We start from the raw sequence: 42,804 nt of genomic DNA, 5'->3' as shown, positions 1-42,804 counted from the left end.
GTACGCGGGGCGGGGCGGGCGGTTCATGGCACGGCGGTGGGTGGGCGCGGGGGCCCCTCCGACTAGGGCAAACGCCGGAGCGTTCCGCTCCATTTCCGGTGCGTGGATCTTTGCCGAATCATTACCGGGAGTCGCTCAACCGTTCGAGAGGGGCGGGGTGCGGGGGTGCGGGGGGCGTTCTCCGTGCGGGTACCCGGCGGGGGCGGGGGTGCACGCGGGTGGGGGGTGCTGCGGGTTTTCTCGCCCACGCCGCCTCCGCCGCCGCCCCTGCCCTTTCCCTCCTCAAAGGACCCCGCTCCTTTGACCCTGCATGGGGCTTCATCCCGCTTTGCATAGCTCTCGTAGTCTTTGCCGGGTTATGCACTGTTCCCCGCGCCCCTCGTCGGGGTTATCCACAGGCTCGGACGGCAGGCGCCGCTCGCGCCTACTCTCGTACGCATGACAACCCGCGCAGCGTCCCGCCCCGTGGGTACGGCGACTCGCGGGACCACGAACCCCAACCGGCTCCGCCGTATGGACCGGTGGATCGCGGCGGCCCACGGCGCCGAGCTCCGCCGCTTCCCCGCCCCTCTCGCCGTCGACCTCGGCTACGGCGCGGCCCCCTGGACCGCCGTCGAGCTGCTGCGGCGGCTCCGTTCCGCCGCCCCCCGCACCCGCGTCACCGGCATCGAGATCGACCCCGCCCGCGTCGCCGCCGCACAGCCCTACGCACGGGACGGACTCGAGTTCCGGCACGGCGGCTTCGAGGTGCCGGTCCCCGGCCGGCCCCTGCTGATCCGCGCCGCGAACGTGCTGCGGCAGTACGACGAGGAGGGCGTCGCCGCGGTCTGGCGGCGGCTGTGCGCCCGGCTCGCCCCCGCCGACCGGGCGACCGGCTCCCGCGGCGGACTGCTCGTCGAGGGCACGTGCGACGAGATCGGCCGGCGGCACGTCTGGGTCGCCCTTGGCCCCGAGGGCCCCCGCACCGTCACCTTCGCGACCCGGCTCGGCTCCCTGGAGCAGCCGTCCGACCTCGCGGAACGGCTCCCGAAGGCGCTCATCCACCGCAATGTCCCGGGCGAGCCGGTCCACGCGTTCCTGCGCGACTTCGACCGCGCCTGGGCCTCCGCCGCGCCCTACGCCTCGTACGGGGCGCGCCAGCGATGGATACGCACGGTCCGCGCGCTCACCGCGGACTGGCCGGTGACGGACGGCGCCGGGCGCTGGCGCCAGGGCGAAGTCACCCTCGCCTGGCCCGCGTTGGCGCCCCGCGACTGGGCGGCGGCACCGATACCCGCCGGCTAGCCGGCCCGGCGGCGGGTGCGGAGGTCAAACCGTCCGCGACCGCGACCGCGACCGCGACCGCGACCGCGACCGCGACCGCCGGGGAACGATCTCCGTGCGTCGTTCGTCACAGTCGCCGGGAGAACGTTGTCACGGACGCGGCAAGGGGGAGGAAGCCCCCGGTACGGCACGCACCCTGTCGTTCCGGGCGGTGACATGGCACGATCCCCCAGGCGTCCGAAAGTTACTGACGGGAAACTCAGTTATTTGGGGGACGGAGTATGGGATCCGGAAAGCGGAGCCTGACCACGGCGGCCATCGCCCTGGTCTGCGCGGTCACCGTGCTGAGCGCACCGGGCACGGCGTTCGCGAGCGCTTCGGCGCCGAAGCCCACACCGGCACCGTCCTCCGGGACGGCGGCCTCCGGCGGCACGGCGGACGGGGGCTCGGGCGGCGGGTCGGCCAAGGACTCGGCCGACGGCGGCTCCACGGACGGCAGTTCGGCCGGCACCCCGCCCACCACGGCCGACGACGCGAAGACGGACGCCAGGCTGGAAGCCGTCCGCGAGAAGCTGGACAAGCTGTACCACGAGGCCGCGGTCGCCACGGACGCCTACAACGCGGCTGAGGAGAAGGCCGAGAGCCAGTCCGCCCGCATCGCCGAACTGAACCGCCAGATCGAGGCGGCCAAGGCGAAACTCTCCGAATTGCAGGACCGCGCGGGCGCCGCCGCCCGCGCCCAGTACCGCGGCGGAACCCTGCCGCCGGAGATGCAGCTCTGGCTGAGCGAGGACCCGCAGGAGTTCCTCGACGGCGCCCAGCTCGTCCGCCAGGGCCAGCAGGCGACCGTCGGCCTGATCGACGAGCTCAAGCAGACCAAGTCGGAGCTGGGCGGGCTCTCCCGCGACGCCTCCGCCCGCTACAAGAAGCTGGAGGCCAACCGCAAGACCAAGGCGGCGGCGAAGAAGCGGGTGAAGAAGCGGATCGCCTCCGCCGAGAAACTCCAGGACCAGCTGGAGGAGAAGGAGAAGGAGCGGCTGGCCAAGCTGGAGGAGGAGGCCGCGCAGCAGGCGCAGACCGCCTGGCTCGACTCCGGCGTGCTGAAGGACCTCGACACCAGGGCGTCCGCGGCGGGCCGCAAGGCCGTGACGTACGCGACGGACCAGATCGGCAAGCCGTACGTGTGGGGCGCCGAGGGCCCGGACTCGTACGACTGCTCGGGGCTGACGTCCCAGGCCTGGCTCGCCGCCGGGCACGCGATCCCGCGCACCTCGCAGGAGCAGTGGAAGCAGCTGCCGCACGTGGCGCTCGGGGACATGCGCCCCGGTGACCTGATCATCTACTTCGACGACGCGAGCCATGTGGCGATGTACCTCGGCGACGGCAAGATCGTCCACGCCCCGCGGCCCGGCCGCACGGTGACGATCACGGGTGCGGGCACCATGCCGATACTCGGGGTGGTGCGCCCGGACGCGTGAGGGGCGCCACCTCCGACGTCCGGTGGGCCGTCGGAGGCACGTGACGTTCGTCATTCCGCGCCCCGCCCCCGGGCGTCCAAGTGCGCCGTGTATCGCGGCATATGACGGTGGCGTCCCGCCGGGCGTGGTCCGGAACACCATTCCGCTGCGGGCGCGGCTGACGCTATGGTCCCCGTCGGTGGGTCGAGGTCCCTCGTTCCGCCGTGCCCTCGGGAGAGGGAAGGAACCCAAGACGATGCCCGTACCCGTACCGCGGCAGAGAGCGATCCCGGCCGCGGAGAGTGGTCAGGCGCAGGCCGGACCCCAGCCCGGCGGCCCGGCCACGGAAGCGGGCCGCGAACCGTCCACCGGAGGCGGCCGCGGCCCGGCTCCCGCGGACGTGCCGACCGACGGCACGGCCATGCCCGACGGCAGCGGCACGCCCGAGGACTGCTCCGCCGGGCCCGGCAGGTCCGCCGCGCCCACCGGTGCCGCCGGGACCGACGGCTTCGCCGTGCCCGTGGCGCCGGCCCCCGCCGACGCCGCGCCCGCCAACCTCACCCTGCTGGTGATCGAGGACGACCCGGTGGGTTCGCCGATCGTGCCCGAGATGCTCGACTCGGCGGGCCGCCCGATCCGGCTGCGCACCGCCCGCAACCTCACCGAGGCCGGACGGCTGCTCACCGACGACGTCCACTGCATCCTGCTCGACCTCGCGCTGCCCGCGCCCGGCCGGGGCGCCGGTGACGGCGGCGAGGACGAGCTGGCCGTGCTGCGCCACGTGCTGGAGCTCGCGCCCCGGCACGCCGTCCTGGCGCTCACCGCCTCCGGCGACGCCGAGCGCGGCGCCGAGGCGGTGCGCGTCGGCGCGCAGGACTACCTGCTCCGCGACGAGCTGGACGGCAGGCTGCTGAGCCGGGCGATCCGGTACGCGGTGGAGCGCAAGCGGTCGGACACCGCCGAGCGGCGGCTGACCGAGTCGAAGCTGCGCGCGCAGGAGAACGCCCGGCTGGAGCGCGGGCTGCTGCCGACGCCGCTGCTGGAGGGGTCCTCGCTGCGGTTCGCCGCCCGCTACCGTCCCGGCCGCTCGCGCGCGCTGCTCGGCGGGGACTTCTACGACACCGTCCGCACCCCGGACGGCACCGTGCACGCGATGATCGGCGACGTCTGCGGGCACGGCCCCGACGAGGCGGCGCTCGGTGTGGAGCTGCGCATCGCCTGGCGGGCGCTGACGCTGGCCGGGCTCTGCGGGGACCAGCTGCTCTCCACCCTCCAGAAGGTGCTGGAGCACGAACGCGACAACGACGAGATCTTCGCGACGCTGTGCACGGTGGACATCACGCCGGACGGCCGCCGCGCGGGCCTGTGCCTGGCCGGTCACCCGGCCCCGCTGATCGCCCGCCCCGGCCGGACGCCCGAGTTGCTGCCGTACGACAACAACGGCCCCGCGCTCGGCCTGCTGCCGCGGGCCCGCTGGCCGCGGACACAGGTGGAGCTGGGAGCCGAGTGGAGCCTGATGCTCTACACCGACGGCCTCATAGAGGGCCACGTCGGCGACACGGGGGACCGGCTCGGCCAGGAGGGGATGCTGACGCTGGTCCGCCGGCGGCTGGACCAGGGGCTGGGCGGCGAGGAACTGCTGCGCACGACGGTCGACGAGGTCCGCGACCTCAACGGCGGCGAGCTGACGGACGACGTGGCCGTCGTCCTGCTGGACCGCACGCCATAACGCCCGTCCCCTCGCCCCGCCGGACCGCGGCCCGTGACGCGGCGGCGTACCGCGACCGGCCCAGCGGTCACCACAGCGGCGCACCGGTCACCACAGCGGCCGACCGGCCGCTCACCACAACGGCCGACCGCGACCGGCGCACCGCTCACCACGGCAGCCGGCCCACCGCTCACCACGGCAGCCGGCCGACAGCCCGTCGCTCAGCGGCCGCCGTTCCAGGGTCCGTACGGGCCGTCGCTGCTGCTGCCGCCGCTCCGGCGGCCGAAGCCGCCGCCCGACACCCCGCGCAGGGCGGGGCGGACGTCCACGAAGAAGACGATCGTGGCGACGAGGCCGGCGAGTTGCAGGAACAGCATGGGGATCAGCAGGTTCACCGCGACCGTGACGCCGAGGATGATCAGCCAGAAGCCCTTGGTCTTCTTGTCGGCGGCCCGGTAGGCGTCGTCACGGAAGAGCACCGCCATGACCAGCGCCACCACGGCGAGCACCAGCATGGCGGTGTAGAGCAGCCACATCAGGCCGCCGAATGCCGTCATCAGCATGTTGCCCACCATCCGAGTCGAGTCGTCCGTCGGCCGACCGTGCGCCGGTACGGCCACCGTACCCGTACAACGGGCCGGGCATTCCGGAAGTGCCCGGAGCGCCCGGCCCGTTCCCGCGCGGCGGTCACTTGGCCGGCGGCGTCGTCTTCCTGGCCGTGGTCGTCCTGCGGGCGGCCGGGGCCTTCTTCGCCGCGGTCGCCGGGGTGGCGGCCTTGCGGGCGGCGGGCTTCGGCGCGGTCGCGGCCGGCTTGTCGTCCTCGATCCGGACCGGCTCGGCGGGCTTCACGGGCCGCACGGGCTGAGGCTTGGCCTGGCTCTTCGGCGCAGGCGCGGTCTCGGGCTCGACGGCGATCGCGAGGTCGTTGATCTCCTCGGCGGCGTCGCCGCGCCAGGTGCGCACGGCCTGCTCGCCCTGCTCGGCCACCTTCTCGTAGGCCTCACGGGCCCGGACGGCGTACTCGGCGGCGACGCCGACCCCGCGCAGGGCGAGGTCCTGGGCGGACTCGCCGAGCTTCTTCAGGTCGGTGTCGAGGGAGCCGATGAAGCCGTTGACCCGGGCCTGGAGGGTCTCCTGTGCCTCCTTGGCACGCGCGGTGGCCTTCTCCTGCACGGCCTTGGGGTCGGTGTTGCGCACGGCCTCGATCCGGGCCGGGGCCTCGTTGCGCAGCTGCTCGACCAGGCTCGGCACCCGGAGCGCCTGCTTCCAGGCGAGGTCGGCGGTGCCGGCGGCGAAGTAGAGCGGCTTGGGGTCACTGAGGGTCTTGCGCAGGTCGTCGGTGATGGCCATGACGATGGTCCTCCGGATTGCTGTTGCTTTCGCTTGAGGGTGTGGGGTGGCGGATACGGCGCCCGCCGGTGGGGGCGGCCGCTGGTCAGCCGGCCGTACGTTGCGCTCCGGCATCGCCGCCCGCCGCACGCGGGCCGCCCGCGGTGCCGGTGCCGGTGCCGTCGTCCGGGGTCGCCGCGGCGTCGGTCGGGTGGGGGACGTCAGGCGCGTCCGGCGCACCCTTTGTACCGTTCGTCCCCACGCCGACCGGATCCGCCGCGCCGCCCGCCACGGCGTTCCCGGACACGCTCACGTGCCCGGTCCCGTACGCGTCACCGGATCCGCTCGCGTCTGCGCCTTCATGGCCGTTCTCCTTGCGGAACGACTCGTAGATCTGGAGCAGCACCTGCTTCTGGCGCTCCGTGAGCGTGGGGTCGGCGAGCAGCACGGCCCGGGTCTCGACCTCGACCCGGTCCCGCTCGGCGTCGAGGATCCCGGCCCGCACGTACAGCGTCTCGGCGGAGATCCGCAGCGCCTTGGCGACCTGCTGGAGCACCTCCGCGCTCGGCCTGCGCAGCCCGCGCTCGATCTGGCTCAGATACGGATTGGACACGCCGGCGGCATCGGCGAGCTGCCGGAGCGACAGCTGCGCGTTGCGCCGCTGCTCCCGCAGGTACTCACCGAGATTGCCGACATTGAGCGATGCCATGCCTCCACCATGCCCCACCTTCGCTAACTTTTGCAAGCAGCCGCTTGCAAAAGTGCGCCACACCACCCCGGGCACCGGCTGCGACTCGCAGCGATAGCTGTCCGTTCTCGCTCACGTTGCCAACCGCGTCTGCGTGAGGCGTACTCGCTTCTCGGTACGCGTCACGACCTCACCGGCAGCCAGGACCCTCTACTACGGCCCTCCGAATTGTTCGTGCATGACGAGTTCGGCGGAGTGCTCGTCTTCCGCAGCGAGAACCAGGGGTGCGCATTCTGGGGAGTGCGGCTGCGGGATCTCGACCAGGAAGATCCGCCGGTGTTCGTCCAGTCACAGGATGGTTGGGTCCGGTTCCTGGAGCGGGTCTCCCTGGCCTGCGTCGAGCTGGTACTCAGCGAGACGCTGCTTGGCCCCGAAGAACGGCTCTACAACGCCTGCGAACTTCCCGCCGACCTGATTCGAGAGCTACCGAGCCGGTTCACACGGGTGGAGTTTCCCGAGTACCCGATGTGGACGGGCACGGAAGACTCCCCCGTACGCTGGTTCTCCGGACCCGGAAGACTCTTGCGGCTCGACGGACTGAGCGACCACAGCTGGCTGCACGTCCGGGGAAGGACGCCGGCCGACCTGGAGTCGCTCTGCGCCACCATCCCCGGACACTGGGTACGTGGGTACTCAGAGCCGTTGGAAGCCGACGAACTTCCTTTCTAGGCACCCGATGGACTGCTTGGATGACCGGGAAGTCTGTGAATCGAGCACAACAGGGGGCGTGAGAATGGCTGATCCGTACATCATTCTCAACGAACTCGCCCAAGAGCTTCGGCCGATGCCACAGGGGATCGAGTGGTTCGAGGGCCTCTCGGCTGAGGAGCAATCCCACGCCCTGCGCCTCCTGTCACATTTCTGCATTCAGGCCCGCGCTACCGCCGAGGACGGCCCGGAAAGTATCCGACGCGCCGGACTTCGCGCCACGCACACACCGGCAGTTCTGATCTCACAAGGGCAGCTCGACCAGCAACTCGGGAAGATCGCCAGCCTCGCTCCCCACGACGAGCGCCTCAAGTCATTCCGGCTACTGATCGCGGTGCTGGCCGTCGCCGACGGACGTCGACGAGAGCGCTTCTGCTCCGACGGTTGCGGCCACGCGTGGCATCGACTGGCTGTCCCCCCCCCCCCCCCCCCCCGAAGGCTCGGCCTGATCCCTTGCACTTGTAGGATCTCGCGCTCGTGTCATGACGCAGCGTGCTGACCAGCAAGATTCGGATGGATCTCAGAGGGCTCACCGACGCCCTTGTCTCAAATGCCGTGGCACTTCCTCAGCAAGCACTGGAAGATGGCGATGTGCAGCTCCCCTACGTCTATCGCGTCAGCAAGTACGACCCCGCCGACCGTGACGATCACGGGCACTACACCGGCACCGAGGACTCCATCAGCGATCACGGCGAGATCGAGGCGGCCTATCTTCAGGCGGTCAAGGCGTTCGCCGCGGACACCGGCATCGACCATCTGTCTGTCCGCGAGCCGGAGGTCTCGTCTTTTGCTCATTTCGGCGTTGAGAGAACTCTGGACGGCTTCGGTCTCGACAGGCTCCTTCCCGGCGGTCTTGCCGACTTCCACGACGGAGCAGAGATGCCTCTGGACATCGGGCTGGAGCTGATTCGCCTCATGCTGCGCGACAGCGGCGCCTGGTGCCGACTGGAGGTGGAAGACGTTTTCGCAGTGCACGTCGGGTGGGACCAGTACCTCTACGTCGGCAGCAGCCGACCCTGCCACGGAGTTCTCGCTCGCGCCCGCGAACTCGGGCTGTTCCCAGAACACCTCGACGTTTCCCCCTACGACTTCGAGCCCGAGGAGGAAGGCGTCCTACGGCCAGGCGATAACGACTTCTGGGCCGGCCTGCACAGCGCAGCTGGCTGCGGCCGCGCCGGACTCTTGGAAGAGATATACGTCCAGAACGCCTCGCGATGGCATCGCCTCACGTGCGACACCATCGACACGGTTCGCGCCGGGCTCGCTCCCCGCGCCCGCCTGGCCGTGTGGCCAGCCCTCTCCTCCGACGTTAGCGCCATCCTCGGCGCCCTTCCCACCGAGGGCATCATCGAGGGCGTCTGGCAGGACAAGGAAGGTCAGATCCACAGCGTCGTCGCTGCCGACGACGAATTTCCGGAGCTGGCTGGCCGAATATCCGATGCCGACGCTGCAGCGCTTCTGCCCGTGTACGCCGATGAGCGTGTCCCTCTACTCTCCGCTGTCATGCCCGACAGAGACGGAGTCGTGCGTGCGCGCTGGCAGGCCGAACAATCCGTCAGCGACTTGGCCAAATGAGCTCTCACGGCCACCGCGGGCGGCCGGCCTCTGAGCTCTCCACGGTGAGGGTGCGGGGAAGCGCCGCTGACGTGTGTGTCTCAGTGGCCAGACAGCGGGCATCCTGTCTGAGATTTGGCCAGGACTTCTGAGGCCCTACAGCGCATTCGCGCCTACCGAGCCCAGCGGCCGTAGGGGAAACATTGCGCTCAGCTTCGGCAGTTTGCGCATCGCCTCGTCTTCGCATCGCACGTCCCACTGCTCGCCGAGCGGCCCTGGGCTGGCTCCTACAGCACCCTGCTCGGCTTCGACTGCTTCGTAGAAAGCATCGCCGCAGTCATCAGCATCGCGAGTGAGCAGTCCATACGCCTCCATGGCGACATAGTCGAGAAACTCCCACTCGGGCCAGTCGTCGTTCCAGAGCTCGCGAGGGCGAGCCACCAGGCACTGAACCTCAGGGGTATCGGCCAGAGCGTCGGGATCGGCTACTGCCTGCACGAAGGCCTCCCGACCGATCCCCACCATCCACAGGCCGAAGTAGCAGAATCCGTCGTCCGAACACCAGCCGCCGAAGATCCGTTCCGCAGCAGCCCAGAGATCCCACGTGAACGCCTCGTGCGTCACCTCGTCCAAGCGCACCTGGAACTGCACAACCTCAGCCGGCGACCTTCGCGCCAATGCGCCACGCAGCCACGCGAGCCGCTCCTCCGGGCCCTGCGCTTGACGCCGGCACTCCTCGATGAGCTTCCAGAAGGAATCGATGTCCACGGCGGCACTGTGCCAGGCACCTCTGACACCGCAGGGTCGGCGAACTATGTTCGAGCAGTGGAGAACACGGAGATCATCATCAAGCTCACCTCTGATGAAGCGCTGGTCCTGTCGGACTGGCTGGAGCGAGTGCAGATGACGGACCTCAGCCGTCTCGTCGACGACGAGGCGGTCTGGGCGCCCATTCATAGGCTGGCCGGAACGCTCGACAAATCGCTATCGGGGATCTTTTCGGCGGACTACGCCGAACGTCTGGAGGCGGCCCGCAGCAGGCTTCGTCCAGACCTGGGCGACAGCGCCATTGACGAGGAGGGTACGGACACATGAAGCCCCTCTCGGAGATGACGGAACGCGAGTACTTCGTCAGCGTCGGCCAACGTCCCGGCATGTTCGCCGGCAAGCCCTCCTTCCACATGCTGACCGCGTTCCTGACTGGTTATGACCAGCATGCTCTCCGGCACGGTGGGCCCGGGCTCACCGGCTGGCACGACTGGCTCGTCGCCCGTCGCGGACGCGACTGCAACCACGCCTGGCCGGGCCAAATCCTCCACATCGCCCTCCCGAACGGCTGGGACGACTTGTGGAATCTTCCGCTTGAGGACGAACAGCAGGCGATCAAGGCCCTGTTCGAGCTCCTCGACGAGTTCGCTGCCGAGCGTGAAGCAGCGCAGGACTCACAGACCTCAGGTTGAGTGAGACGACGCACCGAACAGCGTCTCACTCAAGATGAACCACTGCCGGTCAACGCCTCGTCATGGTTCGCCTCAACTAAGACGGGACAGTCGAGGGCCGGGGTGGCCGCTTCTGTGGCCGGTCACGCCCTGGCCGAGCCGACCAAGCTCCTGAACGAGGCCGGGGTGACGTCTCCGTCCTCGTGCTCGTCGCGCTCTTCGCGGCGCTCCGCGCCGGTCACCTTCTTCGCCGGCGGGCTGGTGGCCGGGGTCGTCGTTGCGACGGGGCGCCTGCTGGTGGGGCCGCGCACAGGCGTGGTGTCGAGAGGGCGGCTCGCGTCGGCCACGCCCCCGCTCACCACGCCCGGCGGTCCCGGCGCGCAGTCGACGGAGGCGGCCGACGCGGCGCGGGCCGCCGGGGGAGCCGAGGCTCACCGCGGTGTCGCCCAGCAGCTTGCCCTGCGGCTGGAACCGGGGCGAGATCGTCTCCCGCATCCCATGGAACATCGTGCTGCTCATCGGGGGCCTGCTCACCTACGTCGGGGCTGATGCGGGACATGGGCGATGGGCGCCTTCGGCCCGGATCAGCGATCTGCTGCGGGTGGGGGGCTCACCGATGCAGAGCCTGCTGGTGCTCTGCTGCATCACCGGTCGCACCTCGTTCGCGGCCGGCTCCATCGCCGTCTTCGCGACCACGATGCCGCTGGTCCCCGCGGTCGTCGCCGACGGCGCCCCACCCGTCGGGGCCGTCCTCGCGGAGGCGCTGGCGTCGATCCTGGTCGACATCAACCCGCTCGGCATCACCGGCGGCCTCATCCCCGGCGCCGCCGCCGCCGACGACCGGCCCCCCTTGTTCCGCAACCCGCTGACGTACGGCGTCGTCTCGGTGATCGTCGGCCCGGGGGCCGGCGTGTGTGGCCTTCGGCCGGTGGTGGCGGGGTCCTCTCCTACCAGGGCAGGGGGCGGCTGTGCAGCACGTCCAGGCGGGAGACCGCGCGGGTGAGGACGACGTAGAGGCGGTGCGGGCCGCGCGGCTCGGCCTCGGCGATCGCGGCCGGCTCGACGGCGACCACGTGGTCGTACTCCAGGCCCTTGACCGCGCCCGCCGGCACGACGACGACCGGGGCGGCCGGCTGTTCCGGGCCCGCCGCCCCGATGCCGGCGGCGGTGAGGACGGCCCGGACGCGCGCGGCGTCCCGCTCGGCGGTGATCACCCCGATCGACCCCTCGTGCGTGAGCGCCGCCCGGACCGCCCCGACGACCGCGGCGTCCAGCTCCTCGGCCCGCTCGACCCGGCGGACGGTCAGCTCGCCGTCCCGGCGCAGTGACCGGGCGCGCGGCACGTCCACGCCGAGCCGGTCCAGCAGCCGATTGGCCAGGCCGACGACGGCCTCCGGCACGCGGAAGCCGGTCGTCAGCGGGATCACGGCGGCGTCGGGCCGGTCCAGGTGGGCGAGGAGGGCCGGCCAGTCGCGCGCGGACCAGGGGGTGGTGCCCTGGGCGAGGTCGCCGAGGACGGTGAGCGAGCCGAAGACGGCCCGCCGGGCGATCGCCCGGCACTCCATCGGCGAGAGGTCCTGCGCCTCGTCGACGACGACGTGGGCGTAGCCCTCCGGGTGCTCGATCAGCCCGGCCAGCTCGTCGAGCAGGACGAGGTCGGCCGCCGACCAGCGTGCCGAGCGGTACGAACGGGGTGGCCGGGGCCATCGGAGCGCCTTCTGCTCGCCGGCGTCCAGCAGCCCGTCGGCCGCCGCCGCGAGCACCGCCTCGTCGCCGAGCAGGTCCGCGAGCACCTCCTCCGGGCGCACCCGCGGCCACACCTGGTCGATGTACGCGGTCATCGGACGGCAGTGCGAGACGCGCCGCAGCCAGGCGGCACCGCGCGGTCCGGACCGCCGCTCGGCCCGCGCCCGCACGTGATGCGCGATCCGCGTGCGCACCCGCTCGCGCCCCACCGCGTACGGCGGCTCCTCGGCGCGTACGTCCGCCACGATCCCCCGCAGGGTCTCGCCGCTCACGCGCCAGCGGTACGAGCCGTCGGGCACTGTCAGCTCCGTCGCGGCGTCCGCGCCCACCCGGGCGTACAGGGCCCGGCGCAGGACCTCCGCCGTCCGGGGGTCGTGCTTGACGGCGGCGGTACGGGCGTCGTCCTCGGCGGTGACCGGGTGCCGGGCGATCTCGTCGGCGAGCGTGGACTGCCGTACGCCGCTCTCGCCGAGGGCCGGGAGCACCTCGGCGATGTACGAGAGGAAGGTGCGGTTGGGCCCGAGGACGAGCAGTCCGCCGCGGCGGATGCGCTGGGGGTGGGTGTAGAGGAGGTACGCGGCGCGGTGCAGCCCGACGGCGGTCTTGCCGGTGCCGGGGGCGCCCTGGACGCACAGGGTGGTGGACAGGCCGGCGCGGACGAGGTCGTCCTGCTCGGGCTGGATGGTGGCGGCGATGTCGCGCATCGGGCCGAGGCGGGGCCGCTCGATCTCGGCGGTGAGGATGCGGCCGGGGGCCGCGGCCGTCCGTGTGTCCCGCCCGCCGAGGGGCTCGTCCTCGAACCCCGTCAGATCGGCCGAGTCACCGCGGCTGCCGGCTGCCCAGCCAAAGCGGCGGCGGACCGCGACGCCCTGGGGGTCGCCGGCGCTCGCCTGGTAGAAGGCGCGCGAGACGGGGGCGCGCCAGTCGATGACGAGGGGTGGGGCGGCGGGGTGCTCGGAGATGCGGAGCCGGCCGATGTGGTAGCTCTGCCCGGCGTGCTCCGGGGCGTCGTCGGCGAAGTCGAGCCGCCCGAAGAACAGCGGCCCCTTTGGGAGTTCCCGCAGGTCCCGGGCCTGCCCGCGGAGCTGTCTGCCCAGCACCTCGGCGTCGGCGCCGGAGGCGGATACGTCCGCCCCGACGACGACCTGCTCCTCGGCCCCGGCGACCATCGCGGCGAGCGCGGCGCGGCAGGCGTCGTGGTGGGCGCGTTCGTGGCGGAGGGGGGCGGGTGGGGGCACGGCGGAAGGCATGCCCGCAGCGTACGCGAGATTTCGTTACCGAGTAACTTTTTTAACCGAGTAGCACACAGTCGTCGAGCCGTTCGAACGCCCGCTCGGCCGCCGCGACGGCGTCCCCGTGGACGTCGTCCGCCCGCTCCCCCGCCGCCATCCGCCGCCAGTTCTCCAGCGCGAGGACCCGCTGCACGGCGATGATCTGGGCAGCGGCGAGCCGGGCGTCCAGTCCGCCGCCGAGCGCTTCGGCGAGCGCGGTCTCGGAGCGTTCGAGGTAGCCGTGGAGGCGGGCGGCGAGGGCGGGGGTGCCGTAGAGGAGGCGGTGGAAGTCGAGGACGGCGGGGGCGTCGTTGAGCCCGGTGACGGGGTCGCGGCGGTCGAGGCCGTCGAGGAACCGGGCGCGCAGCGCGGCGATGGGCGAGGTGCCTCCGCCGCGGGCGGCGACGACCCGGGCCGGCTCCGTCTCGTGGTCGGCGAACCGGTGCAGGACCAGGTCCTCCTTGGTGGGGAAGTACCGGAACAGCGTCGGCTTGGAGATCTCCGCCGCGGCGGCCACCTCCGCGACGGACACGGCGTCGAACCCCTTCTCCAGGAACAGCGCGATCGCGGTCTCGGACACCTCCCGGTACATCCGCAACCGCTTCCGCTCCCGCAGCCCGACGACACCCGAGGCACCGCCGTCCCCGCCGTCCGCGCCGTCCGCGCCCTCCGTGACCTTCTCCCTCATACCGCCGACCCTACGCAGCGAGCGCACCTCACCCGCGGGTCGCCCGGTCCAGGGCTGTGGCGATGCGTTCCGGGGAAGGTACGGCGGAAAGGCGGAGGGGGCGTTCGGCGGCGGTGAGGACGGCGTGCACGCGGTGGGCCTCGCGGACGAGGATGCCGTCGTCGTGGCCGGAGCCGCCGGTGAGGAACTCGGTGGCCCGGACGACGTCCGTGAACACGGACTGGGCCCGCTTGAAGTCGAGCAGCTTCTCCAGGTCCTCCTCCCAGCCCTTGGTGCCGCCCTCCCAGGCGGTTCCGGCCCAGCGCTCCTCCATGACCTGGGCCCACCGCTTGGCGACGAGCCGGTGCTGCCAGCGCGGGTAGCGCATCAGGTAGAGGTGGGTGGCGAGGTCGTAGAGGGGGTCGCCGAACATCGCCAGCTCCCAGTCGATGGTCCACAGGCCGCCGCCCGCGTCCACGACGAAGTTCTCGCGGTGCAGGTCGGCGTGGAGCAGACAGAAGCGGCGCGGCCGCAGCCCGGCGACGCGTTCCCGCAGCGCGGTGAAGCAGCCGTCGCTCAGGCCGAGGTCCGCGAAGAGGGTGCCGAGGCGCCGGCGGTTGTACCGGTAGACGCGCTCCTCGGCGAAGAGGACGAGCCGCTCCAGGAAGCCCGCGCAGTCGTGGTCGTCGGAGCGGTCCTCCGGGGTGCACCTCCGCTCCACGGACAGGTCGTCGGGGGAGATGTCCGCCAGCTGCTCGAACAGTGCGAAGACCTGGTCGACGAGCGCGTCGGGAACCTGCTCGCCGGACGGGTGCAGGTCACCGAGCGTCCGGCCCTCGATGAACTCCTGGAGAAACGTCTCGTCCGAGACCGCGTAGACGCGGGGGATCGCGGCCCCGTCCACCCGCTCGCGCAGCGCGAGCAGCAGCCGCTCCTCGGACACGAAGCAACGGCGGTCGAACCAGAGCAGGTTCTCCCGCGGCGACCGGCACTTGCCGCGCCCCGCGTCCCCGCCGGACACCGCCTCGGGCAGCGGGATCACATACGTCTCGTGGTGGTAGCCCTCCAGCGGCCCCTCGACCGCGTTCGGGTCGCCGCTCATCTCAGCGGCGCGGACCCGCGCGGGAGAGGAGTCACGTTCGGATGACATGGTTCGTCATTTCCTCGGGCTGAGTGCACACCAGTGGTGTGGAAGTGAAGCACGGTACTCCCCCGTGAACGAGCATGCTGCCAGATCCGGTTGCCCAGGTGGCACCTGACGTGCCAAGAGGGTGACGGGGCGAGCACACGTGCGGACGGCCCGAGGACGGCCGCCCCTCACAGTGACCGCAGGACGGCCAGTACCTGTTCCAGGGAGGCGACGACCGTGGTGGCGTCCGTGGCGCGCAGGGCCTTGTCCTTCTCGTCGTTGCGGGCGTAGCCCAGGAAGGGGACGCCCGCGTGGGCGGCGGCCTGGGCGTCGGAGGGGCTGTCGCCGATCATCAGGGCGTCCTCGGGGGCCGCGCCGAGGGCGCCGAGGGCGCGGTTGAGGTGGTGCGGGTCCGGCTTGAGCTGGTGGAGTTCGTCCGTGCGGCCGTAGATGTGGGGGGCGAAGCAGCCGAGGAGGCCGCGGCCGCGGAGGTAGGCCGTGGCCGTGCGCGCGGAGTTGTTCGTGGTGACCGCGAGCCGTGCGCCCACCGCGGTCCAGGTGCGTATCACCGGGTCCGCGTACGGTGTCGGCCGCGCCCGGGGGACGGCGAGGAGCTCGTGGTGGGTCAGCAGCTCCTCCAGCGCCGTGACGAGGTCGCTGCCGGGGTGGCGTTCGTCGGCGGCCCGGAGGATCACATGCGGGTCGTCGTCCCGCCGTTCCTCCTCGGTCAGCAGGTGGAGCAGGCCCTGGCCCTCCAGCCAGCCGCGCATCTCCCGGGCCACCTGCTCCGCCGGGTGCCCCGCGAAGAGCCGGCAGATCGGCCCGTCGAAGTCCCACAGCACGAAACGGGCACGGGTGACGAGTTCTCGGACGTTCTCGGTCTCTGCTGTCACCGGATCAGTCTGCGTCGTTTCAGGAGTCACTAGGAGAGTGTCAGGTCCGACGTGATGGTTTCCCAGAGGGCGTCGAACCACTTCTGCGACTGGTCGACGAAGGCCGAGTCCCGGTGGCCGCTGCGTTTCTCGAAGGAGAAGAGGAGGGACTGGGAGCCCAGGGCGTCGTACATCTCCAGGGTGCCGCTCTCCATCTCCTCCTCGCGGCGGGTCAGCATGTAGTACGCGATCAGGGCCTCCCCGCCGTTGAGCAGGTACAGCTTCATCGGCGGGGTGAACGGCAGGGCGCGGAAGGTGACCTGGACGTCGATGCCGTGCGTGGCGCGCAGGGACAGCAGGTTGTGCTGGAGGACGTGGCCCTGGGAGTTGCGCTGGATCAGCCAGCGCCGGTGGACGGCGTCGTCCTCGCCGCGGCCGTCGACCGGGACCGGGAACGCCAGGTCGATCTTCCGGGACGGCAGCAGGATGCGCACGTCGATGGAGCGGGGGCGGAGCCGGCCCTCGTGGATCATGCGGACCGGTTCGCCGAGCGCCACCATCAGCGTCTCGGCGGTCAGACAGGCCGCGTCCACCCGGACGTGCGGCGAGGAGAACGCCTCCACCAGGCGCGGGGCCAGGGCCACCATGGTCGGCCGGGGCTCGTCCCGGACCGGCGCGGCCTCGGCTATGCGCGGCGGGCTGCCCTTGCTGACGTTGCTCAGCAGGCCGTCGTCCTGGAGCACGCGCAGGGCCTGGCGGACGGTGCCGCGCTCCACCTCGAACTCACCGGCCAGCTCGGCCTGGGTGGGCAGCCGGTCGCCCGCCTTGAGCTCACCGGCGCGGATGCGCTCCCGCAACGCGTCGGCGATTTCCTGGGGCGAGCGCTTCTCGGCTCGCTCGGCTCTTTGCTGGGGCACGACCAAACGTTACAACTTTCCTCCATCTCGGACGAGTTGTTTGCGACTTGTTTTGAAGTAGCGACCAACTGGGAATATCTACAACCAAGTTGGCAACCAACTTGGTTGAGTTGGCGGAAGGCCTGGTTCCTCCCGGCCTCGCCGGCACCCGCGCCGCCCCGTCCGCCCTGAAGGGGGTGCCACCATGCCCGTCCAGATCCTCCTGAGCACCGTGTTCACAGCCGGCCTCGAACAGTTCTTGCAGTGGCGGTACGGACCGATGGGCCTCGTCGGGCTGGTGCTGCTCACCATCGGGATCAAGGCCAGGAACGCCACGTGCAGTTCGCTCGGCGTGGTCGTCCTCGCACTGCTGATCACCGGGCCGACGCTGTGAGGTCCAGGTCCGAGCTGATCGTCTCCCACAGCGCGTCGAACCACAGGCGGGACTGCTCGACGAAGGTCGTGTCCCGCGGCCCGTCGCCCTGGGCGAACGGGAACAGCACGACCTGCGTGCCCTCCGCGTCGTACATCTCCCGCGCCTCGTCGTCGATCTCGGCCTCGCGGCGCGTCACCGTGTAGTACGCGAACAGCGCCTCCGTGCCGTTGAGCAGATACAGCTTCACCGGCGGGGTGAACGGCAGCGCCCGGAAGGTGACGTGCACGTCGATGCCGTGGGTGCCGCGCAGGGCCAGCAGATTGTGCCGGAGCACCTGGCTCTGCGCGTTGCGCTGGGCGAGCCAGCGGCGGTGCACCTCGTCGCCGGCGCCGGCCACCGGCGTCGGGAAGGCGAGCGCGATGTCCCGGCGCGGCAGCAGCACCCGCACGTCGACCTTGGCCGGTTTGATGCGCCCCGCGTGAATCTGCCGCAACGGCTCCCCCATGGCCAGGGTCAGCGAGATCGACGTCAGACACAGGGCGTCGATCTCCACGTGGGGCGCGGCGAACGCGGCCGAAATGCGCGGGGCCAGGGCGACCGTGGTGGGCCGGGGCTCGGCGCCCGGACCGCCCGGCGCGCGCAGCCCGGCATCCGGCGCGACGGTCGCCGGGCTGCCCTTGGAGACGCCCGCGAGCAGGCCCTCGGACTGCAATACGCGCAGCGCCTGCCGCACCGTGCCGCGCTCCACCCCGAACTCCTCGGCCAGGACCGCCTGTGTCGGCATGCGCGCGCCCGGCCGCAGCTGCCCGGAGACGATCCGGGCGCGCAGCACGTCGGCCACCTCGCGCGCGGGGCGGCGCGGTTCCGGGGGCGTCCCGCGCCCGTTGACGGGGGCGGGGCCCGGTGCGTGTTCGGGTCGTTCCGGAGCGTGTCCCGGCTTCACGGCCAAACCCTACAACTTCTCGCCATCTCGGGGCAGTTCATGGGAGGGTGGTTATAAGACGTCTCCAAGTGGAGATAACTTAGGTTGAGTTGGTCGCCAACTTGGTCGTTCGGCCGACTTGGCACGGCAGTGGCGGTCCTGGACGACGGGACCGCCGGCCCCGGCTCACCCGGTCCGGCCGGTCGCACTCCCTTCCGGAGGGGAGCCGGGAGCTCGGCCCGTCCGCACCACCCGCACAGCCACAACCGAACAACGTCACCACCGCACAGCCACAACCGCATACGGCACACCACGCACAGCCACAACCGAACAGACGCCGTCACCGTCGCGAGGCGCGGGACACGAGGCGTCAGAAGACGTCCGGGCACCAGGGTCGCCGGGACGTGCGCAGCAGGGCGTCGGCCAGTCGGACGGCGCCCTCTCGCTGTTCCCGGACCCTGCCGAGGGCGGCGAGCCGGGCGGCGGTGTCGTCGCCGAGCCACAGCGGCGCGAGGTCGCCGACGGCGAGGGTGAGATCGGGGTCCTCGGTCGTCGGCGCGCAGTGGGCGCCGTCCGCGGCCGCCTCCAGCCGGTAGCGGCCGCCGGCGAGTCCGGCCGGGTCGAGCACCTCCAGGACGAGCGTCCCCTCCCCTTCGTACGTGCGTGCCTCCAGGGCCCGTACGACGTCCAGGATCCGTACCCACAGCCAGTCGGCGAGGGTGGTGAGGCGGGCGGCGCGCGGGTCGGGGAGGAGGTGCGGCAGCAGGTCGTCGGGGGCGCGGTGGCCGCTCCTGACGCGGGTCACCCAGTCGATCGCGCAGAGGTGGTGCCACAGGGCCCGCTCGGCGGCCGGGGTGGTCGCGATCAGGCTCCTGACCTGTGCGGTGACCTGCGGCTGCCGGCCGCCGCCCCAGTCGTCGTCGCAGGTGTACGTCACCAGGCCCTCCAGTTCGCCGGAGGCCGAGCGGTAGACGGCGTGGAACGGCTCCGTCCAGGACCGGCCGAACCGTTCGGCGCCGGTGGCCAGGCGCCACCAGAGGTCGGAGCGGTCGACGGCGCCGGGCTGGGCGGCGCGGAGGCGGTCGTGCAGGGCGGGGCCGAGCGTGCGGACGTCCGCGCCGCGGACGAGGTCGATCCGGCCGCCGTCGTCGGGGACGGGGCGGCGGGGGTCGAGGCCGGAGCGGGGGACGTCGACGGTCCACTCGGCGGTGTGGGCGGCGGGGCCGAAGCCGAAGCGGCCGTAGATCGGGTACTCGGTGGCGATGAGCGTGGCGACGACGTCGCCGCGGTCCTTCGCGGCGGTGAGGTCGCGGGACATCATGCGGCTCAGGATGCCGCGGCGGCGGTGGGTGGGGCTGACGCCGACGTTGGTGATGGCGTCGGCGGGGACGGAGGTGCCGCCGACGGCCGTGAGCTGCTGGGGGAAGGAGCGGAAGGTGGCGACGCAGGGGTGGGGGGCGGTGGGGTCGAAGGCGGCGAGGGTGCGGGTGGGGTCTATGTGGGTGGCGCGGTCGGCCAGGGCCGGGGGGTTGGCCTCGGGGGAGGTGGGGTCCGTGGCGCGGAGGAAGACGTTGTTCTGGGTGTGGAGCCAGGTGGGGATCTCGGGGGTGGTGAGGGGGCGGATGTCCAGGGGGTGGGTGTCGGAGGGGGATGTGGGTGTGGCCGTGGGTGTGGGTGTGGGTGTGGGTGTGGTCATGCGGTCACGCTAGGAGGAGGTGGGTGTGGGTGTCGCATGGGTTTTTCTCGCCCCCGCCGCCCCTACCCTTCCCGTCCCTTCAAGGGGCTCTGCCCCTTGGACCCCGGGGGTGCGTTGTCGGGTGTGGGTGGGTGGGGGCTGGTCGCGCAGTTCCCCGCGCCCCTGTCGGGGCGCGGTGGCAGCTCGCGGCCGCGCGGCGGTAGCCGCAAATCGACACAGCCCCGCGCCCCTTTGGGGCGCGGTGGTGGTCGCGCCCCCGTGGCGGAGCCGCGCGGACAACACAACCCCGCGCCCCTTTACCCCAGCAAGTCCTCCACCTGCGCCTCGCCCTCTCTGTAGCGGCGGGCGATTTCCTTGGTGCAGTGGTCGGTCGTGCGTTGGAGGGTGCGGCGGCGGTGGGAGATGTGGCCCTCGTAGCGGGCGAGGCGGGTGAGGACCGTGGTGAGTTCCTCGTCCGTGCGGGCCCGGGGGTCGGAGAGTTCGACCTCGCCGAGCATCTCCGCCGCCAGCCGCCGGTACTCCTCGCTCTGCGGCGTCCCCACCGTCACATGCCGCGCCGACGAGCGCTGCGCGGCCGGCGCGTCCGTCAGGATCGCCGTCAGCCGCTTGACGAAGCCGTCCTCCGGCGCGGCCGTCCCCCCGCGCCGGGCGAGTTCCGCGCGCAGGATGTCGATGCGCCCTTGCAGCAGCCGTCGTACGTAACTCAGGTCCGCCTCGTCCTGCTGGGCATCCCGGCGCAGGGTGCGCAGCTCGGGCAGGCTCAGGGCACGGAGGTCCGGCTCCGGCGGCTCCGCGGGCAGCGGGCTGTCCGTGCGCTGCACCGGCGGCCGGTGCTCCCCCGCCCGCACCGTACGGGCCAACGACGCCATGTCGGGCTGCTGCCCGATGCTCGGTGTGGTCATGCTGCTGCTCCACCGTCCCCTCGACCGGCGCGGCGCACCCGACGGGTGCGACCGCACCACGCATCGTGCCATCCCCGATGGCCGCTTTATGACCGAGTGCCCCCGAACAGCCCCGGATGGACGGTTAAGGAGCGAGAGGAATCCCCTTCGGGTACCCCCCGAGGTCGTACACCGTGCGCACGGCATCATGGTGCCCATGCGAGCGGTGGTGCAGAGGGTGGACGGCGCCGAGGTCGTCGTCGACGGCGAGACGGTCGGCGCGATCGAGGGCGAGGGGCTGTGCGTCCTGGTGGGCGTCACCCACGAGGACACCAAGGAGAAGGCGGCGCAACTGGCCCGCAAGCTGTGGACGCTGCGGATGCTGGGGGACGAGAAGTCGTGCAGCGACATCGACGCGCCGCTGCTGGTCGTCAGCCAGTTCACCCTCTACGGGGACGCCCGCAAGGGGCGCCGCCCGACGTGGAACGCGGCGGCGCCCGGACCCGTCGCCGAGCCGCTGGTCGACGAAGTCGTCGCCCAACTGCGCGCGTTGGGGGCGACGGTGGCGACGGGCCGGTTCGGGGCCCGTATGCGGGTGTCGCTGACGAACGACGGCCCGTTCACCGTCCTGCTGGAGATGTGAGAGCGCCCGGCGGGGAACTCAGGGCTCGACGACGGTCTCCTGGGCCGCCGCCGTCGTGTCGGCGAGCAGCGGGGCGTCGACGGGGACGTTCCGCTTGACCAGGGCGAGCGCGACCGGGCCCAGCTCGTGGTGGCGTACGGACGTGGTGACGAAGCCGATCTTGCGGCCGTCGGCGCCCTCCGACGCCAGCCGCAGCTCCGTGCCGTGCGGCGGCAGGTGCACCTCGCTGCCGTCGAGGTGCAGGAAGACCAGCCGGCGCGGCGGCTTGCCCAGGTTGTGCACCCGGGCGACCGTCTCCTGGCCCCGGTAGCAGCCCTTCTGCAAGTGGACGGCGGTGGCGATCCAGCCCAGCTCGTGCGGGATGGTGCGGTGGTCGGTCTCGAAGCCGAGGCGCGGGCGGTGGTGCTCCACGCGCAGCGCCTCGTACGCCAGCAGCCCGGCCGCGGGCCCGTGCCCGGCGGCGTACGCCTCCAGGTCGCCCCGGGGCAGGAACAGCTCGCGGCCGTACGGCGTCTCGCGGACGACGACGCCGTCCGGCACCTCGGCGATGGAACCGGCGGGCTGGTGGACGACGGCGTAGTCCGCGGTGCGGTCGGCGACCTCGACCCGGTAGAAGAACTTCATCGATTCCAGGTAGGCGAGCAGCGCCTCCTGGGTGCCGGGTTCGATGTGCGCCCAGGTGGTCTCGCCGTCGTCGACCAGGTAGAGCGCGTGTTCGATATGGCCGTGCGGGGAGAGGATGAGCGCCTCGGTGGCCTCGTGCGCGGGGAGGTCGCTGACGTGCTGGGTGAGCAGCAGATGCAGCCAGCTCAGCCGGTCCGCACCGGTGACCGTGACGACGCCGCGGTGGGAGAGGTCGACGAATCCGGCGCCGTCGGCGAGTGCGCGCTGCTCGCGGAACAGGTCGCCGTAGTGGGCGGCGACGCCTTCGTCCACGCCCTCGGCGGGGACGGCGCCGGGCAGGGACAGCAGAGGGCTCTTCATGGTCATACAGCCTACGACCGGATGACCGCCCCGTTTATTTCTCCCCCGCCGTCCCGCCCCGGTGCCCCGGGGCCCCGCCCCGGCTTTCCGATGCCCCGCCCTGGGCCCGGCGCGTGCACGCCTCGCAGCGGCCGAAGATCGCGAAGTGCTTCATGTCGGTGTCGAACCCGAACTCGGCACGCAGCTTGGCGGTGAACTCGGCGGCCACCCCCACATCGGCCTCGATGACGTTGGTGCAGTCCCGGCACACCAGGTGCAGATGGTGATGGCGGTCGGCGAGGTGGTAGGTCGGCGCCCCGTGCCCGAGGTGCGCGTGCGAGACGAGCTCCAGCTCCTCCAGCAGCTCCAGGGTCCGGTAGACCGTGGAGATGTTCACCCCGGAGGCGGTTCTGCGCACCTCGGCCAGGATGTCGTCGGGAGTCGCGTGCTCCAGGGTGTCGACCGCTTCGAGCACGAGCTGCCGCTGCGGCGTCAGCCGGTAACCGCGCTGCCGCAGATCGGTTTTCCAGTCGGTGGCTACCACGGGGACCAGTCTAGGACCCCGCGCGGACACCCACGGGGGCCTGTGGACAGAGGGCTGTTCCGACGGCGGATTCCGGCGGCGCCGGGGCCGTCACTTGAAGAACGCGATCCCGTCGTCCGGCATGTCCTCGGGCAGGGCCTTGGCCCAGCGCTCGACGTCCTCCGGGGTGACGACCTTCTTCAGGTGGGCCGACATGTAGGGGCGCAGCTCGACGTCGGGCGTCTGCTTCTCGCCGACCCACATCAGGTCGCTGTTGACGTACCCGTACAGCCGCTTGCCGCCGGTGTACGGGCCGGAGGCGGCGGTGCGGGCGACGGCGTCGGTGGCCAGGTCGACCTGCGGCTTCTTGGCGGCCAGCTCGCCGTACCAGACCTCGACGACACCGTCGTCGCGGACCATGGTGACCTCGACCTTGCGGTCGGCGTCGATCCGCCAGTAGCCGGACTCGGTCTCCAGCGGCCGGACCTTGTTGCCCTCGCCGTCCAGCACCCAGCTGCGCGAGTGGTACTCCAGGAAGTCCCGGCCGTCGTGGCTGAAGGAGACCTCCTGGCCGAAGTTGCACTTCTCGGAGCCGGGGAAGTCGTGCACGCCCGCGCCGGCCCAGTCGCCGAGCAGGAAGACGAGCGGGACGAGGCTCTTGTGGAGGTCGGACGGGATCTCGATCATGAGCGGAGCTCCTGGACGACGGTCAGCGCTGGCCCTGGTACAGCTTCTTCACGGTCAGGTACGCGAAGGCGAGCACGCCGACGCAGACCAGGACCAGCAGGGTTTCGAAGAAGATCTCCACAGGGTGCTCCTCGGGCGAGCGGTACGAGTGGTACGAGCGATACGAGCGGTACGTACGGACACGGCGGTGGCCCCACAGGGCCGGACCCCAGCTTACGCGGCCGGGGTCCGGCCCTGCTCTCCGGGCCGTTCGGCCGCCGGTCAGCTCAGGAGCTGGCCCTGGAGCACCACCGTCTGCTGGAACGGGACGGCCTTCGCGCTGCCCTCGCGGGACTGCGTGATCAGCGCGACCACGTCCCCGGCGGAGAGGTACGCCTGCCGCACCTGCTCGGCGCCGTACGGCTTGGCCTCGACGTAGGTGGAGCGGTGCACGTCCCGTATGACGGCCTTGTCGGGCCAGTGCTCGTCGAAGACGGAATCCCCGGCCCCGCGCAGGGCGTACGGCGGGCTGACGGCGCCCGACAGCTCGTCAAGGAACAGGTCTTCCGCGACGGCCGCCGTGTTGAACTGCAACAGGTAGATCCGGGTGTGCGTGCCGTCGGACGTGGTCCAGCCCCGGGCGGCGACGTGCCGCAGCGCGCGGTCGGCGAGCAGGCCGCCGAGGGTCTCCCGGTCGTCCTTGTCGGCGTACGCCGCCAGGAAGTCCTTCGTCGCCAGCCAGCCGTCGGTGCCGCGCAGCGCCTTGTCGGCGGTCGCGCCCTTCGGGGCGGGCAGGACGAGGCCGCGCAGGTCGGCGTAGTGCGTGCCGGCCCTGTTGCCCTCGTCGAAGGGGCCGGGGCTGCCGGAGGGCAGCGGCGGCCGGGTCAGCTCCGGGTAGTCCCAGCGGCCGTCCGAGGCGGTGGCGAGACCGGGCAGGTCCGTGCGGTCGGCGCGTGTGATGCCGTACGCCGTGGACACCCCGACCGCCGCGAACACGGCGACGGCGGCGGTCCAGCGCAGGGCCGCCCACAGCGCGCGGCGCTCCTTCTTGGGCGGGGCCGCGGGGATGGGGGGCTGTTCCTGGACGGGGGCCTCCGAGACGGGGGCCTCCTGGACGGGAGTCTCCTGGACGGGGGCCTGCTCCGGGGCGGGAGCCTCCTGGAGGGGGGCCTGCTCCGGGACGGGTGTCTCCTGCCCCACCGGCGTCCCCTGCCCCACCGGTGTCTCCTGCTGCTGGTCGGTCATACCGCCTCCCCCGGCTCCGCGATGCGGTCGAGCTGGTCCTTGAGGAGCTGTGTGGCTCCCTCGGCCTTCAACGGGGCCACGCCGTCCACCGTGGCCGTGACCAGGACGTCTCCCTGAGGGGCGTAGCAGTACATCATGTCCAGGTCGTCGCCGGTGTCCTTCGGCGGCCGGTAGCACCGCGCGTCCTTGTGCCCCTTGATCCTGGGCCCCGCGCGCAGGACGTCGCCCAGGGCGTCGAAGAGTTGGTCCTGGCCGGCGGCCGCTGCCCGCACGGAGGAGCGGTCCATGCGGACCAGCGTGATGCTCACGGTGGCGGCCGAGTCCCAGGTGCGGTCGAGGTAGCTGCGCATCGCCATGCCCTTGATGTGCTGCTTGTCGATCTGCCGTTCCAGCTGCCTGCGCTGGGAGCGGGGCAGGTCGCGCAGCACCTCCTTGCGCAGGGCGGTGGCCCGGGCCCCGCTGAGCTCGGCGTCCGCGCCGTACTCGCCGAGGTCGGGACCGCGCCCGAAGCCGGTGGTGCTGTCGCTGCCGTACGGCACGAGCAGTGCGGCGAGCCCGGAGGCGGCGGGCGCCTTGTGGCCGTCGCCCTTCCCCTCGGGGAACTCCCAGTCGGGGGCGCCCGCGTCACGGTCGGCCCCGTCGACGGCGACGGCGGTGTACCCGACCCCGCCGACGACGGCGAGCGCGAGCACGGCGGCCCCGACGATCCGCAGCACCCGGGCACGCCCGGCGGGGCGGGCGACCGGGGTCGGACTCGTCTCCGGTACCGGAACCGGAACCGCTTCCGGTACCGGGACCGCGGCCGGAGCCGTGTCCGGGACCGGCGGGGTGGGTTCTTCGTGACTCACAGGCGCTCCAGCTGACGTTCGGCCAGGCGCATGACGGTGGCCTTGGTGACCGGCTTGCCGCCGGTGACGTAGATCTCCAGGCAGACGTCGCCACGCCAGGCGTACGCCTCCGCGTGGTACAGCGGCAGATAGCCGGCCTTCGTCTCGGGCCGGCTGTGCACATACGCACGGCCGTCCCGCGTGCCGGGCAGCGCCCAACTCCGGGTGCCGCTCTGCCGGTCGGCCCAGTACTGGTTGTTCGAATTGTCCTCTTCGGCCGCCAGCGACTCCTCCTGCCGGTACTGCACCAGCCGGATCTCCACGGTGCTGTCGCCGCCCGTTTCCCAGCCGACGACGGCGGCCCGGCGGAACTCCTCGTCCGACGCCTGCTTGAAGGCGCCGGCGGGCTTCTCGTAGGTCTCGGCGTACGTGGCCTGGTCCAGCCAGCCGTCCGCTCCCGCGAGCCACTCCGCGTCCTTGGCGCCGGCCGGCTTCTTCAGCAGCAGCTTGCGCAGATCGCCGTCGGTCCGCAGCCGGGCGTCCCGCGCGGCGGAGAGCGGCTCCGGCTCGCCCTTGGCCTGCTTGACGGCGGGCTGGGAGAGGGAGGGCAGCTTCGTCGGCGCGCGGTCGGCCTGGATCAGGTACCCGGCGCAGGCCCCGGCGACCAGCCCGAGCACGGCGGCCCCGGCGACCAGCAGCGGACCACGCCGCCGCCGGACCGGCGCGGACGGTTCCGCGGAGGACGCGACAGGGGGTTCGGCGGGAGGTTCAACAGGAGGTGCAACAGGCGGTTCGGCAGGAGGTTCGACAGGAGGTGCAACAACTGGCGCAACAAGTGATTCATCAGGCGCTTTTGGCGCGTCGGGTCTTTCTTCGGGTCGTTCCAAGACGTCCCCCACAAAAAGGTGAAGCACGGATTCCGTCCCGTGCGGCACAGAAGACCCATAGGCCCCGTTCCCGGTTGTAGACGCGTTGATTACGATTCGGGCATGGCGAAGAAGCTCGTGATCAAGGTGACGGCGGGGGCGGACGCGCCCGAACGCTGCTCGCAGGCGTTCACGGTGGCGGCCGTGGCCGTCGCCAGTGGTGTGGACGTGTCCCTGTGGCTGACCGGCGAGTCCGCGTGGTTCGCGGTGCCGGGGCGGGCCGCGGAGTTCGAGCTGCCGCACGCCGCGCCGCTGCCCGGCCTGATCGAGTCGATCATGGCGGCGGGCCGCATCACGCTCTGCACGCAGTGCGCCGCCCGCCGGGACCTCACCGAGAAGGACGTCATCGAGGGCGTCCGGATCGCGGGCGCGCAGGTGTTCGTGCAGGAGGCGATGGCGGACGAGACGCAGGCGCTCGTCTACTGAGACGGACGGCCGGACGGCCGGACGGACAGGACGGGACAGGACAGGACGGGACGGGAAAAGCGCTACCGGCGCTACCGGCGCTTCCTGCCGTCCAGCTCGTCCCACCACTCGTCGGACTTGGGGTCGCCGGAGGGGTCGTCCCACCAGCGGTCGTCGGGGCCGCGCCGGTTGGCGAGGATCGCGGCCGCCGGCGGGATGACCATCGCCACCACGCACATCCCGATGGCCGCCGGGACCGACCAGAGCCGTACGACTCCCCAGGCCAGCACGAAGAGCGCGATGCAGGTCCCCATCATCACGAAGTACGTCCGGCGCCGGCGTGCGTACATGCTTCTCAGCGTAGGCCGGACCGGCGAAGGGCCGCACCCTCCGGGAGTTCCCGGTGGGTGCGGCCCTTCCGCCGTTCGGGACGCGTGCGCGCCCCGCGCACTCAGAGGTGCGCTCAGACGCTCAGACCGCGATCGCGACCTCCGCGAGGCCGCCCTGCTGGGCGACGACCGTGCGGTCCGCGGTGCCGCCGGGAACCAGGGCCCGTACGGTCCAGGTGCCCTCGGCCGCGTAGAAGCGGAACTGCCCCGTCGCGGAGGTGGGGACCTCCGCGGTGAACTCGCCGGTCGAGTCCAGCAGGCGGACGTAGCCGGTCACCGGCTCGCCGTCACGGGTCACCTGACCCTGGATGGTGGTCTCACCGGCCTTGATCGTCGAGGCGTCCGGGCCGCCGGCCTTCGCTCCACACATGTCGTACTCCTGAAGAGGTCTTGAAAGGTCGGGGTGTCGGTGTCGTCGGTCGTGCGGGTTACTTGCCGGTGCCGAGCTCGATCGGCACGCCCACGAGGGAGCCGTACTCCGTCCAGGAGCCGTCGTAGTTCTTGACGTTCTCCTGGCCGAGCAGCTCGTGCAGGACGAACCAGGTCAGCGCGGAGCGCTCACCGATGCGGCAGTAGGCGATGGTGTCCTTGGCGAGGTCCACGTTCTCGGCGGTGTAGAGCTCCTTGAGCTCGTCGTCCGACTTGAAGGTGCCGTCGTCGTTGGCGTTCTTCGACCACGGGATGTTCGCGGCCGTCGGGACGTGGCCCGGGCGCTGCGACTGCTCCTGCGGCAGGTGGGCCGGGGCGAGCAGCTTGCCGGAGAACTCGTCGGGCGAGCGCACGTCGACGAGGTTCTTCGAGCCGATCGCGTTGACGACGTCGTCGCGGAAGGCGCGGATCGAGGCGTCCTGCGGCTTGGCCTTGTACTGCGTGACCGGGCGGCTGGGGACCTCGGAGCCGTCGACCAGGTCGCGGGAGTCCAGCTCCCACTTCTTGCGGCCACCGTCGAGGAGCTTGACGTCCTGGTGGCCGTAGAGCTTGAAGTACCAGTACGCGTACGAGGCGAACCAGTTGTTGTTGCCGCCGTAGAGGACGACGGTGGTGTCATTGGCGATGCCCTTGGCCGACAGGAGCTTCTCGAAGCCCTCCTGGTCGACGAAGTCGCGGCGGACCGGGTCCTGGAGGTCCTTGGTCCAGTCGATGCGGATCGCGTTCTTGATGTGGTTCTTGTCGTACGCGGCGGTGTCCTCGTCGACCTCGACGATGGCCACCTTCGGGTCGTCCAGGTGCGCCTGGACCCAGTCGGCGTCGACCAGTACGTCGCTGCGGCTCATGCTTTTCTCCTCCGGGGCAGTTGCGGCGGGATGATGCGGGTGGGTGCGGGGCGCGCGGCCGTGCCCGCGAGGGGCGCGTACGGCGCGGGGCGGGGCCTCGGGGGCGAGGGCGCCGTGGGGGAACGCGGAGGCGGGCGGCCTCCGGTCAGAACGTGCGACAGAGCATGGCGGCGACGCGGCACAGGTCGACTGCCCGCCGCTTCGTCAGATCCGCCTGTCCCCGCAGCCGGGGGACGCTCGAGTAGCACCGCATGCTGCGATCGTAAGGACGGACGGGCGGGCATGTCACCGGCGTGTCGCATGCTGAGACGCGATCGTCCGCGATGCGGGATGAGGAGGGTGCCGGGGGTCCCGGCGGGATCCGCACGAGGTCCGTCACTGCCCGTTTTCGCGGCCATTGTCGCTCGCCGCACACGGGGCGGGCATCTGCTGGGCGGACGGGGGCGTCTCGGCTGACGGACAGTCGTGCGGAGCGGGGGCGTACGGGCACAGCCATGGAAGGCGTGGCCGTACAGGGGCCGTGGCCGTACGGGGGCGTGGCGGCCCAGGGGCGGTCCTACCCCACGGGAAGCCGTCTCATACCGGCCGGCGGGGGTGAGACTCAGCCCGGCGGAGTGAGACTCGGCTTGGCGGAGTGAGTCTCAGCCCGTCACGCTGACGTTGGTCCCCTTGGCGGTGATGTGCACGCCGTCCTCGGCGGCCTCGACCTTGTCGATCTTGATGCCGCCGGGGAGCTGGTCGATCGCCTGCTGGAAGTCGGTGATGGAGCGGACCTTCTGCTCGGCGAGGGTCAGCCCGGTCTTGGGCAGCGAGTCGGCGTGCACCTTGACGATGCCGTTCTCGACGGTGATGGAGCTGAGCAGGGAGGTCGTCTGCGACAGCGCCTTGGTGGGGCCCTGGATCCTGACCTTCACCTTGATCTTGCCATTGCCGCCGTCCGAGAGGCCGAGGATCTGCGCGGTGACACCCGGGATGATCTCCGTCGGCTCCGACTTGGCCGCCTTCAGGAGCTCGTCGTAGGAGATCGTGGCCGTGCCGGTGGCGGTGCGGGCGGTGGCGGAGGAGTAGTCGCTGGAGAAGTCGACGCCGTGCATGTCGGCGTTGAGGTCGTCGATGCGGAGGGTGTCGGCGCCGGCGCCGCCGTTCTTCCCTGCGGTGCCGGTGGCGACCTCGTAGTCCTTGATGCCGACGTGGATCTCGTCGAGCTCGCCGCTCGCCACCTGGGTGAGGAAGGGGAAGCCGTCGATGGAGACGCTGGGCGTCTCGGCGAGGTGCTCGTTGGTCTTGATGCGGTCGGCGGCCTCGTTCTGGGCGAAGTGGACGGCGACGCGGTCGGCGATGACGAAGAGTCCGCCGACGATCACGATGATGATGAGGAGTATTCGCAGTGCGCGCATGCCCGGTGTGTCCCCCGCGTCGATCGGTCGAACGGCGAGCGTAACCCGGAGGGGTGGGGAGGGTACGGGCGAGGGTCGGCTTGTTGATCGGTTGTGACAGGGCCGCGCCCCTTGAAAGGACGGGGAAGGGCAGGGACGACGGGGGCGAGGAAACCCCCGTCGGCTACCCCGTCGGCTACCCCGTCGGCCACCCCGTCCGCTACCCCAGCGCCTGCCCCAGCACCCACACCGCCGGCGCAGCCGCGGCGAGCGGCAGGGCCACGCCCGCCGTGAAGTGGACGAACCGCGACGGATAGTCGTAGCTCGCCGCCCGGTGCCCGATCAGCGCACACACCGCCGCCCCGACCCCCAGCCCCGCCCCCGACGCCCCCAGATCCGTCATCCCGCCGACCGCGACCCCGGCCCCCGCGGCCGCCAGCAGGGCGACCACCACCGACACCACCGTCGGCAACGGCAACGCCCGCGCGACGACCGCCACCGCGACCGCCACGCCGCCCACCGTCACCGCGTCCGCGTCGGCCGCGAGATGTCCCGTCGCCACAACGGTCAGCGCCGCCGAGACGACCGTCGCCATCAGCCCGTACATCCGCTCGTCCGGATCGGCGTGCGAGCGCAGTTGCAGGACGAGGGTGAGCAGCACCCACACCCCGAGCGTGCCGAGGATCGCCGCCGGCCCGTGCTCCCGCCCCGCCGCGAGGACGGCCACGTCCGCGACGAGCCCGCCGAGGAAGGCCAGCGCGATGCCCTGCCGGGCCGGCCACATGCCGTTGAGCCGGAACCAGCCGGCCGCGGTCACGGCCTGGAGCACCACGAGCGGCACGACGAGCGCGTACGACCCGACGGCCGCCGCCCCGGCGAGCAGCACGCCGAGCACGGCGGTGAGCAGCGCGGGCTGCATCCCGGGCTCGATGATGGGCGACCGGCCCTCCAGCCGCGCCCGCTGCGCGTCGGTGATCCGGGTGTTCCCGGCGACCGTGGCGGGCCCGTAGGGCGTACCGTCACCGCCGCCTCCGCCCTCCGGTCCGGAAACAGGGGGCACCGGTGCCGGGGTCGGCGCGGGAGCCTGCGGCTCGTAGGGCACCGCCCCCGTCGTCGGCATGTACGCCGTCTCCGCCGCAGGCACGGCGAGCGAGGGCTGGACCTGTGTCTCCCAGGTCTGCCCCTGCCACTGCTGGGTGTACTGCTGCGGATCGGCGGCCTCACCGCCGTACCAGCCCTGCTGCTGGGGCTGGGGCTGGTGGGGCTGCTGATGCGGCTGCTGTGGCTGATGCGGCTGCTGGGCGTACGGCTGCGGCTCCCCGTACCCCTGCGGGTACCCGTCGTACTGCGGGGACCGGTACGGCCCCTGCTGCCCGTACTCCCCGTACTGCTCGTACTCCCCCTGCTGCCCGTGCTCCCCGTAGGGCCCATACGGCTCCGACATGCTCACCCTCCTGCGAACGGCGGGAGCACCTCTACCGTGCCGCCCTCGGCCAGCCGTACCGTCTCGTGTTCACGCTTCCCGACCGGATTTCCGTCGACGAGGAAGGAGCACCGCAGCAGGACCCGGTCCAGCTCGCCGGGGTGTCGTTCCCGGGCGGCGTCGAGCGCCTGTGCGAGCGTGGCCGCGTCGTACGGCTCCTCGGCGGTTCCGGCCGCGGCCTTGGCGGCGGCCCAGTAGCGCACCGTGCCTCTTGCCATCTCGTCCCTCGATCGGTGGTGCCGACGAGTACTTCGGCGCCGGCTGTGAACACCGTCAGGCTAGGCCCTGTAGTCAAATTCCCGTCTACCGGGCGACGCCATGCACGCACGCGCCTGACGCCGCCCGGTCCGCCCTCCGGGCGGACGACGGGGATCCGACTACAGGGCCTGGCCCGCCCGCGCCGCCACCCACGCCCCGATGCGCTCCAGCAGCTCGTCCGCCGCCGCGTTCTCGGCGTGGCCCATGCCCTCCTCCAGCCAGAGTTCGGCGTGGCCGGGGGCGGCGTCGGCCAGCATGCGGGGGTGGTCGACGGGGAAGTAGCCGTCCCGGTCGCCGTGCACGATCAGCAGCGGGGTCGGCGCGATCAGCGGCACCGACTCGACCGGCGAGGCGGGGACCGGGTCCCAGTCCCGGTGGTGGATGCGCGTGCGCAGCCCGTAGCGGCCCACCGCGCGCCCCACCGGCCGGGTGACCAGCCAGTGCAGCCGCCGCATCGGGGCCGTCCCCCGGTAGTACCAGCGGGCCGGCGAGCTGACCGCGACGACCGTGTCCGTCTCGGCGCCCTCGGGCCGCAGCGCCGCGTGCCGCAGTACCACCGAGCCGCCCATCGAGAAGCCGACCGTGGCCACCCGGGTATGGCCGAGCTCACGCGCCCACCGCACCGCCGCCGCCAGGTCGAGGACCTCGCGGTCGCCGACGGTGGAGTGCCCGCCGGAGGCGCCGTGGCCCCGGAAGGAGAACGTGACCACCGCCCCGCGGCGGCGCAGCGCGGCCGCGACCCGCCGGACGTGCGGGCGCTCGAGGTCCCCGGTGAAACCGTGCGCGACGACGAGGACGAGCCCGGCGTCCTCCGCTTCCCCGGCGGGCTCCCCGGGGTCGTACGCGGCGTCGATCACGACCCCGTCCGCCGTGCGCAGAAATCGCCGCTCCGGCCCGCGCCGTATCCCCTCCGTACACGCCCCGGCCACCGCGTCCACAGGCGTCTCACCCTTCGGACGCCCCGTGGGACGCGCCACATGACCTGCCCGACCACCGCTCATGTGGGCTATTGTGCTGCGCAGAGGACTCGGGCAGAGAAGCCCCCGGGTCCTTTTGTGCTTTCGGGAGCGTTGTATACGAAGCGGAAGGCCGGCAGCGAAGCGCGGAAGCCGCAGCGAAGCAGTGAAGCAGTGAAGCAGTGCAGTGCCGCACACATCCTCGACGGAACCGAGGAAGGACCGGACGTCATGGGCCAGCGAACCGAGCACGACCATACGAAGCCCCCGGAGGGGACGAACCCCGAGGGGAGGACGCGATGAGCTCACTGTTGCTCCTCACCAACGCCCTCCAGCCGTCCGCGGAGGTGCTGCCCGCGCTCGGGCTGCTGCTGCACAGCGTGCGGGTGGCCCCGGCGGAGGGCCCGGCCCTCGTCGACACCCCCGGCGCCGACGTCATCCTCATCGACGGCCGCCGCGACCTGCCACAGGTGCGCAGCCTGTGCCAGCTGCTGCGCTCGACGGGCCCCGGCTGTCCGCTGGTCCTGGTGGTGACCGAGGGCGGCCTCGCCGCCGTCACCGCGGACTGGGGCATCGACGACGTCCTGCTGGACACCGCAGGCCCGGCCGAGGTGGAGGCCCGGCTGCGGCTGGCCATGGGCCGGCAGCAGATCGCGGGCGACGACTCCCCCATGGAGATCCGCAACGGCGACCTGTCGGTGGACGAGGCGACGTACTCGGCCAAGCTCAAGGGCCGCGTCCTGGACCTCACCTTCAAGGAGTTCGAGCTGCTGAAGTACCTCGCGCAGCATCCGGGCCGCGTCTTCACCCGCGCCCAGCTCCTTCAGGAGGTCTGGGGCTACGACTACTTCGGCGGCACCCGCACGGTCGACGTGCACGTACGGCGGCTGCGGGCCAAGCTCGGCCCCGAGCACGAGTCGCTGATCGGCACCGTGCGGAACGTGGGCTACCGGTTCGTGACCCCGGAGAAGCCGGACCGGACCGAGCGCGCCGAGAAGCAGGACGGGCCGGGAGCATCCCAGCGGGCGGAGAGGGCGAAACGGGACGAGAAGGGCGAGTCGGCCGACGCCGCCGCCAAGGCCGCTTCCGAGGCGTGAGAAGCGGGGGAAACTCCCTGCCCAGGGCCGATCCATCCGCGTAGACTCCGCGCGTGGCCAAGGTGACTCGGGACGATGTGGCGCGGCTGGCGGGGACCTCCACCGCCGTCGTCAGCTACGTCATCAACAACGGACCCCGGCCGGTCGCCCCGGCCACGCGCGAGCGTGTCCTCGCCGCGATCAAGGAGCTGGGGTACCGGCCGGACCGGGTCGCCCAGGCCATGGCCTCGCGGCGGACCGACCTCATAGGCATGATCGTGCCGGACGCGCGCCAGCCGTTCTTCGGCGAGATGACGCATGCGGTCGAACAGGCGGCCGCCGAGCGCGGGAAAATGGTGCTGGTCGGCAACACGGACTACGTCGCCGAGCGCGAGGTCCACTATCTGCGCGCCTTCCTCGGCATGCGGGTCTCCGGGCTGATCCTCGTCAGCCACGCCCTCAACGACCACGCCGCCGCCGAGATCGAGGCCTGGGACGCGCGGGTGGTGCTGCTGCACGAGCGGCCCGAGCTGATAGACGACGTGGCGGTGGTGACGGACGACCTCGGCGGCGCCCGGCTCGCCGTCCAACACCTGCTGGAGCACGGCCATCCGTACGTCGCCTGCATGGGCGGTACGGCGGAGACGCCGGCGGTGGGCGACCCGGTCTCCGACCACGTGGAGGGCTGGCGGCAGGCGATGGCCGAGGCGGGCATCTCCACGGAGGGCCGGCTGTTCGAGGCGCCGTACAACCGCTACGACGCGTATCAGGTGGGGCTCGAGTTGCTGGCCGGCCCGCACCGGCCGCCGGCGATCTTCTGCTCGACGGACGACCAGGCGATCGGGGTGCTGCGGGCGGCGCGGGAGCTGCGGATCGAGGTGCCGGGGGAGCTGGCGGTGGCGGGGTTCGACGACGTGAAGGAGGCGGCGCTGACGGATCCGCCGCTGACGACGGTGGCGTCGGACCGGTCGGCGATGGCGCGGGCGGCGGTGGACCTCGTCCTGGACGACGGCCTCCGCGTACCCGGCTCCCACCGCGAACGCCTGAAGCAGTTCCCGTCCCGCCTGGTCAACCGCGCGTCCTGCGGCTGCGTGGCCTGAGGGACTCCAGCCCGTCCTTACACGGGGCTCCAGCCCGTCTTTACAAGGGGCTCCAGCCCATCCTTATATCGGGCATACGCACTTCTGTCGGGCTTCTCAGCGGCCCCTCAGGCGGCTCTCATGATCGCGGGACACTCTCTTTCACATGACAGAGAGCAGCTTCCGCAGCGGCGACCACGAGCAGCAGCACCCCCAGGCGGGCCAGGCCCCCGGGGCCTACCAGGCACCGGGCCCCGCGGGCCGGACCGGCCCCACCCCCGCCACCGAACACCTGTTCGCTCCCGTGAACCCCGAGTGGCCGCCTCCCCCGTCCTACGACCCCGCCACTCAGCCGGCCCCGGCGCACAAGAAGCGCGCGAAGGGCCCCTTCGCCCTCCTCGCCGCCGTGGCGATAGCCGCCGCGGCCGTCGGCGGCGGCACGGCCTACGGCATCCAGGAGCTCACCCACTCCTCGGACACCGTCGCCGCGAGCACCACCGGCACCAGCGCGGTACCGGTCGGCAAGAAGGGCTCCGTCTCCGCCATCGCCGCCGCCGTCAGCCCCAGCGTCGTGGAGATCACCGCCACCTCCAGCGCGGGTCAGTCCACCGGCTCCGGCGTGATCATCACCAGCGACGGCGAGATCGTCACCAACAACCACGTCGTCTCCGGCGCCTCCAGCGTCAAGGTCCAGACGCACGACGGCAAGACGTACACCGCCCAGGTCGTCGGCACCGACAGCAAGAAGGACCTGGCCCTGATCAAGCTGGCAGACGCCTCCGGCCTCACGGCCGCCTCGCTCGGCGACTCCGACGCCGTCCAGGTCGGCGACGAGGTCGTCGCCATCGGCTCCCCCGAGGGCCTCACCGGCACCGTCACCAGCGGCATCGTCTCCGCCCTCGACCGCGACGTGACCGTCTCCACCGACGAGGGCCAGCAGCAACAGCAGGGCGACGGCAACTGGCCGTTCCAGTTCGGCGGCCGGCAGTTCAACGGCGACACCGGTTCCTCGACGACGACGTACAAGGCGATCCAGACCGACGCCTCCCTCAACCCGGGCAACTCCGGCGGCGCGCTGATCAACGCGGCCGGTCAGATCATCGGCATCAACTCCGCGATGTACTCCTCCGCCGCCGACTCCTCCTCGTCCAGCGCGGGCAGCGTCGGCCTCGGTTTCGCCATCCCGATCAACACCGTCAAGTCCGACCTCGCGACGCTGCGGGCCGGCGGCTCCGACAGCTGAACCGACCCTCCGCACCGCGCGGCGGGCCCACTCCAGGCTCACTTCAGGAGGCCACGATGATCCAGCAGGTGACGCACACGGTGACCGGCACCGACCCGGCGGGCACGGCGCTCGCCCTGGCGGTCGCGTCCGCCCTCCACGCCCCCTCGACCCGGGCCCCCGAGGTCGTCCCCGTCCCACCGCAGCCGCAGCTCATGGGCCTGCGGACCACCGCCGCCCATCCGCACCGCCGCCGGGTCGCCCTGCGCAGGCTGGACACGCTGCGGGCCTGACGTGCGACGCTGAAGGCGTCCAGCGCACGGCACGCATGCCCCGTGCCCCGTCCGTCCCACCGCATCCGAGGAACCCCACGCCCATGAGCCCCGCCGAAGGCGACCGTGACACCCAGCGCATCCTGATCGTCGACGACGAGCCGGCGGTGCGCGAAGCACTCCAGCGCAGCCTCGCCTTCGAGGGCTACGACACCGAGGTCGCCGTGGACGGCGCGGACGCGCTGGAGAAGGCCACCGCGTACCGGCCGGACCTGCTGGTCCTGGACATCCAGATGCCGCGGATGGACGGCCTCACCGCCGCCCGCCGCATCCGCGGCACCGGCGACACCACGCCCATCCTGATGCTCACCGCCCGGGACACGGTCGGCGACCGGGTCACCGGCCTGGACGCCGGGGCGGACGACTACCTGGTCAAGCCGTTCGAACTCGACGAGCTGTTCGCCCGCGTCCGCGCGCTGCTGCGCCGCAGCGCCTACGCGGCCGCCGTGACCGGCGCGGACGAGGAGAACGAGACCCTCGCCTTCGCCGACCTCCGCATGGACCTGGCCACCCGCGAGGTGACCCGGGGCGGACGCGCGGTGGAGCTGACCCGTACCGAGTTCACGCTCCTGGAGATGTTCATGGCGCACCCGCGCCAGGTGCTGACCCGCGAGCAGATCCTCAAGGCGGTCTGGGGCTTCGACTTCGAGCCGAGCTCCAACTCCCTGGACGTCTACGTGATGTACCTGCGCCGCAAGACGGAGGCCGGCGGCGAGCCCCGCCTCGTCCACACGGTGCGCGGCGTCGGGTACGTCCTGCGCGCGGGCGGCGCGGAGTGATCCGACGCTTCCGCGCGCTCCCGCTCCGCTCCCGCCTGGCGCTGCTGGTCGCCGCGGCGGTGGCCTTCGCGGTGGCGGCGGTCTCGGTGACGTGCTGGTTCATCGTCCAGGGCAGGCTGTACGCCCAGGTGGACGACGACCTCAAGCAGGCCACCCAGCGGCCGCAGCAGTACTCCCAGGTCATCGGCACGCTCAACAACTGCACGCAGACCCCGCAGGGCGCCCCGAGCCAGCTGCGGACCCGGGAGAACTACTACCTCGAACTGGTCCAGGCGGACGGCACGGCCTGCGTCTCCTCGAACTCCGCGGGCCTGGTGAAGGTCACCGGCGCCGACAAGCGCGTGGCCCAGGAAGCGGGCTCCGCCGGCACCGCCGACCGCGTCGTGCGCCGCAACGGCACCGACGACGACGGCAACGCCGTCCGCGTCCGGACGATCCCGCTGACCGCCACCCAGGGCCTCGGCACCGAGCCGCAGGTCGTCGCCGGCACCGCCCTCCTCGTCGCGACCCCGCTCAGGAGCACCCAGTCGACCCTGAACGACCTGGCGCTGATCCTGCTGCTGGTCTCCGGCATAGGGGTGCTCGGCGCCGGGGCCGCCGGTCTGGCCGTGGCCCGCGCCGGGCTGCGCCCCGTCGACAAGCTCACCGCGGCCGTCGAACACGTGGCCCGCACGGAGGACCTCACCGTCCGCATCCCCGTCGACGAACCTGCCGACGACGAGATCGCCCGCCTCTCCCGCTCCTTCAACTCCATGACGGCGTCCCTGGCCTCCTCCCGGGATCTCCAGCAGCAACTGATCGCGGACGCCGGCCACGAACTCCGCACGCCCCTCACCTCCCTCCGCACGAACATCGAACTCCTCACCCGCAGCGAGGAGACCGGCCGCCCCCTGCCCGCCGCCGACCGCAAGGCGCTGCTCGCCTCGGTGAAGGCGCAGATGACGGAACTGGCCGCGCTCATCGGCGACTTGCAGGAACTCTCCCGCCCGGACACCGGCCAGCACTCGGACCGTACGCAGATCCTCGCCTGGCAGGACATCGTGGAGTCGGCACTGCGCCGGGCCCGGCTGCGCGGCCCGGAGCTGACGATCACGGCGGACGTGGAGCCGTGGTACGTCCGCGCGGAGCCGTCCTCGCTGGAGCGGGCGGTGGTCAACATCCTGGACAACGCGGTGAAGTTCAGCCCCGGGGCCGGCACGATCGAGGTACGGCTGGCCGACGGCGTCCTGACGGTACGGGACCACGGCCCCGGCATCGCCGCCGACGAACTCCCCCATGTCTTCGACCGCTTCTGGCGCTCACCGGGCGCCCGCGCCCTGCCGGGCTCCGGCCTCGGCCTCTCCATCGTGGCCCGCACGGTCCAACAGGCGGGCGGCGAGGTCTCCCTCGCCCCGGCCCAGGACACGGCAGGCGGCACGGTCGCCACGATCCGCCTCCCGGGGGCACCGACTCCGCCGCCGGACCAGGGCCCGGACGAGACCCCCTGACCGGCCCGACGCGCGCCCCCGGGCCCCAGCCTGTCCACACCCCGTTCCAAGGTCCTCCACAGCCGGCCGCTGAACCGTCTGCACCATGGCGCGGAAGATTCTGCTGGCGGACGACGACGCGGCCGTACGGGAAGGGCTCGGCCGGGTCCTGAGGTACGAGGGGTACGAGACCGTGCTCGCCGGGGACGGCCGCGAGGCCGTCGTACGCGTGCACGGGGACGGTGACGGCGGGCGGCCCGACCTCGTACTGATGGACGTCACCATGCCGGTGCTGGACGGGCTGGCCGCGACCCGGCGGATACGGGCCTCCGGCTGCACCGTGCCGATCCTCATGCTCACCGGGCGCGACGCCGTCGGCGACCGCATCGTCGCCCTCGACAACGGGGCCGACGGCTGTCTGACGAAGCCCTTCGCCACGGAGGAACTCCTTGCCCGCGTGAGGGCGTTGCTGCGGCGCTGTCCGCGGTCCCCGGCACCGTCGCAGGAGGACGCGCTGGTCTTCGACGAGCTGGCGATGGACCGCGTCACCCGCACGGTGACCTGGTCCGGCCGCCCGCTGGAGCTGACGAAGACGGAGTACGCCCTCCTGGAGTACCTCCTGCGCCACCCCGGCAAGGTCCTCACCCGCGGCCGACTGCTGAAGGAGGTCTGGGGCTTCCACTTCGAGCCGGCCTCCAACACGCTGGACGTCTACGTCATGTATCTCCGCCGCAAACTCCAGCACCAGGGCGCCCCGCTCCTGATCCACACGATCAGGGGCCTGGGCTTCGCCCTACGGAGGTGAGACGCCCCATAAGGGGCGCGGGGAACTGCGCGAGAAGTCCCCACCGGCGGTCAGCCGACAACGCGGGGCGGAGCCCTTTGTGAGGACGGGAAGGGTAGGGGTGGCGGGGGCGAAGAAAACTCACCGTCGAACCAACCCACCCCCCCCCGCCAGCCCCGCGTACACCCCACCCCGCCCCATCAACTCCGCATGCGTCCCCACCTCCGCCACACACCCCCCGTCGACCACCACCACCCGGTCCGCCAGCGGTGCCAGCGCCAGGTCGTGGCTGATCAGCAGCGTCGTGCGGCCCGCCGCGAGGCGGCGCAGCGGTTCCATCACCTCTCGTACCGCCCTCGCGTCCAGCCCCACCGTCGGCTCGTCCAGCACCAGTACCGGCGCCCTCCGCAGCATCGCCCGCGCGAGGGCGACCCGCTGCAACTGCCCCCCGGACAACGCGGCCGTCCCGGGCGCGATCACCGTGTCATAGCCGTCCGGCAGCGCGGCCACGAAGTCGTGCGCCGCCGCGTCCCGCGCGGCCCGTACGATCTCCGCCTCCGTCGCCCCCGGCCGCCCCGCCGCGATGTTCTCCCGGATCGTGCCCCGCAGCACCAGCGTCTCCTGCGGCAGCAACGTCACGTTCTGCCGCAGGAACTCCAGCGGCACCGCGTCCAGCGGCACCCCGTCCAGGCACACGGCCCCCTCCGTCGGGTCGTAGAAGCGGGTCAGCAGCTTCGACAGCGTCGACTTGCCGGCCCCGCTCGCCCCCGTGACCAGCACCAGCTCGCCCGGGCCGACCGTCAGCGACACCTCCCGCAGCGCCTCGCGCCCCTCCGCCCCGGGGTACCGGAACGACACCCCGTGGAAGCCGACCCACCCGCGCACCGGCCACGCCGGCACCGGTTCGGCCGGATCCGTCACGGCGGGCTCGGCGTCGAGCAGCTCGCCCAGCCGCCGCGCCCCCGCCGTCGCCGCCGTGAGCGTGAGGCCGAGCTGCCCGAGGTCCCGGACCGGCGGGTACAGATAGCCGAGGAACGCGGCGAACGCCAGCAGCTGCCCCAGCGTCATCCGCCCCTGGGCGATCTCCCACGCGCCGAGACCGATCACCGCGAGCACGCACACCGTCTCGACCACCTCGACGACCTGCTCGTACCGCTCACTCGCCCGCGCCCCCCGCACCGACGCCCGCAGCCAGGCGCGCGCCTCCTTCTCCAGCCGCGACTCCTCCGCGCGGCGCCGGTTGTACGCCTGGGTGAGAACGATGTTGCCGAGCGACTCCTCGACGACGGAGGTGAGCGCGCCGTCGGCGGCACGTTCGTCCTGGGACGCCCTCTTGATGCGGCCGGAGAAGCGGCGCGCGGCGAGCAGGAAGAGGGGGGCGAGGAGGAACGTGGCCAGCGCCAGGTCCCAGCGCAGCCAGAACGCGGCGGTGGCGTAGAAGAGCGCGGAGAAGGCGGCGGAGACAGCGCCGACGACCCCGGAGACGACCATCTGTTCGATGGCCTCGACGTCCCCGGTGAGACGTTCCACCAGGTCACCCCGCCGGTGCCGCTGGAAGAAGTCCGGCGGCAGGCTCTGTACGTGCCGGAACACCTTCGCCCGCAGCCGCAGCACGAACCGCTCGGCCGTCCACACGGCGAGGGAGTTGCCGAGATAGCCGACGAGCGCGCCCAGGACGGCGACGCCGAGCCACGCGCCGGCCGGCCCCCAGAACGCGGCGAGCGAACCGGCTCGGAGCGCGTGGTCGGTGAGTTCGGCGAAAAGCAGAATGGCGGCGGTCTCGGCGAGCGCGGAGACGATCACGCAGACGACGATCAGCACCAGCGGTCCGCGGTCGCCGCGCGTCAGCGGCCAGAACCGCGCGAACGCCGCTTTGACTTCACGCACGGGACGTCCTCGATTTCCAGGTCCGGGGGAATTGTCGATCGCGTACACGCCCGAGGCGGGGCCCCGGACCTCGCTCGGTCCGGCGGCCCCGCCTCGTGGAGGGTTGTCAGCCCTTGTGGCCGACCGGGCGGCGCTTCGGCGCGGCCTTCTTCGGCGCGTGCTTCTTCGCCACCGGGGCGGCGGGCTTGCGGTTCTTCTTGACCGGGGTGACCTTGCGGAAGCTCATGACGTCTCCTTGTTCGTTGCCGTTGTTCTCTTCGCCGTAAGCGCCGTTCGCTTTCGACATGGAAAACACTACGGGACCCCGGGACCGAAAACGGCTTATTCCGCTGAGACCTCGATGAATTGCAGCTGAAACCATTTTCAGGCGGTTCGCGGAACCATTCGCCGTCTCACACAGAATTTATTACGGCTCTTATATCGAATTCACCCAGCTCATTCCCAGGCGCATTCGATGCCCGCGTGCCGCGGAGGCGACACTCCCCGCGCCCTCCCCGTACGCTCGGACGCATGACCAGCGAAGACACCGCACGGCCCGGCCCGAACCGCTCCCTCGACACCCTCACCGAACTCTCCCCCGGGCAGGCCGAGGCCGTTCTCGCGCTGCTCGCGGAGGCCGCCCGGTGCGACGGGCAGCCGGCGGTGTCCGAGCAGGGCCGGCTGCGACTGCGCGGCGGCGCCCGGGACGGCGTACGGCATCTGCTGCTGTCGGCCGGCGGCACGCTCGTCGGCTACGCGCAACTGGAGGACACCGATCCGGTGGAGGCGCCGGCCGCGGAACTGGTCGTGCACCCCTCCCACCGCGGGCAGGGCCACGGCCGCGCGCTCGGCTCGGCGCTGCTCGCCGCCACGGGCAAGCGACTGCGCGTGTGGGCGCACGGCGGGCACTCCGCCGCCCGGCACCTCGCCCAGGTCCTCGGCCTCACCCTCTTCCGCGAACTGCGCCAGATGCGCCGCCCGTTGACCGACTTCGACGCCCCCGAGCCGAAGCTGCCGCAAGGCGTGACCGTTCGGACGTTCCGGCCCGGGCAGGACGACACGGCCTGGCTCGCCGCCAACGCCGAGGCCTTCGCCCACCATCCCGAGCAGGGCTCCCTCACCCAGCGCGACCTGGACGACCGCAAGGCCGAGCCCTGGTTCGACCCCGAGGGCTTCTTCCTGGCCGAGCGCACGAGCGGGGACGACGGAAACGGCGGGAACAGCGGGAACGGCGGAAACGGCGAAGGCGAACTCCTCGGCTTCCACTGGACGAAGACGCACGCCGAGGAGGGGCTCGGCGAGGTCTACGTCGTCGGCGTGCGCCCCTCCGCCCAGGGCGGCGGCCTCGGCAAGGCCCTCACCACCATCGGCCTGCGCCACCTGGCGGAACGCGGTCTGCCCACCGCGATGCTCTACGTCGACGCCGACAACACGGCGGCCGTGACGGTGTACGAACGCCTCGGCTTCACGACGTACGAGACGGACCTGATGTACCGCACGGAGAGCTAGTAGTGCTTCGTCAGGTTCTGGGCTGTCTGCGGCTTCTCCGAGGGCGGGGCAGGGGTCGTCCGCAGGTGGTGCAGGTACCGGTCCAGCACCTCAGC

At 72.0% G+C, this 42,804-nt stretch carries 47 protein-coding genes; 20 read left to right on the top strand and 27 right to left on the bottom strand.

Features of this window, described 5'->3' with window-relative positions; translation table 11 throughout:
- Positions 1–438: 438 nt before the first annotated feature.
- The 3 genes from IO29_RS26630 to IO29_RS26620 all read left to right on the top strand — a co-directional run bounded on the left by IO29_RS26630 (position 439) and on the right by IO29_RS26620 (position 4,449).
- Entirely contained in the window at positions 439–1,284 is an 846-nt protein-coding gene (locus IO29_RS26630) for a class I SAM-dependent methyltransferase (RefSeq protein ID WP_030994078.1), read from the top strand.
- A 260-nt stretch (positions 1,285–1,544) separates the two neighbouring features.
- Complete coding sequence (locus IO29_RS26625; RefSeq protein ID WP_030382512.1) at positions 1,545–2,741, top strand: C40 family peptidase; 1,197 nt, start codon at positions 1,545–1,547, stop codon at positions 2,739–2,741.
- Positions 2,742–2,976: 235 nt separating this feature from the next.
- Positions 2,977–4,449, top strand: a complete 1,473-nt coding sequence (locus IO29_RS26620) for a PP2C family protein-serine/threonine phosphatase (RefSeq protein ID WP_030382511.1) — start codon at positions 2,977–2,979, stop codon at positions 4,447–4,449.
- A gap of 200 nt (positions 4,450–4,649) precedes the next feature.
- On the opposite strand, the gene IO29_RS26615 is transcribed toward IO29_RS26620, so the two are convergent.
- The 3 genes from IO29_RS26615 to IO29_RS26605 all read right to left on the bottom strand — a co-directional run bounded on the left by IO29_RS26615 (position 4,650) and on the right by IO29_RS26605 (position 6,466).
- Positions 4,650–4,991 (bottom strand): DUF2516 family protein, encoded by a 342-nt coding sequence (locus tag IO29_RS26615; protein WP_030382510.1) that lies wholly within the window; start codon positions 4,989–4,991, stop codon positions 4,650–4,652.
- A gap of 124 nt (positions 4,992–5,115) precedes the next feature.
- A complete protein-coding gene (locus tag IO29_RS26610) occupies positions 5,116–5,778 on the bottom strand; it encodes a hypothetical protein (RefSeq protein WP_030382509.1) in 663 nt (220 codons plus the stop codon).
- Between the two features lie 85 nt (positions 5,779–5,863).
- The gene (locus IO29_RS26605) at positions 5,864–6,466 is read right to left on the bottom strand and encodes a helix-turn-helix domain-containing protein (RefSeq protein ID WP_030382508.1); all 603 of its coding nucleotides are present in this window, start codon (positions 6,464–6,466) and stop codon (positions 5,864–5,866) included.
- A 213-nt stretch (positions 6,467–6,679) separates the two neighbouring features.
- Between IO29_RS26605 and IO29_RS26600 the strand changes: the two genes are divergently transcribed.
- The 3 genes from IO29_RS26600 to IO29_RS26595 are packed head-to-tail and all read left to right on the top strand — an operon-like array spanning position 6,680 to position 8,788.
- Complete coding sequence (locus IO29_RS26600; RefSeq protein ID WP_199806960.1) at positions 6,680–7,174, top strand: hypothetical protein; 495 nt, start codon at positions 6,680–6,682, stop codon at positions 7,172–7,174.
- Between the two features lie 7 nt (positions 7,175–7,181).
- A complete protein-coding gene (locus IO29_RS39710) occupies positions 7,182–7,712 on the top strand; it encodes a DUF5958 family protein (protein WP_324608211.1) in 531 nt (176 codons plus the stop codon).
- Entirely contained in the window at positions 7,706–8,788 is a 1,083-nt protein-coding gene (locus IO29_RS26595; protein WP_234307656.1) for an RNA-binding protein, read from the top strand. Before IO29_RS39710 ends, IO29_RS26595 begins: the two co-directional genes overlap by 7 nt.
- Positions 8,789–8,923: 135 nt before the next feature.
- Here IO29_RS26595 and IO29_RS26590 read toward each other — a convergent pair whose 3' ends face one another.
- Positions 8,924–9,535, bottom strand: a complete 612-nt coding sequence (locus IO29_RS26590; RefSeq protein ID WP_030382505.1) for a DUF4240 domain-containing protein — start codon at positions 9,533–9,535, stop codon at positions 8,924–8,926.
- A 57-nt stretch (positions 9,536–9,592) separates the two neighbouring features.
- Here IO29_RS26590 and IO29_RS26585 point away from each other — a divergent pair, with 57 nt between their 5' ends.
- The gene (locus tag IO29_RS26585) at positions 9,593–9,862 is read left to right on the top strand and encodes a hypothetical protein (RefSeq protein WP_030382504.1); all 270 of its coding nucleotides are present in this window, start codon (positions 9,593–9,595) and stop codon (positions 9,860–9,862) included.
- Positions 9,859–10,227 carry a hypothetical protein gene (locus IO29_RS26580; protein ID WP_030382503.1) on the top strand — a complete coding sequence of 123 codons (369 nt, stop codon included), beginning with the start codon at positions 9,859–9,861 and terminating at the stop codon, positions 10,225–10,227. The genes IO29_RS26585 and IO29_RS26580 overlap by 4 nt, the downstream gene beginning before the upstream one ends.
- A 122-nt stretch (positions 10,228–10,349) precedes the next feature.
- On the opposite strand, the gene IO29_RS26575 is transcribed toward IO29_RS26580, so the two are convergent.
- A complete protein-coding gene (locus tag IO29_RS26575) occupies positions 10,350–10,553 on the bottom strand; it encodes a hypothetical protein (protein ID WP_158709378.1) in 204 nt (67 codons plus the stop codon).
- Between the two features lie 92 nt (positions 10,554–10,645).
- Here IO29_RS26575 and IO29_RS26570 point away from each other — a divergent pair, with 92 nt between their 5' ends.
- Positions 10,646–11,209, top strand: a complete 564-nt coding sequence (locus tag IO29_RS26570; protein ID WP_030994080.1) for a hypothetical protein — start codon at positions 10,646–10,648, stop codon at positions 11,207–11,209.
- Here the strand turns inward: IO29_RS26570 and IO29_RS26565 are convergent.
- The 5 genes from IO29_RS26565 to IO29_RS26545 form a co-directional block, all read right to left on the bottom strand.
- Entirely contained in the window at positions 11,154–13,202 is a 2,049-nt protein-coding gene (locus IO29_RS26565; protein WP_051707941.1) for a HelD family protein, read from the bottom strand. The two genes, IO29_RS26570 and IO29_RS26565, sit on opposite strands and share 56 nt — an antisense overlap.
- A 40-nt stretch (positions 13,203–13,242) precedes the next feature.
- Positions 13,243–13,911, bottom strand: coding sequence for a TetR/AcrR family transcriptional regulator (locus tag IO29_RS26560; RefSeq protein ID WP_051707940.1), 669 nt, complete (start codon positions 13,909–13,911; stop codon positions 13,243–13,245).
- A 28-nt stretch (positions 13,912–13,939) separates the two neighbouring features.
- Entirely contained in the window at positions 13,940–15,040 is a 1,101-nt protein-coding gene (locus IO29_RS26555) for a phosphotransferase family protein (RefSeq protein ID WP_030382498.1), read from the bottom strand.
- A gap of 167 nt (positions 15,041–15,207) precedes the next feature.
- Positions 15,208–15,912 carry an HAD family hydrolase gene (locus tag IO29_RS26550; RefSeq protein WP_030382497.1) on the bottom strand — a complete coding sequence of 235 codons (705 nt, stop codon included), beginning with the start codon at positions 15,910–15,912 and terminating at the stop codon, positions 15,208–15,210.
- 29 nt (positions 15,913–15,941) lie between these two features.
- A complete protein-coding gene (locus IO29_RS26545; protein WP_030382496.1) occupies positions 15,942–16,814 on the bottom strand; it encodes a GntR family transcriptional regulator in 873 nt (290 codons plus the stop codon).
- A 178-nt stretch (positions 16,815–16,992) separates the two neighbouring features.
- Here IO29_RS26545 and IO29_RS26540 point away from each other — a divergent pair, with 178 nt between their 5' ends.
- Complete coding sequence (locus tag IO29_RS26540) at positions 16,993–17,181, top strand: hypothetical protein (protein WP_030382495.1); 189 nt, start codon at positions 16,993–16,995, stop codon at positions 17,179–17,181.
- Here IO29_RS26540 and IO29_RS26535 read toward each other — a convergent pair.
- From IO29_RS26535 to IO29_RS26525, 3 genes are all read right to left on the bottom strand, one after another.
- Positions 17,162–18,004 (bottom strand): GntR family transcriptional regulator, encoded by an 843-nt coding sequence (locus tag IO29_RS26535; protein ID WP_030382494.1) that lies wholly within the window; start codon positions 18,002–18,004, stop codon positions 17,162–17,164. The genes IO29_RS26540 and IO29_RS26535 overlap by 20 nt on opposite strands.
- A gap of 451 nt (positions 18,005–18,455) precedes the next feature.
- A complete protein-coding gene (locus IO29_RS26530) occupies positions 18,456–19,781 on the bottom strand; it encodes a GNAT family N-acetyltransferase (protein WP_051707939.1) in 1,326 nt (441 codons plus the stop codon).
- 296 nt (positions 19,782–20,077) lie between these two features.
- Positions 20,078–20,683, bottom strand: coding sequence for an RsiG family protein (locus IO29_RS26525; RefSeq protein ID WP_030382492.1), 606 nt, complete (start codon positions 20,681–20,683; stop codon positions 20,078–20,080).
- Positions 20,684–20,879: 196 nt separating this feature from the next.
- Between IO29_RS26525 and dtd the strand changes: the two genes are divergently transcribed.
- Positions 20,880–21,305, top strand: coding sequence for a D-aminoacyl-tRNA deacylase (gene dtd, locus IO29_RS26520; RefSeq protein ID WP_030382491.1), 426 nt, complete (start codon positions 20,880–20,882; stop codon positions 21,303–21,305).
- Between the two features lie 18 nt (positions 21,306–21,323).
- Here dtd and IO29_RS26515 read toward each other — a convergent pair whose 3' ends face one another.
- The 6 genes from IO29_RS26515 to IO29_RS26485 form a co-directional block, all read right to left on the bottom strand.
- Complete coding sequence (locus IO29_RS26515) at positions 21,324–22,289, bottom strand: CAF17-like 4Fe-4S cluster assembly/insertion protein YgfZ (protein ID WP_030382490.1); 966 nt, start codon at positions 22,287–22,289, stop codon at positions 21,324–21,326.
- Positions 22,290–22,323: 34 nt separating this feature from the next.
- Positions 22,324–22,812, bottom strand: coding sequence for a Fur family transcriptional regulator (locus tag IO29_RS26510; protein WP_030994082.1), 489 nt, complete (start codon positions 22,810–22,812; stop codon positions 22,324–22,326).
- 90 nt (positions 22,813–22,902) lie between these two features.
- Positions 22,903–23,478 carry a heme-binding beta-barrel domain-containing protein gene (locus tag IO29_RS26505; protein WP_030382488.1) on the bottom strand — a complete coding sequence of 192 codons (576 nt, stop codon included), beginning with the start codon at positions 23,476–23,478 and terminating at the stop codon, positions 22,903–22,905.
- A 261-nt stretch (positions 23,479–23,739) separates the two neighbouring features.
- Positions 23,740–24,702, bottom strand: coding sequence for a hypothetical protein (locus IO29_RS26495; protein ID WP_106969902.1), 963 nt, complete (start codon positions 24,700–24,702; stop codon positions 23,740–23,742).
- Positions 24,699–25,550, bottom strand: coding sequence for a hypothetical protein (locus IO29_RS26490; RefSeq protein ID WP_030382486.1), 852 nt, complete (start codon positions 25,548–25,550; stop codon positions 24,699–24,701). Before IO29_RS26490 ends, IO29_RS26495 begins: the two co-directional genes overlap by 4 nt.
- Entirely contained in the window at positions 25,547–26,206 is a 660-nt protein-coding gene (locus tag IO29_RS26485; protein WP_078618497.1) for a hypothetical protein, read from the bottom strand. The genes IO29_RS26490 and IO29_RS26485 overlap by 4 nt, the downstream gene beginning before the upstream one ends.
- A gap of 312 nt (positions 26,207–26,518) precedes the next feature.
- Here IO29_RS26485 and IO29_RS26480 point away from each other — a divergent pair, with 312 nt between their 5' ends.
- On the top strand, positions 26,519–26,881 hold the full coding sequence (locus tag IO29_RS26480) for a DsrE family protein (RefSeq protein ID WP_030382484.1): 363 nt from the start codon (positions 26,519–26,521) through the stop codon (positions 26,879–26,881).
- Between the two features lie 71 nt (positions 26,882–26,952).
- Here IO29_RS26480 and IO29_RS26475 read toward each other — a convergent pair whose 3' ends face one another.
- From IO29_RS26475 to IO29_RS26445, 7 genes are all read right to left on the bottom strand, one after another.
- Entirely contained in the window at positions 26,953–27,210 is a 258-nt protein-coding gene (locus tag IO29_RS26475; protein WP_030382483.1) for a DUF3099 domain-containing protein, read from the bottom strand.
- 121 nt (positions 27,211–27,331) lie between these two features.
- The gene (locus IO29_RS26470) at positions 27,332–27,619 is read right to left on the bottom strand and encodes a DUF1416 domain-containing protein (RefSeq protein WP_030382482.1); all 288 of its coding nucleotides are present in this window, start codon (positions 27,617–27,619) and stop codon (positions 27,332–27,334) included.
- A gap of 58 nt (positions 27,620–27,677) precedes the next feature.
- Complete coding sequence (locus tag IO29_RS26465) at positions 27,678–28,523, bottom strand: sulfurtransferase (protein WP_030382481.1); 846 nt, start codon at positions 28,521–28,523, stop codon at positions 27,678–27,680.
- Positions 28,524–29,164: 641 nt separating this feature from the next.
- On the bottom strand, positions 29,165–29,920 hold the full coding sequence (locus tag IO29_RS26460) for an LmeA family phospholipid-binding protein (protein ID WP_030382480.1): 756 nt from the start codon (positions 29,918–29,920) through the stop codon (positions 29,165–29,167).
- Positions 29,921–30,119: 199 nt separating this feature from the next.
- Complete coding sequence (locus IO29_RS26455; protein ID WP_051707938.1) at positions 30,120–31,343, bottom strand: hypothetical protein; 1,224 nt, start codon at positions 31,341–31,343, stop codon at positions 30,120–30,122.
- Positions 31,344–31,345: 2 nt separating this feature from the next.
- Entirely contained in the window at positions 31,346–31,600 is a 255-nt protein-coding gene (locus IO29_RS26450) for a MoaD/ThiS family protein (RefSeq protein ID WP_030382478.1), read from the bottom strand.
- Between the two features lie 159 nt (positions 31,601–31,759).
- Positions 31,760–32,641, bottom strand: coding sequence for an alpha/beta hydrolase (locus IO29_RS26445; RefSeq protein ID WP_030382477.1), 882 nt, complete (start codon positions 32,639–32,641; stop codon positions 31,760–31,762).
- Positions 32,642–32,895: 254 nt separating this feature from the next.
- Here IO29_RS26445 and IO29_RS26440 point away from each other — a divergent pair, with 254 nt between their 5' ends.
- The 7 genes from IO29_RS26440 (at position 32,896) to IO29_RS26410 (ending at position 39,355) form a co-directional block, all read left to right on the top strand.
- Positions 32,896–33,693, top strand: coding sequence for a response regulator transcription factor (locus IO29_RS26440; protein ID WP_030382476.1), 798 nt, complete (start codon positions 32,896–32,898; stop codon positions 33,691–33,693).
- A gap of 53 nt (positions 33,694–33,746) precedes the next feature.
- Complete coding sequence (locus tag IO29_RS26435) at positions 33,747–34,772, top strand: LacI family DNA-binding transcriptional regulator (RefSeq protein WP_078618496.1); 1,026 nt, start codon at positions 33,747–33,749, stop codon at positions 34,770–34,772.
- Between the two features lie 145 nt (positions 34,773–34,917).
- On the top strand, positions 34,918–35,994 hold the full coding sequence (locus IO29_RS26430; protein WP_030382474.1) for a S1C family serine protease: 1,077 nt from the start codon (positions 34,918–34,920) through the stop codon (positions 35,992–35,994).
- A 56-nt stretch (positions 35,995–36,050) separates the two neighbouring features.
- Entirely contained in the window at positions 36,051–36,266 is a 216-nt protein-coding gene (locus tag IO29_RS26425) for a hypothetical protein (protein ID WP_030382473.1), read from the top strand.
- 83 nt (positions 36,267–36,349) lie between these two features.
- A complete protein-coding gene (locus IO29_RS26420; RefSeq protein WP_030382472.1) occupies positions 36,350–37,084 on the top strand; it encodes a response regulator transcription factor in 735 nt (244 codons plus the stop codon).
- The gene (locus tag IO29_RS26415) at positions 37,081–38,571 is read left to right on the top strand and encodes a HAMP domain-containing sensor histidine kinase (RefSeq protein WP_030382471.1); all 1,491 of its coding nucleotides are present in this window, start codon (positions 37,081–37,083) and stop codon (positions 38,569–38,571) included. Before IO29_RS26420 ends, IO29_RS26415 begins: the two co-directional genes overlap by 4 nt.
- An 85-nt stretch (positions 38,572–38,656) precedes the next feature.
- The gene (locus IO29_RS26410; protein WP_030382470.1) at positions 38,657–39,355 is read left to right on the top strand and encodes a response regulator transcription factor; all 699 of its coding nucleotides are present in this window, start codon (positions 38,657–38,659) and stop codon (positions 39,353–39,355) included.
- A 120-nt stretch (positions 39,356–39,475) separates the two neighbouring features.
- Here the strand turns inward: IO29_RS26410 and IO29_RS26405 are convergent, their stop codons facing one another.
- A complete protein-coding gene (locus IO29_RS26405) occupies positions 39,476–41,221 on the bottom strand; it encodes an ABC transporter ATP-binding protein (RefSeq protein ID WP_051848705.1) in 1,746 nt (581 codons plus the stop codon).
- Positions 41,222–41,731: 510 nt separating this feature from the next.
- Between IO29_RS26405 and mshD the strand changes: the two genes are divergently transcribed.
- The gene (mshD, locus tag IO29_RS26400; RefSeq protein ID WP_030382468.1) at positions 41,732–42,709 is read left to right on the top strand and encodes a mycothiol synthase; all 978 of its coding nucleotides are present in this window, start codon (positions 41,732–41,734) and stop codon (positions 42,707–42,709) included.
- Positions 42,710–42,804: the final 95 nt, after the last annotated feature.

This window comes from Streptomyces sp. NRRL F-6676, assembly GCF_000725625.1.
Lineage (GTDB): Bacteria > Actinomycetota > Actinomycetes > Streptomycetales > Streptomycetaceae > Streptomyces.
This window is presented reverse-complemented; position numbering and strand designations above follow the sequence as displayed.

Excerpts from the sequence above, each read along its gene's own strand:
- IO29_RS26630 (WP_030994078.1), top strand. The coding sequence starts at position 439 with ATGACAACCCGCGCAGCGTCCCGCCCCGTGGGTACGGCGACTCGCGGG.
- IO29_RS26625 (WP_030382512.1), top strand. The coding sequence starts at position 1,545 with ATGGGATCCGGAAAGCGGAGCCTGACCACGGCGGCCATCGCCCTGGTC.
- IO29_RS26620 (WP_030382511.1), top strand. The coding sequence starts at position 2,977 with ATGCCCGTACCCGTACCGCGGCAGAGAGCGATCCCGGCCGCGGAGAGT.
- IO29_RS26615 (WP_030382510.1), bottom strand. The coding sequence starts at position 4,991 with ATGCTGATGACGGCATTCGGCGGCCTGATGTGGCTGCTCTACACCGCC.
- IO29_RS26610 (WP_030382509.1), bottom strand. The coding sequence starts at position 5,778 with ATGGCCATCACCGACGACCTGCGCAAGACCCTCAGTGACCCCAAGCCG.
- IO29_RS26605 (WP_030382508.1), bottom strand. The coding sequence starts at position 6,466 with ATGGCATCGCTCAATGTCGGCAATCTCGGTGAGTACCTGCGGGAGCAG.
- IO29_RS39710 (WP_324608211.1), top strand. The coding sequence starts at position 7,182 with ATGGACTGCTTGGATGACCGGGAAGTCTGTGAATCGAGCACAACAGGG.
- IO29_RS26580 (WP_030382503.1), top strand. The coding sequence starts at position 9,859 with ATGAAGCCCCTCTCGGAGATGACGGAACGCGAGTACTTCGTCAGCGTC.
- IO29_RS26565 (WP_051707941.1), bottom strand. The coding sequence starts at position 13,202 with ATGCCTTCCGCCGTGCCCCCACCCGCCCCCCTCCGCCACGAACGCGCC.
- IO29_RS26560 (WP_051707940.1), bottom strand. The coding sequence starts at position 13,911 with ATGAGGGAGAAGGTCACGGAGGGCGCGGACGGCGCGGACGGCGGGGAC.
- IO29_RS26555 (WP_030382498.1), bottom strand. The coding sequence starts at position 15,040 with ATGTCATCCGAACGTGACTCCTCTCCCGCGCGGGTCCGCGCCGCTGAG.
- IO29_RS26540 (WP_030382495.1), top strand. The coding sequence starts at position 16,993 with ATGCCCGTCCAGATCCTCCTGAGCACCGTGTTCACAGCCGGCCTCGAA.
- IO29_RS26530 (WP_051707939.1), bottom strand. The coding sequence starts at position 19,781 with ATGACCACACCCACACCCACACCCACACCCACGGCCACACCCACATCC.
- IO29_RS26525 (WP_030382492.1), bottom strand. The coding sequence starts at position 20,683 with ATGACCACACCGAGCATCGGGCAGCAGCCCGACATGGCGTCGTTGGCC.
- dtd (WP_030382491.1), top strand. The coding sequence starts at position 20,880 with ATGCGAGCGGTGGTGCAGAGGGTGGACGGCGCCGAGGTCGTCGTCGAC.
- IO29_RS26515 (WP_030382490.1), bottom strand. The coding sequence starts at position 22,289 with ATGAAGAGCCCTCTGCTGTCCCTGCCCGGCGCCGTCCCCGCCGAGGGC.
- IO29_RS26505 (WP_030382488.1), bottom strand. The coding sequence starts at position 23,478 with ATGATCGAGATCCCGTCCGACCTCCACAAGAGCCTCGTCCCGCTCGTC.
- IO29_RS26495 (WP_106969902.1), bottom strand. The coding sequence starts at position 24,702 with ATGACCGACCAGCAGCAGGAGACACCGGTGGGGCAGGGGACGCCGGTG.
- IO29_RS26480 (WP_030382484.1), top strand. The coding sequence starts at position 26,519 with ATGGCGAAGAAGCTCGTGATCAAGGTGACGGCGGGGGCGGACGCGCCC.
- IO29_RS26475 (WP_030382483.1), bottom strand. The coding sequence starts at position 27,210 with ATGTACGCACGCCGGCGCCGGACGTACTTCGTGATGATGGGGACCTGC.
- IO29_RS26470 (WP_030382482.1), bottom strand. The coding sequence starts at position 27,619 with ATGTGTGGAGCGAAGGCCGGCGGCCCGGACGCCTCGACGATCAAGGCC.
- IO29_RS26465 (WP_030382481.1), bottom strand. The coding sequence starts at position 28,523 with ATGAGCCGCAGCGACGTACTGGTCGACGCCGACTGGGTCCAGGCGCAC.
- IO29_RS26460 (WP_030382480.1), bottom strand. The coding sequence starts at position 29,920 with ATGCGCGCACTGCGAATACTCCTCATCATCATCGTGATCGTCGGCGGA.
- IO29_RS26455 (WP_051707938.1), bottom strand. The coding sequence starts at position 31,343 with ATGTCGGAGCCGTATGGGCCCTACGGGGAGCACGGGCAGCAGGGGGAG.
- IO29_RS26450 (WP_030382478.1), bottom strand. The coding sequence starts at position 31,600 with ATGGCAAGAGGCACGGTGCGCTACTGGGCCGCCGCCAAGGCCGCGGCC.
- IO29_RS26445 (WP_030382477.1), bottom strand. The coding sequence starts at position 32,641 with ATGAGCGGTGGTCGGGCAGGTCATGTGGCGCGTCCCACGGGGCGTCCG.
- IO29_RS26440 (WP_030382476.1), top strand. The coding sequence starts at position 32,896 with ATGAGCTCACTGTTGCTCCTCACCAACGCCCTCCAGCCGTCCGCGGAG.
- IO29_RS26430 (WP_030382474.1), top strand. The coding sequence starts at position 34,918 with ATGACAGAGAGCAGCTTCCGCAGCGGCGACCACGAGCAGCAGCACCCC.
- IO29_RS26425 (WP_030382473.1), top strand. The coding sequence starts at position 36,051 with ATGATCCAGCAGGTGACGCACACGGTGACCGGCACCGACCCGGCGGGC.
- IO29_RS26420 (WP_030382472.1), top strand. The coding sequence starts at position 36,350 with ATGAGCCCCGCCGAAGGCGACCGTGACACCCAGCGCATCCTGATCGTC.
- IO29_RS26410 (WP_030382470.1), top strand. The coding sequence starts at position 38,657 with ATGGCGCGGAAGATTCTGCTGGCGGACGACGACGCGGCCGTACGGGAA.
- mshD (WP_030382468.1), top strand. The coding sequence starts at position 41,732 with ATGACCAGCGAAGACACCGCACGGCCCGGCCCGAACCGCTCCCTCGAC.